Here is a 57277-nt window from a genome sequence, read left to right as displayed (position 1 = left end):
GCAAGGAGCCCCCTCACCCTGTCCTCTCCCCGAGGGGAGAGGGGAACAGTGCCATACGAAAGCGGCTGCCTAGAAGCGCCGACACCGCCCCAAATCCCTTCTCCCCTCGGGGAGAAGGTGGCGGCAGCCGATGAGGGGCCACGACCACAAACGAGCAATCCATGACCGCATCACCCTTCGACCACCCCTTCCTCTCCGGCCTGCTCGGCGACGATGAAATCGCGCCCTATTTCTCCGCCGAGGCCGATATCCGCGCCATGCTCTCCTTTGAGGCGGCTTTGGCGAGGGCCGAAGCCGCGCATGGCTTGATCCCCACCGAAGCCGCAAGACGGATCGCCGAAATCTGCGCCGGCTTTTCCCCCGATCTGCCCAGTCTGCGAGCAGCAACGGCAAGGGACGGTGTCGTCGTTCCAGAACTCATCAAGCAGCTGCGCACCGAAGTGGGCGAGGAAGCGGCCAAAAGCCTGCATCTCGGCGCCACCAGCCAGGATGTGATCGACACCAGCCTGATGATCCGCCTGAAGGCGGTGGTCTTCCTGTTTGCCGGCCGGCTTTCCGCGATCGTCACCGGGCTCGATGGGCTCGATCGCCAGTTCGGCCGCAACAGGCTGATGGGTCATACCCGCATGCAGGCAGCCATCCCGATTTCCGTCAGCGACCGCCTCACTGCGTGGCGTGCGCCGTTGGAGATCTATCGCGACCGTCTGACCGAGCAGAGCTTCCCCGTCCAGTTCGGCGGCGCCGCCGGCACCCTCGACAAACTTGGGCCGCAAGGTCCGGCCGTCCGCGCCTCGCTCGCCCAGGAACTCGGCCTCACCGACACCAGGCAATGGCAGACCGGACGTCTGCCGATCGCCGATATCGCCGGCCTGTTTGCGTCGATCTCGGGCAGCCTCGGCAAGATCGGCCAGGATATCGCCCTGCTTGCCCAGGCAGGCCAAGAGATCGAAATCGCAGGCGGCGGCACCTCCTCGGCAATGGTGCATAAACAGAACCCCGTCGCCGCCGAAACCCTGGTCGCGCTCGCCCGCTTCAACGCCACGGCGCTGTCTGGCATTCACCAATCCCTCGTCCATGAACAGGAACGCTCGGGTGCCGCCTGGACGCTCGAGTGGCTGCTGCTGCCGCAAATGACGATGGCAACCGCCGCGAGCCTGCGGCTGGCGAGGGAACTGACGGGGAATATCAGGCGGCTTGGAGCGGCCTAAAGCCACGCGAAACGCGCATCAACCAAGCTTGGCGATTGCCCGCAAATTGTCGGCCGTCGTTGTCGGGAATTCGAAGAATTCGAGATAGGCGGGGATTTGTTCGAACAGCATATCCGTGCCCACCTGAAAGGCGCAGCCGCGCGCCCGGGCCGCCTCGAGGAAAGGGGTGATCTCCTTGCTCAACACCACCTCGCCGACGAAGGTCGATGGGGAGATGCGGTCGACATCGATCGGCAGAGGGTCACCGCGCCGCATCCCAAGCGGTGTCGCGTTGACGACGATGTCGAAGCCTGTCGGGTCGAGAGAGCCGATCGTGACGTGGAGCTGGGGGTAATATGTCTTTAGCCGGTCGAGCAGCGCCGCCGCGGTCGTCTCGTTGGCGTCGGCGATCGCCAGATGGGCGACGTCAGCCTTCGCCAAGGATGCGGCGATCGCCGAGCCGACGCCGCCGGCGCCGACGACCAGCGCTTTTGCGCCCTCGACCTTTTTGCCCTTGCGCAGAACGCCCCGGACGAAGCCCTCGCCATCGAACATGTCGCCGATCAGCCTGCCGTTCGGATCGAGACGCACCGCATTGCACGAGCCCGCGACTTTGGCGTTAGTCGAGGCTTCGTCGAGCAGCGCCATCGTCGCAATCTTGTGCGGCATGGTAATCAGCGCGCCGTGAATATTGGAAAGCCGGAAGACAAGCTTCAGAAACGCCGGATAGTCTTCCGGCCGGCAGCCCATCGGCACGACGACCGCATCGATGCCGTTCTTCTCGAAATAGGGATTGTAGATCAGAGGCGCCTTGAAGGACTCGGTGGGGTAGCCGAGGTGGGCGATGAGTTTGGTCGTGCCGGTGATCATGTGGCTAGACTTTCTGGGGATCGGCGGAGGCGCCGGTGTCGGAGAGGCGGATCATCTGCCCCGAGCGCGCCGATCTCTTGATCGCTTCGACGACCCTGAGGGTGGCGAGGCCCTCCCGCCCGCTGACGAGGGGCGTGGCTTTACCGCGAATGACGTCGCAAAAATGTCGGAGCTGCAGGCAAAGCGGATCGGCGGCTTCAAAGGGCACGCGCTGCTCGGCAAGCGGCTCCAGCCAATTCGGCGCCGACGTCGCGGTCCAAAGCGTCAGATCGGGAATTGCGAGCGAACCCTTGGTGCCGCCGATCTGGTAGCAATGGCTGCTGCTGTAGCGTGGAAATGCCGGGTTCTCGCCGGTGGTCGCCTCCCAACTCCAGGGTGCAGCCACCGCATCGCTGCCGTTAAGCGTGGCGAGAATGCCGTTTGCGAACCGCAATGAGACGACAGCCGTATCCTCGACGGCGTGGTGGCGCACGGCGTGCGATTCCATCGCATGCACGGCCTCGACCTCGCCGAACAGAAATCGGAAAAGGTCGACATCGTGGATCAGGTTGACGAAGATGGGCCCGGCGCCGGCTTCCCGCCGCCAGGGAATGTCGAAATAGTCGTCCGGCTTGGCGACCCAGAAGGTGCCGTGCACCGCAAGGATCCGGCCAAGCCTGCCGCCGTCGACGATCTGTTTGGCCGCCTGGATCATCGGGTTGTGGCGGCGGTGATGGCCGACCAAGATCGGGATCCCCGCCTTCTCGCCGGCGGTCACCAGCGCTGCGGCAGCGTCGACGTCGTCGGCGATCGGTTTCTCGATGAGAACAGGGATGCCGGTGGCGATAACCTCCATTCCGTTTTCGACGTGAAGCTGGTTCGGCGTTGCGACGATGACGCCGTCGGGCCTCTCCTCAGCGCCGATGTCTTGGAACGACGGGTACCATTGGATGCCGGCATTGTCGGCGAAATCGCGACCGACTGGGGACGGATCGATCACGGCGGAGAGAAGCGTTCCGGGCTCGGACATCACGCGCTCGGCATGGCGTCTGCCGATCAGGCCGGCTCCCATGACTGCAATCTTCAATGGCTTCATCATCGGCTCCAGAATTTTAACGGGTATCGGCCTTGAAACCGCTTATTTCCGCAGGATTTCTCCGAGAAACTTTCTGGTTCGCTCGTGCCGTGGGTTGGTGAAGAATTCGGCGGGCGGGGCTTCCTCGACGATCGCGCCGCTGGCCATAAAGATCACCCGATCGGCGACCTGGCGGGCAAAGCCCATCTCGTGGGTGACGCAGATCATCGTCATGCCCTCGTCGGCCAGCGCGATCATCGTATCCAGCACCTCCTTGACCATCTCCGGGTCGAGCGCCGACGTCGGCTCATCGAACAGCATCACTTTCGGCCGCATGCAGAGCGCGCGGGCAATGGCGACGCGCTGCTGCTGGCCGCCGGAAAGCTGGACCGGGTATTTGTCGGCCTGCTCCAGGATCTTGACCCGCTCGAGCAGCCCGCGTGCCCGTTCCTCGGCTTCCGCCCTGCCGACGCCGATCGCCTTCATCGGCGCCAGCATGCAGTTCTGCAGCACAGTCAGATGCGGAAACAGGTTGAACTGCTGGAAGACCATGCCGACCTCACGGCGGATCGCATCGATTGTTTTGGCCTGGTCGCTGAGAACAATGCCGCCGACCCGGATTTCACCCTTCTGGTAGGTCTCGAGATGGTTGATACAGCGGATGAGCGTCGACTTTCCGCTGCCGGAAGGCCCGCACAGGACGATCCTCTCGCCGCTGCGAACCGTCATGTTGATATCGTGAAGGGCTTGAAACGAGCCGTACCACTTTTCCACCTGCGCCATGGAGATCATGGTTTCCGCGGTTTGGGCAGGCATGGGACTGGTCATCGGCAGAACTCCGGGATTGGCGGGCAAGGCCGCATCGAGGAACAAGGGATGCGGATCAGCGCGCGGAAGCGGCAAACTTTCGCTCGAGCCGCGCGCCGAGGATCGTCAGCGGGCAACACATCAGGAAGTACAGGATGCCGACGACACCGAAGACCGTCAGCGGTTGGAAAATCTGGTTGGAGATGATATTGCCGGCCCGCGTCAGCTCGGTGAAGCCGACGATCGAAGCAAGCGAGGTGCCTTTGATCAGTTGCACGAGGAAGCCGATCGTCGCAGGCAGCGAGATGCGCAGCGCCTGCGGCAGGATGACATCCCGCATGCGGGAGACGTATCTGAGGCTGAGCGCCTTTGCCGCTTCCGTCTGGCCGCGCGGAACCGCTTCGATCGATCCGCGCCAGATCTCGCCGAGATAGGCGCTGGCATGCAGCGTCAGCCCGATGGCGACCGCCACCCAGGCATCGAGCATCAGCCCGACCAGGGCCAGGCCGTAATAGACCACGAAAAGCTGCATCAAAAGCGGCGTTCCCTGGAAGACGGCGATGTAGCCGGCGGTCAGGCGCTCCAAGAGCGGGTTGCCGGAGACGCGGGCGAGAGCGACGCCGAGCCCGGCAATGCAGCCGCAGACAAAGCCGACCGCGGACAGGACCACGGTCCATTTCAGGCCGATCAGGAGGAAGACGAACTCGTCGTGACCCATGGAATTCCTCCTACTTGACGGGATATTTGAAGTAGCGGGCCGAAAACGCCGCAAACAAGCGCATCATCAGCCAGGAAATCACGAAATAGAAAAGCGTGACCGTGAAGTAGACCTCGAAGCTCCGGAAGCTCTCCGATTCGATCCGCTGCGAAACGGAGGTCAGCTCATAAGCCGAGATCGCCGAGGCAATACTGGTGGTCAGCGTCAACAGCACGAACTGGCTGGTGAGCGACGGATAGATCGCCCGCAATGCCGGCTTGAGGATGATCAGCCGGAAGACCTGCGCCTTGTGCAGGCCAAGCGCCAGGCCGGCTTCCATCTGCCCCTTCGGGATCGACTGGACGCCGCCGCGAATGATCTCGATTGCGTAAGCGCCGCCGTTGATGCCGAGCGCGATAATCGCCGTCGGCGTCGGATCCAGCCGGATGCCGGTGAGCGGAAGCGCGAAATAGATGAAGAATATCTGCACCAGGAATGGCGTGTTGCGTATCAGTTCGACGAAGGCGATGACCAGCCACCGCACCGGCTTCAAGGGAGAATCGCGCAGGGCAACACCGCCAATTCCGATGACGATCGCCAGCAGCATCCCACAAATAGCCAGCAGGAATGTGCCGAGACAGCCGAGCAGGAGACTTGGCAGCCCATCGATAACCGGGGTGAAATCCAGCTTGTAGTTCATGCTTTCGCTGCTCCCGCCATGTCGGCCATTGCTTCTATGGCGAGCTCATAACCGCGGGCGCCAAAGCCGATCATGATGGCGGTGACAACGCGCGAGATCAGCGAATTGTGGTAGATGCTTTCGCGCGCATGAACATTCGAGATGTGCAGCTCGATCTTCGGCGGGTCGAACATCTTCAACGCATCGAGAAGCGCGATCGATGTGAAAGTATAGCCGGCCGGATTGATGATGATGCCGCAGGCCTCTTTGCGGGCCTGATGCACGCTTTCCACAAGCTCGCCCTCGAAATTGGTCTGGCGGAAGTCGATGCCAAAGCCGAGGCTCTCAGCCTTTGCGAGGCACCTGTCCCTGATATCGGCCAGCGTCGTCGAGCCGTAGATCGCGGGCTCGCGCTCCCCCAGCAGGTTGAGGTTCGGTCCGTTGAGCACAAAAATGGTTCTGGTCATGTCGCGCACCTCAAACGGGCCGGGCCACAAGCATGGCGGTTGCGTTGACGGGCATGGCTGCCCGCCTTGTTTGGTGAGGGGCTTCGTCTCACTAGACGTCATCCTCGGCCTTGTGCCGAGGATCTGCCGCCGCAGATGCCCGGGACAAGCCCGAGCATGACGGAAGAGTGGTTGGCGGGCCTTGTCACCAGCCAGAAAGCCGGGCTACTCCCGCCTTACCGCTCGCTCATTTCGCCGCGAACGGAATGCCTTCCAGCGTTTCCGGGAACTCCGGAACCGGGACCTTCATCCACTTGTCGTAGACGGCCTTGAGATCGCCGTTTGTTTTGATCTTGTCGATGAAGGTGTTGAGCGCCGCATTGATTTCCTTCTCGCCGAGACGCGTGCAGGCGCCGTTATAGAGCTTCTGGAATTCAAGCTTGTTTTCGAATTCGCCCGGACGGGCCTTCTCGACGCGATCCATATAGAAGATGTTGCCGCCCAGCGTATCGACCTGGCCGGACACCAGGGACTGGACGCTCGCAGCGTCTCCGTCATAGCGCCGGATCGTCGTTCCCTCAGGTGCGTTCTTTGTCACCTGCGTGTCCTGCGCTGCACCCTTGGCGACGCCGACGCTGAACTTGGCCATGTCGGCATTCGTCTTGATCTCTGCCGATTTGGGGCCGATCAAAACGATGGCATTGGCCACATAGGGCTTGCTGAACTGCACGGCTTTTGCGCGATCCGGCAGCATTGCCATCGTTGCAAACAGAACGTCGACGCGCCCGGCCGTCAGCGCTGGAATGCGGTTGTTGACTTCGAGCGGCACGAACTCGACGGTAACACCCAGTTCCTTGGCAAACAGCGTTGCGATGTCGGCGTCGAGACCGTCCTGTTTGCCGCCGCTGGTCACAAAACCCCAAGGCGGGTTGTCGCCCTGAATTCCGACGATGATCTTACCGCGAGCCTTGATTTCGTCAGGCGTGATGGCGGCGGCCGGCTGCGCCAGGGTGACGGCAGCCACCAGGGCTGCGGCTCCTAGCATCGCGTTTCGGCGCGTCAGCATAGATTTGAACATTCTGTTTCCTCCTCCTTTGGCGGCCTTGCGACCGGACAGCCACCTCACCTTTTGACTGTGGAGGAATGATTGCCAGAGATGGACACCAAAATCAACAGAGCTTTTCCAAATCATATGAGATTTTATCATGCCTCAAGCTATTTTAATTCTTCACGAGATTTGCAATAATAGGTGAGAGCGAGTTTTCGCCGCTGGCCGTGGGTGCCGAAAGGGTTTTGATATGAAGACCTCGATTGCGACTGTGACGATCAGCGGCGAACTGCCTGAGAAGCTCGAGGCAATTGCCCGAGCCGGCTTCGACGGCGTCGAGATCTTCGAAAACGATTTCCTGGCATTCGACGGAAGCCCGGCCGATGTCGGAAAACTCGTCCGCGACCATGGCCTTGGTATCACGCTGTTTCAGCCGTTTCGGGATTTCGAGGGCATGCCGGAGCCGCTGCGCAGCCGCACCTTCGATCGCGCCGAACGGAAGTTCGACGTGATGCAGCAGCTTGGAACGGATCTGGTGCTGGTCTGCTCGAACGTCTCGCCGGCCGCCATCGGCGGCATCGACCGGGCGGCTGAGGATTTCCGCGAACTTGGCGAGCGTGCCGCCCGGCGCGGGCTGAGGGTGGGCTACGAGGCGCTCGCCTGGGGGCGCCATATCAGTGACCACCGCGACGCCTGGGAAATCGTCCGGCGCGCCGATCATCCGAATGTCGGCCTCATCCTCGACAGTTTCCACACCTTGTCGCGCAAGATCGACATCAATTCCATTCGCTCGATTCCCAAAGAGAAGATCTTCATCGTCCAGCTTGCCGATGCGCCGCTGATCGATATGGATCTGCTCTATTGGAGCCGCCACTTCCGAAATATGCCTGGAGAAGGCGATCTTCCCGTCACGGCGTTCACCGAAGCCGTCGCCGCCACGGGTTATGACGGCTATTTCTCGCTGGAGATTTTCAACGACCAGTTTCGAGGCGGTTTCTCGCGGGCGATTGCTGCCGATGGTCACCGCTCGCTGATCTATCTCGGCGATCAGGTGCGTCGCCATCTCGGCACCGGTAGCATGGCCGGGGCGGCGATGCCGGAACGGGCTGCCGTCAAAGGTGTCGGCTTCATCGAGTTTGCCACGGACGAGGAAGATGAAGTCGAGCTGGTGGCTTTGCTGCGCACCCTCGGCTTCAAACAGACTGCCGTCCACCGCACGAAGAAAGTCTCTCTGTTTGAGCAGGGCGAGATCCGGATCCTCGTCAATGTCGATCAAGCGGGATTTGCCAATGCTGCCTACGCCGTCCATGGCACCTTTGCCTATGCGATTGCCTTGGTCGTCGACGATGCGGCAAAGGCATATGCGCGTGCCCTTGCCCTGGATGCCGAGCCCTTCGCCCAGCCCGTCGCGGCGGGTGAGCTGGAGTTGCCGGCCATTCGGGGCGTCGGCGGCGGCATTGTCTATCTGATCGACGACAAGAGCGCCTTGGGCCGCTTTTCCGAAATCGACTTTCGGCCGGTCACCGACGACACCGACACGGCGTCTGCCGGCCTTCGTCGCGTCGATCACGTTGCCCAGACGGTCGGCTATGATGAAATGCTAACCTGGCTGCTGTTCTACACGTCGATCTTCGAGACCCAGAAGACCCCGATGGTCGACATCATCGATCCAGCCGGGGTGGTGCGCAGCCAAGTCGTCGAGAACCATTCGGGCGCGCTGCGCATCACCATGAACGGAGCCGAAAATCGCCGCACGCTGGCCGGACATTTCATTGCCGAAAAGTTCGGATCCGGTATTCAGCACCTGGCATTTTCAACTGACGACATTTTTGCAACCGCCGAAAAACTTCGCGGCTGCGGCTTCAGGTCCTTGCACATTTCGCCGAATTATTACGACGACGTCGAAGCCCGCTTCGGGCTCGATCCTGTCATGACCGAGCGGCTGAAGGCGGAGAACATCCTCTATGACCGAGACGAGCATGGCGAATATTTCCAGCTCTACAGCGGGACATATGGAGAGGGTTTCTTTTTCGAGATCGTCGAACGCCGCGGCTACCGCGGATATGGCGCCCCGAACGCAATTTTTCGGATCGCCGCGCTGAAAAGACAGATGCGTCCCGAGGGAATCCCGAAAGACGCTTATTAAATTAGAGAATGCGGCCGCTCTTCAGCACATGCTCGACGCCGCTTTGAACGTGCCGTCTGACCACCTCGGTGGCGCCGGCGACGTCACGTTGAATGGACAGTTCGAACAAAAGCCGGTGGTCGTCGACGACAGGCTTTCCGCGAAAGCTTTCGGCCAGCATATGGTAACGAAGGAAGCGGTCGAAGACAGACGACAGTGTCGCCATCAGCGTCGCTGAATTGCAGGCCGAGACGATCGCCTGATGGAACTCCCAATCGTATCGCACCCAGTCGACCGTGCGCGAGACGTCGCCGGCCAAAAGCTTGCGTTCGGCGGCAGCCAGACGGTGATGGGCCGCGACGATGCGCCCTTCCCATTCGAGATTTCCCGCAGCGAATGCAAGGCCAATCGCATGTGTTTCAAGAACGATCCTCAGATCGGCAAGCTCCAGCAGCTCCCGCCGTGAAGCCGGGCTGACTTCAAAACCACGCTGCCCTTCGGCGACGACGAGGTTCTCCGTGGCCAGCCGGCTCAGAATTTCGCGCAGCGACGAAATGCCGATGGAGTAGCGCTCCTTTGCCTGCTCCAGTTTGATCTTCGCCCCCGGCGGCAATATCCCTGATATGATATCCTCGCGGATCTGCCGGAAGACGACATCGCTGACTGTTTCAGCCGGGTCGTGGATTTGTTTGAGCATGGCTTTTCCTGGTTTCGCCGAAATGCAGTCTATGGGGTGGACCTGAAGCGAAGCCATATCGGTATCGCTGCTATTTCAGCGTCCCTTTGGCCAGCGCGTGTTCGACCCCGCCCTGGATATGCAGCACAAGCACCCGCTTGGCCGTCTCCGCATCCCGTCGCAGGGCCGCATCCAGCAGCTGCTGGTGTTCGTTGGCTGCGACATCGCCGCGATAGGACAAGGCGACCATCTGGTAGCGCAGATATCGGTCGAAGATCACCGAATGGGTCTCCATCAGCAGTTTCGATCCGCAGGCAGCTATTAGGGCCTGGTGGAACTCCCAATCGTAGCGCTTCCAGTCCTCGGCCCGGCTGGTGTCGCCGGATGCCATTACCTGTTCCATCCGCGCCAATTTGTAGTGGGCCGACACCAGCGGCGCCTCCCACTCCACGTCGCCATGCATGAACGACTGCTCCAGCGCATGGGTTTCCAAGAGAAGCCTGAGCGCCGCCGTCTCCTTGAGGTCGGAAACCGATACCGGAGAAACCTCGAAACCCTTTTGCCCCTCGGCAACGACAAGCCCCTCGGAGGAGAGCCGGTTCAGCACCTCTCGGAGTGTACTGATGCTGGTCTCGTAGGCCTCCTTCAGGCTTTCCAGCTTCAGTTTTTGTCCGGGCGCCAGCCGCCCGAAAATGATGTCGGCCCGAATGCGCCGGTAACTGCTCTCGGCGATCGTCTCGTTTACAACAGGCTGGAGCATCACGAGTCTCTTATATTTCTTATATCATCGGATATATCGCTTTTCGTCAATGCCAAGCAAGGAAGCATTGGCGGAATACCGAACACAATTTTCTCATATGATGGAGGTTTCCGCGGACACTGAGTATGCGCGGATCCACATACCCCTGAGTTTGCTCAGGCTTGCGCGCGCTATTAGATGCGAGTCACTCCGACCTCGGCGGATGCCTGTCGTGTCCAGCCTCAGGAATGGCGGCGGTAGAAATCAACGCGCTCGATGATCCAACAGCGTCGGCGGTTTATGCACTTTCAGGCAAATGCACACGAAGATAGCTCAGGGGAACAAGCTGGGTATCGAGATCGGGACCTTCCCCCTGGCCTGGGTCATAGAAAATGCCGTTATCAGCGTCATACAGGATAAAGTGGTCTCCTTCGACATGGACGACCGCCACCCCCATGACGTCACCCCAGCTCTCCACCTTGCGTATGTCGCCAATATGCCACCGCAACTCGCTCAGGACGGAGCTTAGTTCTTTCCACGTGGTGTAATGATTGGTCTGTGCTCCCCAATCGATCATGGTAGCAAGCTGGCCGTAGGGTCTGCCGGTGAGCATCTGCAAGACAAAAACGCCGCATCCATCATCCCTCGGGCGTTGCGTTACAAATTGAAAGCGGACCTTAGCGGGGTTGGGTTGCGCCAATGCTCAGTTCTCCAATTCATTCCGTCGTGCCCGCTCAACCGGGCGATGAGCGCGGGGCGACCGGCAAAAACAGCTTCCTGCGCGCGGGGTGCTCGATTTCTCGGGCGTGGAATTCGTGATGCCTGCAGGCTGAATTCTGGCGCGAGGTGACAGCAATTGTTTTTTCAATCGCGCGCAACCATCTAATAGGCATGACTTACGGGAAAATGTCCCCACCCCAGCAGCGCGTTTACCGAAAACCAACCATACTGGCTTGCTTTCCGGGGCGAAAGCCGATTGCTTAGGAAAATCTACTCCTTCTTCCGCTAGCGGTTAGGAGAATGAGAGGGGCACAGGCAAACCCGTGGAATTCTACTGCTTCGCATCCGGATAAACTATGATTACGATGGCGATGCGGGAAGGCCGGTTTGAAGAACGATGACGACAGAACTGTTTCAGGTAAAATTTTGGGGCGTCCGCGGCAGTATTCCGGTATCGGGCCCCGAGTTCGACCGCTACGGCGGTAACACCTCCTGCATCGAAATTCGCTGCGGAAAACATCGGATGATCTTCGACGCCGGCTCCGGCCTGCGCGAGGCGGGCCTGTCCTTGCTCGCCGATGGCGTCAGCGACGTCGACCTGTTTTTCAGCCATTGCCACTACGACCACATCATCGGCCTGCCGTTCTTCAAGGCGATCTATTATCCCTCGATCAACGTCAACATCTGGTCCGGCCATCTCGACGGCAAGATGAGCACGCGTGAGATGGTCGAGCAGTTCATCAGCCCGCCCTGGTTTCCGGTCAAGACCGACATCTGCCAGGCGACGATGAACTTCCGCGATTTCCATCCCGGCCAGGTTCTCGCCCCCCATGAGGGCATCGAGATCAAGACCTTCATGCTCAACCATCCGGGCGGCGCCATCGGCTACCGCATCGAATGGCAGGGCCGTTCGGTCGCACTGATCTACGATATCGAGCATATTCCAGGCGCTTACGACCCGGTCTCGCTGGAGATGATGAAGGGTGCCGATCTCGTCGTCTACGACTGCACCTACAATGAAGACGAGATGCAGCGTTTCAAGGGTTTCGGCCATTCGACCTGGGAGCACGGCACCGAGCTTGCAAAGATAGCCGGCGCCAAACGCTTCGCCCTGTTCCACCACGCCCCCTCCCGCACCGACGAACAGCTGGCACAGATGGAAACGCAGGCGCAGGCCGCCTTCCCCGAATCCTTCGCCGCCCGCGACAATCAGATCGTGGTGATTTAGCCAGCTTCAGACTGCTTTCGCCGTCTGCAGCGCGCTAACGGAACAGATGCTGGGCCGGACCGTTTCCTCGGCGGCGCGAGATCGATGAAGCGGGTATCCCCTATGACCAACCTTTCCCTTTGCGGGCAGGTGCACATCTCTGTTCGCGGCGAACCCATTCGCGTTGGCATCTGTCATTGCATGGACTGCAGAAAGGAGAGCGGTTCAGCCTTCACCTTCTATGGGATCTGGCCCGCCGGCCAGTTTGAGCACTCGGGGGAAGCCGGCGAATTCCAAGGCCGACATTTCTGCACCGGCTGTGGTTCGCGGCTGTTTTCCGTCGATGCGCAAGAGGCGGAAATCAAGCTCGGCATCCTGTCCGAGGCCCCGACGCCGCTGGTGCCGGGCTACGAACTCTGGATCAAGCGCCGGGAACCGTGGCTGCGGCCGGTCGAAGGTGCCGAGCAGTTTGAGGAAGACCGAAGGTGATCGCGGACATCGGAGACCTTCCGATGGCCAGCCTCGTCCGTCGAAAGCGTCGAGACTTTTTGTCGCGAAGCCGGGAGGCACCATGTTTCGGTCTTGCTGCCGCCGCACGGACGCATCTCGACGAGGTCGTCGCGCTGATGCGCGATTTTCCTGGGCGTGTTCATCCCAGCTGATTGGCCACCTGATCGGCAAGTCTCACGGCTTGAGAAGTGCCGGTGCCGCCGAGCAGTGGGCGGCAGGATGCCGGCCTGTCGCTGCAAACAAGGCCGACAGGAAATTCCATGCCGCCGCATCATGCACCAGATGGTGGCTGAGCACGCCGATCGGCTCGTCGCTGCCGGCAAACCGGGCGTCAAGCTCGGCCACCAGCTCGGCCACCAATTCCGCCTCGTTGCGTCCGCCGCGCGTGCCGTGCCAATCGATGATGTCGACATGGGTGTTGAGAAGCGGCACCGGGCCGTCCTGCTTTGCCCGCCCGTAGACCGAAAGGGCTGCAAATCCGAGCCCGGGCAGCGCCGGGATGAGCCCCGCATCGATCCGGTTCCACGGCGGCACTAGCACCGGCAGGAAACGGGTGGGGTAGAGCTGCTGCAGCAACCGCAGCCCTTCGCCCAATTCGCCGAGCATGACCGCTGCCGGCCGATCGCCGCCGAGTTCCTGCTTCTTGCCCTCCGGCCTCGCATGATTTGTATGCGACCAGCCATGCACCGCGACGCTAACGCCTGCTTCCTCGGCCAGCCGCACGGCCAATGCCTCGCCGGTCAGGCCGGGAATGACGGCAAGCGTCAGCGGGATCTTGTTTTCATCGGTCAGCGCCAGCAGCGTCTCCAGCGCCGGCGTCGGCTCGATGGCATCGTCATCCCGCAGCCAGAAGCGGGCCACCCGGCCGGCGGCCTGCCAGCGGTCGAGCTCGCGGCGCAGCGGCTCCCAGATCGTCTTGTCGGTCATCGCCTTACTCCTGCTGCAGCATTGTCCTGCAAAATTTCGTCCAATATCTCCGCCGCCGTCGCCAGCGAGCGTTGCCCGAGCACGAAGCGCCGCGCCGCCTTCGCCATGGCCTCGCGCCTCTCCCCGTCGTCAAGCAGCGCAGCCACGGCCGCGGCATAGGCGGCGAGGTCGCCATCCCTCCCGAACAGGCCGGTCACGCCGGCCTCGACCACCGCGGGCACCCCCGCCGTTTCCTGCGCCACGACCGGCAGGCCGGCGGCCTGGGCTTCCAGATAGGCAAGGCCATAGGCCTCGCCGCAACCGGGCCAGACATAGATGCCGCCGCGTCCAAGCAATTCGGCGATATCGGCGGCGTCCCGCTCGCCCAGCCATTCGATGCGGCCGGTGGGAAAACCGGCAAACAGCGCCTGCACCGCGTGGCGCGTCGGCCCATCGCCGATGACGGCAAGCGTCCACGGCCGGTCTTCGATCAGCTGCAACGCTTTTGCAAGCATCGCATAACTCTCCATCTTGTCGCCGGCCCGCATCATCGCCACCGTCATCAGCCGCAGCGGATCGGGCGCCGGTGAGACCTTTTCGAACAGCGCCGTGTCGATGAAGGGTTTGAGACCGGCAAGCCGTGCCTGCGGAAAGGCGGCCGAAAGCCCGGCCCGGTCACGCGCGGTGAAGCTGATATTCACCGCCGCCTGCAGGATCGCCTCGCCGACTGACTTTTGCACGCCTGCCCAGCCGGTGCTGTCGCGTTTGGCCGCATAGGAGGCTTCGGCGGTGACGTAGGGGATGGTGAATTCGGCAGAGATCACCGGCCCGAACGGGTCGGGCGATTTGTAATAGGGATGGTAGCAGAACCAGAGATCAGGTCGCGGCACTGATGCCCATTTTTCCCGCAGCCGCTGCAGTTCGGCACCGATCGCCGGTTCGAGCGCCGCTGCCGCTTCCGGTGTCGCGGCATAGGTGCGAAATTCCGAAATGATCTCGACCTGATGCCCGGCAAGCTCCAGCGCCCGGATCAGCAGCCGCGCCATCAGCCGGTCGCCTGACGGCACCGGATGGTTCGGCGATTTCATCGGCGCGTAAAAAGCCACCCGCATGCACAACCCTCACGTAAAGACACAGTGTTTCCAACCGGCATGGCCGCGGGCGAAACTCGGCTATTGTCCATTTCTCTAAAACTTGCGCATAAGCATATGGAATGTGATGGCGATGGAAGCAATTCCGCCTCTTTCTCAATTTCTATGGGCCTGCGGTTGCATCGACAAGAACGGGAATGAATGACGACGGTCTCGGCCACAGGGATTTTTTCGGAGCGTACGATCAGAAGGGCGAGGCTCGGTTCCGGCCTCGTCATTTTCATCTTCGTCCTGATGCATTTGTCGAACCATGCAATCGGCCTGATTTCAGTCTCCGCCGCCGATAAAGCCGCCCGCCTGTTCATGGCGATCTGGCGAAATCCTCTCGGTACCGCCATCTTCTATTCGTCGGTTCTGATCCATATCGCGCTGGTGCTGCGTGCCATCTATATGCGCCGCAGCCTGGTGATGCCCAAGGGCGAAATGGCGCAGATCGTACTCGGCCTGCTGATCCCGCTGCTTCTCATCGATCACGTCATCGGCACGCGCATCGCCCACGAACTCTATGGCTATATCGATGACTATGAGACGGTCGTCGGTTCGCTGTGGATCAGGGCTCCGGGGAATGGTCTGCGCCAGGCGTTCGGTCTCGTCGCCGTCTGGATCCATGGCTGTATCGGCCTGCATTTCTGGCTGCGCTACCGCCCCTGGTACCCGAGTTTCGCGCCGCTGCTGCTGGCGCTGGCGATCCTGGTGCCGGTACTCTCGCTGCTCGGCTTCGTCGAAATGGGCCGCACCCTGGCCGACCCTTCCTACCAGCAGGCGGTCGCCAACAGCCCCTATAAGGCGACGGTCAACACCCGTTACGCCTCGAACCCGGAGGTTATCCGTCAGGTCTCGACGATCCGCGCCGGGCTCTACGGCGCTTTCTCGGCCTCGCTGCTGATCGTCGTCGTCGCTCGCGCCCGGCGCAAGCTGAAGGAACGCCTCGACCAGGTGGCCGTGCATTATCCGGGCGGCGAGGTGATCCGTGTGCCGCGCGGCTTTTCGGTGCTGGAAGCAAGCCGGCTCGGCGGCCTGCCACATTATTCCGTCTGCGGCGGCAAGGGCCAGTGCTCCACCTGCCGCGTGCAGATCCTCGGCGATTACGAGAACCTGCCCGTCCCCGACAAGATGGAGCAAACGACGTTGAGGCGGATCAATGCCGGCCCGGATGTGCGGCTTGCCTGCCAGCTTCGCCCGAACCGCGATGTCGCCGTGGCGCCGCTGCTTGTGCCGGCGCTCGAAGCGGCCCTTCCCGCCAACAGCCAGGAGACCAGCCCCGGCCGCGAGCGCGAAATCGCCGTGCTCTTCGTCGATATCCGCCATTTCACCACGCTGACGGAAACGCGCCTGCCCTTCGACGTCGTCTTCCTGCTGAACCGCTATTTCGCCATCATCGGCAAGGCGGTGGAGCAGGCGGGCGGGCGGCTCGACAAATTCATCGGCGATGGCGCCATGGCGCTGTTCGGCCTCAACACCGCGCCGGAGCAAGCCTGTCGCCAGGCGCTCAGCGCCGCCGCGGCGATCGTCGCCGAAATCGACAAACTCGCCGCCGAACTGGCCGACGAGCTGCCGCTGCCGCTGCGCATCGCGATCGGCATCCACACCGGTCCGGCCGTCGTCGGCACGATGGGCTACGGCCGGGTGCGCAGCATGACGGCGATCGGCGATACCGTCAACGTCGCGAGCCGGCTGGAGAGTGCCGCCAAGGAGTTCGAAGCAGCGATCGTCATCTCCGAGCCGGTGGCGAAACTCTCCGGCGCCGATCTTTCCGGCATCGAAAGCCGTGACATCAGCATACGCGGCCGCGCCTTGCCCTTGAAAGTCTATGTCATTCCGCGAGAGAGAGCGGCAAAACCGCTCGAAGGAAAAGACTGATGCCCGGCAAACCGTGGCTGACCGCCAAATATTGGAGCCGCCGGCTGCGCAAGGCGCGCAATGCCGCGGCCTCGCGCCTCTTCGACACCCGCTTCGGCCGCCGCCTGCTGATTGAGACTATCGGCCCGCGCGTCGTCTCGATGACGGTCGATGCCGGCGATCATCTGATGACCTTCTCGCCGTCGGACTATATCGGCCGCAAGGTTTTCCGGAAGGGCCATTTTGAGCGCGACGCCGTCGACCGGCTGATCGTCATTCTGCGCGAGCGCGGCCTCTTGCGGAAGGATGCAACGCTGCTCGAGATCGGCGGCAATATCGGTACGCAGACCGTCTATTTCGCCTTGAGCGGCACCTACGTCCATATCGTCAGCATCGAGCCCGACCCGCGCAATTTTCCGCTGCTTGCCCTCAACATCCGCCAGAACGGGTTGGAAGAGAAGGTCCGCCTCGTCAATTGCGCTGCCGGCGAGAGCGAAGGCGAGATCGACTTTTTCCTCAACCGCAACAATCACGGCAAGAGCAGCGCCATTCGCCAAAGCCCGACCGACAGGAAGATCAGCGTGCCGGTTAAACCGGTTCCCGAGATCCTGGCCGGCCTGTCGATCGACCCAGCCGAAATCGGCCTCGTCTGGATGGATATCGAAGGTTACGAGCCGGTCGCCTGCCGGTCGATGCAGTCCCTGCTTACCCGCCGCGTGCCGCTTTATATGGAATTCACGCCGCTGTTCTATGGACCTGAGGAAACGAAAGCCTTCATCTCGATGCTCGCCGGCTACTACGAGGACTGCCTCGTCCTCTTCGAGGACCGCGAAGAGGAGATGAAGGTGCGGGATCTGCCGGGCGAATTCGATCAGTATAACGTGCTGTTTCTGCCGACTAGATAACTTCTGACGTAGAGGCCGGCGCTTATCCATGTCCTCGCCCGGCTGACGAGAATGCTAAGCGGCAAAACCTCAAGTGTGAGGAGTAGGGCGCTCAGTACCCGGTCATTTCGAGATATCCGACACCTGACGTAGTGCCCTCGATGTGTATCGGCCCCTCCCAATATGGCGTTGAAGTCGCCATCCAGGACTGGTCGTTCAATGGCTTGGTTTTGATATCGAGCGACTTAGCCGGCACGCGTATACGCCACTCTACCGGCATCTGGTGCCCATTGACCATTGCCTCTCGTATTGGCTCCAATTGGACCTCGCCTTTCGACAGAGGTGTCGTTTGCCCATTCGCGGATATCCAGTTCGCGGAGATGAACCCATCCTTGCTATCACGCAGGCGAAAGGCCATCAGCTTATCGCCGGAATCCATATGCGGTGAGAACCACTCCCAGCCTGTCTGATTGGATGCAAGCGGCTGCGACGACCACTCTCGATCCAGCCAAGCCTTACCGGTGACGTCAACCGGCGCCCCGGAGATCGTGATAACGCCTGAGACCTCATAGAAAGGCTGCGAGTAGTAGTAGCTCGCCTGCCCGGCAGCCGACTTTACGGAAAAGCCTTTGTCGCCCTGCAGCACCAGCGGACCGTCGGCCTTGAGGTGCAAGTCGTAGCTGAAATCCGGCCCGTCCGCCGATAGCGAAAGTTTGCCAATAGCATTCGAGCCGATTCCGTCAGCGGCAATCGCCTGCCAGTCGTCTATCCACGCCCGAAAAGGCGTCGTCTCAACGTCCGCTTGTCCGACGCCTCCCCGGTCCAAGCGCTCTGCGACATATTGGTGGGTCTGAGTTCAAACCACCTGCGTTGCGTTTGTCGATCGGGAAGAGGGCCGTCTGCCGCGAAATCCACAACTTACGAACTCCTTGAGCGGGCCTCAAGCACGGCCAGCGCGCGAGACTGCGGAGCTAGTGACAGAGCAACCTCTCAAGTGTCATGGTGGTTTGATTGACGGGCCGCACTCCCTCGGCTTGTCGGCAAGTGCTGAGCTTGCGCGCTACCGGTGCTCGCTGTGATGTCGATTTTCAGCAGCGGCGCTGTACATGTTCTCGTCGCCTTTATGGTCATGGGTTCCTCGGCGGTTTTCGCCAATCGCGCGTATGCCAGCCATCGCCGCTCTATGCCGGCTTGGTGCAGGATATGATATCTTCCTGCCTGACGCTTTTTCTGAAAACCGTGATCGACTGGCTTTCCACGCGCTTTGGCGGCGGATCTGTACGATTTTGGGCGCCGCCGCCGTTCACTGCTTGTCTCGGCTCAGCCAGCATTCTCGCGGCGATCCATGCGGCGACCGGCACACCGGAAATTCTAAAGACCATCGCGTTTCCGCTGCTCGTATCGACGAGCTACGCCGCAATTTGCAATTATTCGATCCTGGCTACACGAGTTTCGACACCACGAGGGAAATGACGACGGAAGCCCCGCGCGAAGCGCAAGGTGGTAACCATCCCGCTGCATTGTGCGATGCTGCGGTCGCCTCCATGCAAGCCGCTCCGACCGGAACGAGGCAAAGCCCGCGGAGGCTCTCGACCGCGCCGCCGAGGCGGAAGAGTGGCCTTGTTCGCTTCGCGGCATCTGGCACCGCAGAGACGCCGCCGCATGCTTGCGGATCGTGGGCTTGTGCATCAGGGCAGAGGCACCGGCGTGTCGGCGAGGGTTCTGAGATAGGCGATCACATCAAGCCGATCAGCTTCATCTGGCGCGCCGCGAACGTCCATATTGACGCCTGGCGTTGTGAGAGTAGGGCCAGCGAGAAAAATGTTGAGGTCTTCGTAGGTCCAGGACCCCTCCCAGGCCGACAGGGTCTGGGAGTAGCCGCCAAACTTCGTCGAGGCTTTGTCGCGTCCGACGACATTCCACAAGTTCGGCGCCCTGGTGGGGATATCCTGCGCCCGGGTGACGTGACAGGAGGAGCAGTTGGGGGCAAAGAACGCCTTGCCCTTTGCCGGATCACCCGTGGCCAGTTTCGCGGAAATCGGCTCGGGTTTTGAAATGATGACGCCATGCGCCAGCAGGTACGCGGCGATGTCGGCATGATTGTCATGCTTTGCAAGGTGATAGGGGGTGATAATGCCCGGAAGACGGGCGGGGTCACCCCGGGTCCAGACGGCGTTAACGTCTGCGCCGGCTTCCACGAGCACCTTGACACAATCGAGACAGCCGTTCGCGACCGCGAAGTGCAGCATGCGCTCGCCCCTGGCTGCGGCATTCGGATCAGCACCATGCGCCAATAATAGGCGGATAAGGTCGACGGAGTTAGTCAGAACAGCGCCGGTAAGCGGCAGACCCATCGCCGACTGGTTGTTCACACCGGCCCCGCGCTCAATCAGCAATTCGACTGCTTCAGAATGGCCGCTACGAATTGCCAGGAAGAGAGGCGTGGCTCCCTTGTCCTGCTCCTCAATGTCGGCGCCTGCATCAAGGGCTGCCGCGATGGCAGTCAGGTCGCCGCTTTTGACCGCCTCGTGAAGCGGTCCACCTTCAGCGGCTGTAAGAGCACCCAAATAGAGGAGCACGCTTCCGATCAGCTCACGCATCCGGCTCTCCCTCCGCCAATACGGTGACCGGGAATTATATACCCGATCAACCCCACCGGCTAGCTTGGCGCGCGCCTACCGCACGAATGGCATTGCTGACGGCGGTCAATCTGAAAAACTGGCGGCGGTGAAGTCCCGCATCTCCTCGGCGATCCAGTTCCTCTCTATCATTGCGAACCACCGCTCCCAGGTCGTCGTATTCCGATCTCGTGGATGAGTTGGCAGGTGGCGAGACCCCGCGAAGCTGGAAGAGTGTCAGCGAAATTCGCATCAAACAATGCTTCCTTGCCTCTGTCCGCGAATGCTCACGATATTTTCGCAGAGCTTCCCACGCGGAAGAACTGCTGACGGTGACATCATTCCTGCCACCACTTGGCTCTTTCAAGGATGACTTTCCGCATCACTTTCCGGTTGTCGGGAACCCGGATCTCAATGGTTTTGCCTTTGTTTCCCTTTTTTACCTCTTCACAAACGGCAGAAACCGCCAAAAGCCCTGGATCGCTAATAAGATCCGACATTCCAAGAGCGGTTGCAGCTTTGATTGCCGATTCTGGCGTCATCTTGAAGCCGCATGTCGATTTCGTCACATCACGAAAGAACATGGCCGCGGCTGTGCGATCGTCGGCTTGAACATGAGCTGCAGCAGAAAGAATAAGCGCCATTGCGCCTAAAATGCGTAGTTTCATTGCAATATCCCTAAGTTATACTCTGCGGCGCAGCACAAACCTGCGAATTCCCAAAGTCAATTGGCTGCAGCTCGAAACCACAATTCTTTCAGTGTTCGATCGACAGAAGGCCGTGACAGCCGCGGAATACTGGCATTCAATCGGGCGCGGCATGCGCCCTGCCGGTTACGAGATGACGACGCTCAATATTCCGGCCTGCCTGCGCATTCACCCCTTAAACAAGTTTCTTCGCCTCTGTCCGCGTATGCTCGTGATACTTATTCTCCCGCAGCGTTCCGAATAGCTTCAAGCTCTCCAGATGCTCGCGCTGGGCGCGGTAGAATTCGTTGAGGAAGAGCAGTTCCTGGCCGGGCTTGACGGTATCGGGATAGCGGATCCTTCGGGCAATGGTGCGCACGATCTGGACGATCTCTTGGCTCTGGGCATTATTTGTCGTGTCACGAAGCACGTCTTCCAGCGTCTGCAGCTCATATTTTCCGTAGACATCGAGGTGCTCGGGCAGGAATTCGAAGGCCGGCTGCGTTGCGGCGGCAGGCGCAGACAAAGCCAGGTCGGAGAGCAGCACCGAGCGCGGATTGTCGACCACCAGCGTGCCGGCGATGATGTCGCCGAGCCGTTGCCGGCGCCGGTTGGCGAGCGGAACGATCACCACCACCAGAAGCCAGGCGCACGTCAAAGCGTTTTCCAATCCCGACTGCGTGACAACCGATGCTAAAAGAGTCATGGGAGCGAAGATCTCCACCTCTTTCATCAGGTTGCGCGCGGTCACCTGATGGGGCGTTAGCCGCCGTCCGTTGGCGTTGATGACGCGGATGCCGGTTATCTTTTTCCCGAGTGTGCGTCCGTTCCAGATCAGCTCCGATAAAATGTAATAGGGGGTCCGCACCAAAAAACCCAGCAAGATGATCAGCATCATCTCGACGTTCGAAGGCAGGATTCCTGTGAAGGCGATAACGAAGGCGCAGATGAAAATAAGGATACCGGTGAAGATGATGTCGAGGATTTGCGCGCCGAGGCGGCTGCCGATGGAGCCGATCGCGAAAGTGATCGGAACACCCTCGGGCGGGATGAACTGTTCGACGCGTTTGCCGTCCTGAACTGACTGGTTCATCGCACAGGCTCACGCGAAACTTTGCTGTCGCGGCCGCTAAACAGCAGCCAGCCCACCCAGAAGAGGCCCATCCCCCAGCCGATGATGAGGCGCCAGATCGTATCCTGTATCAGCTGGCGAAGGAAACCTTCGATGAAGGCTGCGACGATCAGCATCAGCGCTGCCAGGATCGCGAGCTTGACGGCGTCACGTCCCTGGTGGCGCAACGCCTCCCGGCGGGTTCGTGCCCCCGGCAGAAGAACGGCAAGTCCGAGCCTTGCTCCCCCCGCGCAAGCAATGGCGATTGCCGCAAGCTCGGTCACGCCGTGGATCGAGAGCCAGCCGAAAACGTCGTAACCCAAGCCCTTGCGAGCAAACATCGCGAAGAACGCGCCCAGGATCAGGCCATTGTAAAAGGTCAGGATGAAGCTCGGCACCGACACGAAAATGCCGAGCGTGAAAATCAGCACGACGATAGTGGTGTTGTGGGAAAAGAGAAATGCGGAAAAGGTGGAGAGCCTGTCGCTGTCATGCCCTTCACCGCCATAGATCGTCGAGCGGAGATAATCTGCCGATGCATCCGGGGTGCGCTGGTCGGCCAGCCCCGGCGGCACCAAAGTATAGAACCAGCTCGGGTCGCTGGTGCAGAGCTTGTAACCCGCAAGCGCCCCCAGAACGAGCGCCAGGAACCCGATGAACAAGGGCAAAGCCGATCGGCGCACCGCCTGCGGAATGCCCTGCACCAGCGGGCGGGTGAACAGGCCGCCGAGGCTTTCCTGCGGCGCATAGACCACCAGATAGGCCCGGGCGCAGAGGCTCTCCAGATAGGCGATCAGCGCACGATCGAGGGAAATATCGCGGGCCACGCTCAGCGAGTTCATCGCCTGCCTGTAGCCGGCGGTGAGATTGCGGACCTCATCATAGCCGAGGGCGGCTGCGCCACCTTTCTCGGCCCGCGTCACGAGGTCATCCAGCTGACGCCAGTGCGTTTCGCGCTCCACCCGGAAGCGTGCCGAGCGAAGCATATCGGTCTGGATGGCGCCGACGTTCACCGTCGCGCCCATGTCTCTCCTGTCGCCGATACCAATATCCATCATATCATCTCACGGGATTTTATTTCGATGTAACGCGCAATGAGATCCGAGGTCAGTGCCTCCGGTGTGCTGTCGAGGCAGAGTACGCCGAGACGCGCCAGCTTTTCCATCACCGTACGCCTCTCCTGAAGGATCTGTCGCGCTGCGACGGAGCGGGCGATAGCGTCCAACGTCATCTCCTCGGGTTCCACCAGCTTTGCCAGCATCGGATCACGCAATGCGACGTAGACAATGAAATGATGCCGGGCGAGCACGTGAATGTTCTCGATCATCAGCTCCGCCGTGATGCTGTCGACGAAATCGGAGAATATCACGATCAGCGAACGTCGTTTCAGGCGCCCCGACAGATGCGTCAGTCCCAGCGTATGGTTGCTCTCCTGGGTTTCATAACGCAGCTCCGCGCACATCGTCTGCAGCCGCGGAAAGGCTGCTCTTCCAGGCAAAGCCGGCACGAACAGGCGCGGGCGGCTGTCGAAACTGTAGAAACCGACGAGATCGCCGGCAAGGCCACCGGCCCAGCACATTGCCAATGCCGCGTTGATGGCCCGATCGAGCTTGGTGAAGCCGCCGAGCTGTTCGGCCATGAGCCGTCCCGAATCGATGCACAAGATGATCTGGTGGTTTCGTTCGGCCCGCATCTCGCGCACCACGAGATTGCGCATCCGGGCGGACCGCTTCCAATCGATGCTGCGCGGATCCATGCCGCTTACAAATTCACGCAGCTGATGGAACTCCGATCCTTCGCCACGCAGCCGCAGATCTTTCTGACCGGCTTCCAGCGGCAGGATCTGCGTCCTTATCGCCCCTGACAGCACCGGCGATATGTCGGGCAGGACGGCGATCTCTTTTCCCACCGGCATGCGCGCGATCATCTCGAGCAGCTTCAGCCGCGACGGCCACTTCAGCCACAGGTCATGGACGGCGTATCGTCCCCGTCGTGTCAGGTGAAGATCCAAAGAGGCCCCGGCAGATTTCTCTCCAGAGACTGACATGGCACTCACCAATCTGCTTTCGCCGACGACAAGCTCGGGAGCGCGATCGAGCCGGATCTCGATGTTGCCAGGCACTGCGCTCTTCCGCGGCCGGATGGTGGCTGTGAACGCGGCGGTGTGGCCGACAAAACCTTGCGGCGGCAGATCGAATTCCACCGTCATCCGGCCCGACAAGGCCGACATGACCAGATCGCCTGCCGTCAACGCCGCAAGCGCGACCCACAGGCCGAGCAACAGGTAGCCCGTATCGTGCCACCACACGCTGACGAAAACCGTCACCGCCGCCAAAATCAGAACAAGTGCGATCAGATACCGGGATGGCCGCATTTAACGGGGCGCATCCACGCGGTTCATGATGTTGCGGAGCACCTCGTCCGGCGTGCGGCCGTCGATTTCCGCCGAAGGCGAAAGAATGATGCGGTGGCGAAGCGCCGGCACCAGCAATGCCTGAACATCATCCGGCAAACCGTAGTCCCGGCCCTCGAATGCCGCACGCACGCGCACGGCCGAGGCCAGAGCGTCGGCGGCGCGCGTCGATGCGCCGTAGAGAATATCGGCATCGGAGCGGGTGGCGCGCACCAGGTCGACGACATAGGTCAGGATCGTGCTGTCCAGATGGATCGCATCGATCAGCGCGCGCCCCTCGGCGAGCATTGCACTGGTCACGAGCGGGCGGATGCCGGCATTGCGCATATCCGATTGCAGTGCCTGCTTGGCGTGTTTGGAGAGGATGGCAATTTCGGTATCACGGTCGGGAAAATCGACGACGAGCTTGAACAGGAAGCGGTCGAGCTGGGCTTCGGGCAGCGGATAGGTGCCCTGCTGCTCGATCGGGTTCTGGGTGGCAAGCACGAAGAAATCCGGTCCCAGGGAATAATCGGTTCCGTCGAGCGTGACCATCCGCTCGTTCATCGCCTGGAGGAGCGCGGATTGCGTCTTCGGCGGAGCGCGATTGATCTCGTCGGCGAGAAGGATATCGGTAAAGACCGGACCCTTGGTCAGGTGGAACTGATTGGTCTGGAAGTTGAAGAGATTAACACCCAGGACATCACCGGGCATCAGGTCGGGCGTGAACTGGATGCGACGATAGACTAGTGCCATAGCGGCAGAAACCGAGCGGGCAAGCAGGGTTTTGGCCGTACCGGGCGGGCCTTCGACGAGGCAGTGTCCCCCGGCAAAGATCGAGATCAGGACGAGATCGATGATCGCATCCTGCCCCTGCACCACTTTGCCGATTTCGCCGCGAACCGTGGCGATAAGATTGCGAAATTCACCTAGATCCAAGCTCAATGCTCCCTAGCAATTTTCTGAATATCTCGAGATGGCGGTGCAGGTCCGCCCGCGTCATCACATGTCCGCGTTCGATCAGGGCCTCGGCTGCGGCATGCAAGGCCTGCGCCCCTGCTTTGTCGCGACGCGCCAGGCGTTGAAACAGCCGCGCTATACCTGCCTGATTGCCGGCTCCGGAACCGAAGAGCAGCTGCGCCTTGTCGGCAAGCAGATGCAGCACAAACTGGCCGGCCATCCGGCCGTCATTGCCGGACAGGCGCAAAAGCCGCGCCGTGGCCTCGATCGCGGCGGTCTTCGACAGCTCGATGTTTGCGGATGCCTCACGCAAAGGCGGCCCGAAGCGACAGGCGCCCCGCCAGAAGCAGATCGCTGCGACGACGAGCAGCATCCCCCAGATGATGGAGAGCGGATAGGCAAAAAACCGCTGGAGATCGGAGCCCGAGCGCTCATAGGACTTGCCCTCATCCACCGGTTTTTCGCTATCCAGAGGCTGGCCGGCCGTATCCAGATAGACCGGCCGCGTCTCGCCGGCGCCGCGCAGATGCTGAATCAGCGACACGGCAAAGGCGGCGTTATCGGCCAGGGCCAGTCCATGGTTGTTCAGCAAATCGGGGTCCGACAATAGATAGACGAAAGGGTTGTCCTCGCACTGGACGATCAGCGCACCCGACGGCATGCCCGCGAGCTCGTGGCAGCGGCGCGGCAGGCTCTCCCGGTCGAAGGTCTGTGCCTCATACAAGGCGATCTTGACCGGCTGACCCGGCTCCAGGCTTGGTTGCGCCTGTTCAAAATCCGGCCCATATCGATCGAGCCGAAAGTCCAAAGGATCGATCTTGTCGAGTTCTTCGTGGATGTCGGCGAGAGCAACCAGATCCGATTGCCTCGCAACACCATCCTTCAACACGCTGCCGCGCCATTTCGGCATTGTTATCAGCGTCGGCAGCTCATGGTTGATTGCCTCATAGGACCAGCTTTCCAGACCCGCTTCGCCCGTTTGCTCGTCTGCCCCAGGGGCGGCGGCCTTATCCCTGGGCGCGCCGGCCTCATCCTTCGAGAGCGGCAGGGAAAGAATGCGCAATGAGATTTGCGAGCGTGCTTTGGTGACATGCGCATTGGAGCGGACAATAGCGATACCCTTCGCTTCCAGCCACACCTGCAAGCCTTTGCTACCGAGAGGCGAATAGTCGTAATCGTCGTCCCGCGGCAGCCAGAAGAGTGCCAGCGCCGCGAGGCCTAGCACCAGAACCAGAATTAAAACGGGCGCCGACTTACGCATGGGTCAATCTGCCGATCGACAACAGGTCGCGCGCCGTCGCGAGAAGGGTGCCGAAATGGTTTTCCGCAACGTTACGGCCGCCGTAATGCACGAGTTCCACCGCAGTCAGGAAATTTGCAAGCCTCTCGCGGTCGGGCATAGTTTTCGGCAGGCGCGCGAAAACAGCGCGTTCCGTATCGGCGCGGAAAAGCCGTGTTCCGGTAATATCGGCCGCGTGCAGCAGACAATGCCTGAGCAGCAGGACTAGCGCCTGCCGCCGATCCGCCATAGCCGCAATGCGCTGCAGGAAATCGCTCGCCTTTTCCTCAGCCTCCGCGGCTGATGTGCGCCAGCTTTCCGGCGCCTCTCCCTGCCGCTTCATGTCGCGAGGAGCAGAGGAGAGCAAGACACCGCCATTTCCGAATCGAATCCACAAGCCGATGACCACGATGAGACCAACAAGCACGACGATAACCGCCAGAGGCCCGCTGAGCACCGGCTCCCGCGGGACAAACAACGGCTTGCGTTGCGGTGACGATGTTGTCGTGTTCGATGCCGGTGCAGGTTTTGCGGAGGCGTCGCCGTAGACAAGCGTACAGCGCAAGCCGTTCTGCTGGCACTGCGAGGCATATTCGGCCCCGGCGGCGCTCCTTTGAAGATCACCGTCCTCGACCTGCTGACTGCTGTCCTGCGCTTGCGCAGGCGGAAAGGGAGCTGAGGTGACCAGGAACAAAGCCACCAGCAGGCCGGCGTGGCGGATGGTCATGCTCTAGGCAAAGACCTCTGCGCGCGCTTCGGGACGCAGCGGATCCGGACCGAACTTGTTCGGACCTTCGGTGCCCGGAAGCACGGAAATGACAAGGATCGCAAGGCCCACCACGATACCGACATAAGGAACAAAACCTAGGACAAACAGCGCAAGGTACCACCAACCGGAAATATTGCGGTCATGGAAGCGGCGAACGGTCAGAGATATCAGCGGCAAAAAAACTGCGAGGATGGCCAATCCGCAGATGACCACAGCGTAGCTAACCGGTGACGCAGCTCCGCCCCCACTGGTAGCGAAGGCGAGCACACCGGCCAGAAACCCTAGTGCGACCAGCGCCAGAAAATAAAACAACATGAACCACCAATATTCCGACCGGGAGGCCCTGCCCGAAAAGGTTGCGTATTTCTGCTTCAGAACAGTCCGAACAGCTTCAGTAAACCCCATTTGAAACGCTCTCATTTGTGCTTGCTGCAAGCGAGGCGCCCACAGTCTTATCAACGTCCTGCTTAATAGTGGTTTTTCGGATAAAACAGCTACAATTCAAACGCAGAAATTGCAATGAGTCGGTTGCTTAAAACAGACGCTGGCTCATATGGAAACTAACCGTAGGAACGGAGCCACCAACAGGCCTAAGTTGCCGATGCCATGCTTTTAGGCAAAGACCTCCGCGCGCGCTTGAGGACGCAGTGGATCGGGCCCGAATTTGTTCGGACCTTCGGTGCCCGGAAGCACGCTGATCACCAGGATCGCAATAACTGCAATGAGACCGATGTAGGGAACGAAATTGGCAATGCACAGCGCGAGATACCACCAACCGGAAATGTTGCGATCATGGAAGCGGCGAACTTGAACTGCTATCGCTGGCAAAAACATTGCGAGCCAAATCAATCCGCAGAGGAAGAAGAGGAGGGCGAGTGGTGGGGGAACTCCGTCCCGGAAGTCGGAAAAGCCGGCGACCACATTGCACAAGACGCCCATCGCAATCAGCACTAAAATATAGAATAAAACATACCACCAATATTCCGAGCGGGAGGCCCTGCCGGAGAAAGTTGCATATTTCTGCACCAGAACCGTGCCGGCAGCTTCAGTAAACCCCACTTTAAATGCTCCATCTCTGCCAGCTACGACCTTGGTGATCCTCACCTATCGGCTCGGACCCGTAGCCGACCAAAAAACAGCTACAATTCAAACGCATAAATTGCAATGAGGCAGTTCCACCGCGTCGGGCGTTCAAAAGCGACGCTTGGGCGGGGAGGCTTTTAACTTCGATGGCCACGAGATGGGCTTGGTTCGCGACGTGCCGGGGGATTCGCTCATACAATGTGGTGCTTCGCACGCCTCCCCGTGCCGCGTAGTCGGCTCATCCGCCTGCTCATGTCCTCCGATACAGAAAATACCGCCCGTCCTTGATCCCCTCCGGCAGCGGCAGGGCCACCAGTTCGGCATGCTCCAGCGGCAGGCCGCTGACGGCGATGCCGTTTGGGGCGAGCACGCCGGCCATCAGTTGCGGCAGCCAGGTCAGCGTTACCGCGTCGATCTCGTCATGGCCGGTGCCGATATCGGCATGGGCAAGGGCCGCACCAATGCCGAGGAAGGCCTGGCCGGAGTCACGGATATTGCCGGTCACCATGTCTTGTGCCTCTGGCGTCGAAGCCGAATAGGAGCGGACCTCCCAGTCGAAGGCGACGATGCGGCGGCCGGGGAAGTTTTCGCGCAGGTGATCGTAGGTGCGGCCGTTGCCGAGGCCGAATTCCAGCACCGGGCCTTCGATTTCGCCGACCAGATCGATGATCGCGTTCAGAATGTCGCGTTGCGCCGTCAACCGGCGAATGAAGCTGTCGAGGCGGCTCATCTGATCCGTATCCGTGATGAAAAATCGTCCGCGGGTGCTAACACATGAAACCTTGCCAAGTCGATTGCCGTAAATGGGAAATGGCGTTGCAGTGGCAACATGGGTCTGTGCTAAGCTGGATGACATGAAAACCGTGACCGACGAAGATTTCTTTGCCGCCGTACCGCTGTTCAGCGCCTTCGAGGGCGTGACCGATGCCGCCAACTATCGGCCGCTGCCTGATGGATGGGTGCTGGCGCTGGCCGATATCGTCGGATCGACGCAGGCAATCGCCGGTGGCCGCTACAAGGACGTCAACATGGCGGGCGCCAGCGTCATTTCGGCTGTGTTGAATGCCGTCGGCAAGGGCGACTATCCCTTCGTCTTCGGCGGCGACGGCGCGCTGATCGCCCTTCCGGGCTCGCTGGAGCAGGCGGCGCGCGATGCCCTTTCCGCCGTGCAGGTCTGGGTCGAGGAGGATCTCGGCCTGATGCTGCGCGTCGCCATCGTTCCGGTCGCCGACACCCGCGCCGAGGGCTTGGACGTGCGCGTTGCGCGTTATTCGGCAAGCCCCCACGTCACCTATGCGATGTTCTGGGGCGGCGGCACCAGCTGGGCGGAACGACAGATGAAGCTCGGCCATTACGCCGTCGGGCGCGCGGCGGCCGGAACACGCCCGGATCTGACCGGCCTTTCCTGCCGCTGGAGCCCGATCGACGCGCAGAACGGCGAGATCGTCTCGATCATCGCGGTTCCCGGCGAAGGCCGGCCAGGCGAAGATTTCCGCAACCTCGTCAACGGCATCGTCGCCATCACCAGCGAGCAGAACCGCGGCAGCCATCCGGTGCCGGCCGATGGCCCGGAGCTTGCCTTCTCGCTGCACGGCATCAATCGAGAGGCCAAGGCCACAGCCCCGGCCGGCCGGCGCTTGCGCCAGAAGCTCATCATCTTCCTGCAGCTCGCCATTACGGTGGTCTGCTATCGGCTCGGCATCCCGCTCGGCCGCTTCGACGCGCGCCGCTACAAGCGCGACGTCGCCGGCAATTCCGATTTCCGCAAATTCGACGACGGGCTGAAGATGACGGTCGACGTCGACGCCGAACATCTGAAACGGATCGAGACGCTGCTGGAGGCGGCGCGCGCCAAGGGCATTGCCCGCTACGGCCTGCATCGGCAGGCCTCGGCGCTGATGACCTGCTTCGTGCCGACGCCGATTTCGCGCGACCATATGCATTTCATCGACGGCGCGTCGGGCGGTTATGCGGTGGCCGCCAGCCGGATGACCGGCAAATCGTTTTCCGCAGCGCCGAGCGTCATTTGAGACGCCCACCGAAGAAAGGCAAACCCGCCGCCCTGACGGCGACGGGCTGATCTTATCCCGGTTCAGGGAAGGACTTATTTGGAACGGCAACGACCGGTGCGGGTGGTTTCCTTGTCGCCGTCATCATAGGCAATGCCGATCTTCTCGCCGCCAAGCGAAGTGATCTTGCCTGCATACCAATCGCCGGCGCCCTTATAGTTGCACTCCACCTTCTTGCCGATGACCCAGTCGTAAGGACGCACGTCGCTCACTGGAACGGTCTCCTTATCGCCGTCATCATAGCGGATGGTGACCTTCCCGCCCGCGGTACTGTCGATAACGCCCGGGAACCAATAACCGGCGCCCTTGTAGTTTCCGAGAACCCAGTCGCCTTTCGTCTGCGCAGAGGCGACGGAAGCGCAGGAGCAGACAACACCGATTGCGATCGCCGCAGCAACAAAACTCTTCAAAATATTCCTCCCTCGGAACTAATCCAACCCGCCCCCGAAATGGTTGTGGCGCACTCAGCATGCTTAAACTGCAGGGATGAAATCCGCCTTAACAAAAGAAACCGGCGCGGATGAATATAAGACATGCAAGGACGCTGCAGCACTTTGAACTGCTGCATGATCTATCCTTTGATCGACTCCACTTGTGCAGTGGAGTTGCTTTTACGCCTTGATGACGTGGTCGGCCGAAAGCCCAAGCCGGCCGAAGACATTGCGCGTGTCGATGATCAACGCAGCACTTTTTACCAGCGCCGCATAATCCACGCTGTCATGGTCGGTGGCGACCAGCACCGCATCGTAGCCGCTTACGACTTCCGGGGTCAGCGCCACCGATCGGCGGCCCTTCAGCGCTTGATATTCACGTGTCGGCGGGATCTCGGCGACGAAGGGATCGTGATAATCCGCCCGTCCGCCGCGCTCCTCGATGATCTCGATCAGCCGCAGCGACGGGCTCTCTCTTATATCGGCGACATTCTTCTTGTAGGCGAGCCCGATCACCAGCACCCGGCTCCGGCTCAGCGCCTTGCCGGCGCGGATGTCGAGCGCTTCGGCAAGCTTGCCGACGACATAACGCGGCATCGCCGAATTGATCTCGCCGGCCAGCTCGATGAAGCGGGTCGGAAGCTCGTATTCACGCGATTTCCAGGTGAGGTAGAAGGGGTCGATCGGGATGCAGTGGCCGCCGAGGCCGGGGCCGGGATAGAAGGGCATGTAGCCGAAAGGCTTGGTCTTGGCCGCATCGATCACTTCCCAGACGTCGATGCCCATCGCCGCATAGACGGTCTTCAGCTCGTTGACGAGGGCGATGTTGACCGAGCGGAAGATGTTTTCGGTAAGCTTCACCGCCTCGGCCGTCGCGTTCGAGGAGACCGGAACGACGGTCGAGACCGCCGCGCCGTAAAAGGCCTTCATCAGCGCCAGCGCTTCAGTGCCGTCGCCGGCGACGACCTTCGGGATGGTGGCGGTATGATAGTTCTGGTTGCCGGGATCCTCGCGCTCCGGCGAGAAGCCGACGAAGAAATCCGAACCGGATTTCAGCCCCGTGCCTTCGAGAATGACCTTGACGATATCATCGGTCGTGCCGGGATAGGTGGTCGATTCCAGCACGACGAGCTGGCCGGGGCGCAAATGCGCGGCGATCGAGCGCGACGTCGTCTCGACGAAGGAAAGGTCGGGATCGCGGTGTTTGGTCAGCGGCGTCGGCACGCAGATGATGATGACGTCGCAGGCGGCAAGGCCGGCGAAATCGGTCGTCGCCTCGAAGCGCCCGGCCTCGATCTCGGCAGCAAGCGCCGCGTCGCTGACGGCGTCGATATAGGAGCGGCGAGCGCCAAGCGCCACCATCTTTCCGGGATCGATGTCGAAACCGGTGACCGCAAAGCCGCTACGCGCCACCGCCATCGCCAGCGGCAGGCCGACATAGCCGAGCCCGATGACGCCGGCACGGGCGTTGCGGGTGTCGATCTTCTGCAAAAGCGTATCGAAGGTGGAGGGGGCCAAGGCGGGATCTTTCAAACGGGGAAGAGGAAGCTGATCTAATGCATGATTGCGGTGAATTAAACCCGGGGTCCTTTTCTCCCCGAGTGGCAAATAGCATTCGGTTGGCGACGAAGACCCCGCCCCAACCCCTCCTCACAAGGGGGCGGGGCTAACCCGCGGCGCCGGCGCGCCCTCTTTCGACATCAGTGTTTCGGCGATGATTTTTGAGTGAGACGATGCGGCAGGTTAAGTCCCTCCCCCTTGTGGGGAGGGGTTGGGGAGGGGTTTTGGTGTCGTCAATCGACCGCAATGATGCTCAAAGACCCTTACCCGGGTGTGGCCAAAATGCCCCGCCGCCATCCTTTGCTGCAACTTCAGGGCACAAAAAATCCCGATCCCATTGTTTCGCATTTGCAGCATCCCTATTTTGACTTTTGATAGTGAACCGCCGTGAAAGGATTGCCCATCCGGTCCCCCGATATGGGGAGCAGAGGGGTGCCGCTGCCGGGCTCTCGGCAGATCGTTGACAAATAATACCGCTCGTACATCCTGATTTCCTTGTGACCTGCGCATGAAAATGTGCCGGCCGGGGGATTTTTGGCTCTTGGGGATGGCGTGGCTGATGAGGATCATACCGAGAATGAGCACGATCGAATCCAGCGTCTCCTCCATCCTGTTGGACCGGGTCGCTGAATGGCTGACGAACTCTTCGCTGGCCGGGGACGAGCTGGAAAATATCGTGCGCGGTTTCTGCGAACGGCTCGCCTCCGCCGGCCTGCCGATCGCCCGCGTGCATCTGACCTTTTCGATGCTGCATCCGCTCTACGATGCGCTGAGCTTCACCTGGCGGCGCGCCAGCGGCGTCACCATCGAGGGCTTCCGCATGCCGGCCGGGCAAAAGCCGGACCGCTTCCTGCAGAGCCCTTATTATTACCTGCTCGACAACAATTTGCAGCACATCCGCCGCCGGCTGATGCAGGAAGGGCCGGCCGAATTTCCAATCTTCGAGGATCTGCGCAAGGACAAGATCACCGATTACCTGGCCTTCGTGCAGCCCTTCAGCGACGGCTCGGTGCAGGGCATGATGGGCTCCTGGTCCACCGACAACCATAACGGCTTTTCCGACGATATGATCGATGCGCTTCTCCGGATGCAAAACCATCTGGCGGTCGCCGCCAAGATGGCGGTGCTCGGCAAGCTCGCCAACAACATGCTGACCACCTATCTCGGCGGCGACGCCGGCAAGCGTGTGCTGAACGGCCAGATCCGCCGCGGCGACGGCGAGACGATCCGCGCCGCCCTTGTCATGGGCGACATGCGCGAATCCACCGTCTATGCCGAAAAGGAAGGCCGCCAGGCCTATATCGACACGCTGAACCAGTTCTTCGACGCGATAGCCGCCCCGTTCAACCGCAATGGCGGCGAGATCCTGAGTTTTCTCGGCGACGGCTTCCTCGCCGTCTACCCCTGCGGGCGCCACAAGGACCCGTCGAAAATCGCCTGCGAGGCAGCACTTTCGGCCGTCCATCAGGCGCAGGCGCGGGTCGCCGAACTCAACAGGGACCGCGAGCAGAAAGGCCTCACCAAGATCGGCTACGGCATCGGCCTACATGTCGGCAACGTCATGTTCGGCAATGTCGGCCTCAAGGACCGGCTGACCTTCTCCGCCTTCGGCTCGGCGGTCAACGAGGTGCAGCGCCTGCAGATCCTGACCAAGAAATACGGTCGCGAGGTCGTCGCCAGCCAGGCCTTCGCCGGTTATTGCGGCGGCGAATGGACGACGCTCGGCGAAGAGAAGCTGCGCGGCATTCGCCAGAAGGTGACGGTGCTGCAGCCGCGTGCGCCGGCCCCCGAGATCAACGTCGACGAGAGCTTCCGCGAGGCGGTGCAGAACGGACTTTCCGAAGCCGAACAGGTCATTCTCCTGCACCGTGACGCGAAAAAACAAGTCGAGCGCACGACCATGGAGAAGTTCATCCAGTAAATCCACGAAACTCCTGCCATAAATCCGCGCATCTCGCCTGGGGAACTTCGGCTAGATGTGGCAGTTTTCCCTTGATTGTCATCTGCTAGACACCCTGTTTGCGGTACGATAGTGTGCCTTAACGGGAACATAGAAGACTGGGGAATTTCATTGGTATGGCGTCTGCGGCCGATTTGTTGCGTATTGAAAATCTCGACGTCTCCTTCTCGGTTTTCGGCGACCGGTTGCGCGTCGTAAAGGAGGCCAATCTTCGCATTCTTCCGGGCAAGGTCACCGCACTCGTCGGTGAATCCGGCTCCGGCAAATCGGTGATCAGCCAGTCGATCATGGGCATTCTGCCCAACCCGGCCAGCGCCTCCGGCCGCATCCTCTTCACCGATCCGCTCGACGGCACCGCGACCGATATTCTGTCGCTTTCGCGCGACAGCGAGGAAATGCGCGACCTGCGCGGCCGGCGCATGGCGACGATTTTCCAGGAGCCGATGACCTCGCTCTCGCCGCTGCACACCGTCGGCAACCAGATCAGCGAAGCGCTGCTGATCCATACCGAAGCCGACAAGCAGGAAGCACGTGAGAAGACCGAGGAAATGCTCGGCCTCGTCGGCTTTTCCAATCCACACCGCACCTACGACATGTATCCGTTCGAACTGTCCGGCGGCATGCGCCAGCGCGCGATGATCGCCATGGCGCTGATCTGCAAGCCCGCGCTGTTGATCGCCGACGAGCCGACGACGGCGCTCGACGTGACGATCCAGGCGCAGATCCTCGAGCTGCTGCGCGATCTTCAGGCCAAGCTCGGCATGGCGATGCTGCTCATCACCCACGATCTCGGCATCGTCGCCAATATGGCCGACGAGGTGGTCGTCATCTATCACGGCGAGATCATGGAAGCCGGGCCGGTCGAGGCGATCTTCCGCAATCCGCAGCATCCCTATCTCAAGGCGCTGATGGCCGCAGTTCCGCATTTCGACATGAAACCCGGCGAGCGGCTGAAGGCGTTGCGCGACGTGCCGGTCAATCTCGAGACCCTCGTCGGCAAGAAGAAGCCGTTGCAGGCGGAGGCGCCGGGCACACTGCTTTCAGTCGCCAACCTCTCGAAGACCTACAAGACGCGCAAGCGCAGTTTCCTCGGCAAGCACGAAGCCGCCGTCGTGCACGCCGTCGACGACGTCAGCTTCGATATCCGCCGCGGCGAATGCCTCGGCCTGGTCGGCGAATCCGGCTGCGGCAAGACGACGCTCAGCAAGATCCTGATGCGGGCCATTACACCCGACAGCGGCGCGGTGGTGTTCAACGACGGCAAGGACGTGATCGACGTGCTTTCGGTGCGCGGCGAAGCGCTGCAGGATATGCGCACCAAGATCCAGATGGTGTTCCAGGATCCGGTCTCCTCGCTCTCCCCGCGCATGACGGTGCGCAACATCCTGAGCGAACCTCTGGAGATTCACGATCGCGGCGATAGTGACGAGCGCAAGCGCAAGGTCGAAGGTCTGATGGCGGCGATCGGCCTCGACAAGCGTTATCTCAGCCGTTACCCGCATAGTTTTTCCGGCGGCCAGCGCCAGCGCATCGGCATCGCCCGCGCCCTGGCGCTCGGCCCGAAGCTCATCATCCTCGACGAGCCGGTCTCGGCGCTTGACGTCTCCGTCCAGGCGCAGATCCTCAATCTGTTGAAGGATCTGCAAAAAGAGCTGGGACTGACCTATCTGTTCATTTCGCACAATCTCGCCGTCGTCGATTACATGGCCGACCGGATCGCGGTGATGTGCAAGGGCCGCATCGTCGAGATCGCGCCGCGCGAGATCATCCTGCGCGATCCGGTGCACCCCTATACGAAATCGCTGCTCGCCGCCGTCCCCTTCCCCGATCTCGACCGGCCACTGGATTTCAAGGCGCTCCGGGAAAACGGCGCCGCCGACAAGCAGAACTGGGGCACGACCTTCACCGCCGCGCATGACGACGCCTCCGAGCTTGCCTATGCCGATCTCGGCGACGGCCATCTGGTGCGCGCCCGCAAAGGCGCCGATGCCAAGGAGTTGCGCGGATGGTAACGCGTCGCATTTTTCTGGGCGGCCTTGTCGGCGCGGCGATCGCGCCGGCGGTGCTTCGGGCGCAACAGGCCGGCGAGCCGGAATTCCTCAAGGACCAGCTCACATCCGGCAGCCTGCCTGGTATGGCCGAGCGCATTCCCGTTCGCCCGCGCATCGTCAACCTGAAGGAAATGGGGCTTGCACCCGGCAGCTACGGCGGCACGGTGCGCACCATTATCGGCAGCCAGCGCGACATCCGCTTCATGACGATCTACGGCTATGCCCGCATGGTCGGCTACAACAAGCACCTGCAGTTCCAGCCGGATATCCTCGCCGATTTCCGCTCGGAGGACGACACCGTTTTCACCTTCACGCTGCGCGAGGGCCATAAATGGTCCGACGGCCAGCCGTTCACGGCCGACGATTTCCGCTACTGGTGGGAAGATGTCATCCTGAACGACAAGCTGACGCCCGGCGGCGGCGCGCTCGAGCTTCGCCCGCATGGCAGCCTGCCGCGCTTCGAGGTGCTCGATCCGCTGACGGTGCGCTACACCTGGGATAAACCCAACCCGATGTTCCTGCCGACGCTGGCCGGTCCCATCCCGCTGGTCATCGTCGGGCCGGCGCATTATCTCAAGCAGTTCCATAAGAAGTTCCAGCCTGACCAGGCGAAGATGGACCAGATGATGCAGGCCAACCGCGTCAAGAAGTGGCAGGACCTGCACATCAAAATGGCCCGCTCCTACCGGCCGGAGAATCCGAACCTGCCGACGCTCGATCCCTGGCGCAACACGACGCCGCTGCCGGCCGAACAATTCGTCTTCGATCGCAATCCGTTCTTCCACCGCGTCGACGAGACCGGCAGGCAGCTTCCCTATCTCGACCGGTTCATTCTCAACGTCTCCTCCTCGTCGATCATCGCCGCCAAGGCGGGCGCCGGCGAGGCCGACCTGCAGGCGACCGGCATCGATTTCAACGACTACACCTTTCTGAAGGAGGCCGAGAAACGCTTCCCGGTAAAGGTCAATCTCTGGAAGGTGGCGCGCGGCTCGCGCATCACGCTGTTGCCGAACCTCAACTGCGCCGACGAGGTGTGGCGCGGCCTTTTTCGCGACGTGCGCCTGCGCCGCGCCTTGTCGCTGGCGATCGACCGGCACGAGATCAACATGGTCGCCTTCTACGGCTTGGGCACGCCGAGCGCCGATACCGTCCTGCCCGACAGCCCGCTGTTCAAACAGGAATATGCCGATGCCTACGTGAAGTTCGATGCCGACGAGGCCAATCGTCTGCTCGACGAACTCGGCCTGACCCAGCGCGGCGATGACGGCATAAGGCTGCTGCCGGACGGGCGGCGCGCCGAGATCACCGTCGAGACCGCCGGCGAGAGCAACCTCGATACCGACGTACTGGAGCTCGTCCACGATCACTGGGCCAATATCGGCCTTGCGCTCTATACCCGCACCTCGCAGCGCGACGTCTTCCGCAACCGCGCCATGAGCGGTTCGATCATGATGTCGATCTGGTATGGGCTCGACAATGGCGTGCCGACGGCCGACATGTCACCCTCAGGGCTGGCGCCGACGCTCGACGATCAGCTGCAATGGCCGCTCTGGGGCATGCATTACCTCTCCGCCGGCCAGGAGGGCGCCGCACCGGACTTGCCTGAGGCGGCCGAACTGGTCGACCTGCTCGACCAATGGGGCTCGACGGCGAAATTCGAGGAGCGCCAGGTGATCTGGCACAAGATGCTGTCGCTCTATACGCAGCAGGTGTTCTCGATCGGGCTGATCAACAGCACGCTGCAGCCGGTCCTTTGCGCCGCCAAGCTGCAGAACCTGCCGGAGAAAGCCCTCTACGGCTTCGATCCCACCTCCTATCTCGGCATCTACATGCCGGATACATTCTGGTACAAGGAGGCCTGAGGCGTGCTCAGATACATTCTCTGGCGCATCGCCGCCATGGTGCCGACGCTCTTCGTCATTTCGGCGTTGGTTTTCACCATCATCGAGCTGCCGCCGGGCGACTTCTTCGAGAGCCAGATCGCTGAGCTGCGCGCCTCCGGCGAGACCGCCAACCTCCAGGAAATCGAGGAGATGCGCCAGCAATACGGCTTCGACAAGCCGGAGATCGTGCGCTATTTCTACTGGGTCGGCGGCATGCTGCACGGCGATTTCGGCTATTCCTTCGAATACCAGCTGCCGGTCTCCGACGTCGTCGGCGAGCGCCTGTGGCTGACGATCCTCGTCTCCTTCACCACCATCCTGCTTACCTGGCTGATCGCCTTTCCGATCGGCATCTATTCGGCCACCCACCAGTATAGCTGGAGCGATTACGGGCTGACCTTCTTCGGCCTGCTCGGCATCGCCATTCCGAACTTCATGCTGGCGCTGATCCTGATGTATTTCGCCAATATCTGGTTCGGCATCTCGATCGGCCATCTGATGGACCAGCAATATATTTCGGCGCCGATGAGCTGGGAGAAGGCGCGGTCGATCCTCTCCCATCTCTGGATCCCCGTCATCATCGTCGGCACGGCCGGCACCGCCGGCATGATCCGCCGCTTGCGCGCCAACCTGCTCGACGAGATGCAGAAGCAATATGTGACGACAGCCCGCGCCAAAGGTCTGCATCCGATGCGGGCGCTGCTTAAATATCCGCTGCGCATGGCGCTCAACTTCTTCGTCGCCGATATCGGCTCGATCCTGCCGTCGATCATCTCGGGCGCCGAGATCGTCGCGATCGTGTTGTCGCTGGAGACGACGGGACCGATGCTCATCAAGGCGCTGCAGAGTCAGGACATGTATCTCGCCGGCTCCTTCCTGATGTTTCTGGCCTTTCTCAATGTCATCGGCGTTTTGATCTCCGATATCGCGCTCGGCTTTCTCGATCCCCGCATCCGTCTGCAAGGCAGGAGCACCAAATAATGTCGCCCCTTCCCGCACCCGGCGCGCCGCTTCCGCATTACGTTTCGACCGCGCCTTTCGACCCCTTGGCGACCGAGACCATGACGGCGGCGCAATCGCGCATCCATCTCGCCTCGCAGAAGCAGCTGATGTGGTGGAAGTTCAAGCAGCATAAGCTCGCCTTGATCTCCGGCATCTTTCTCGCCGCCGTCTACCTGATGATCCTGATCGTCGAATTCCTGGCGCCCTACGGCCTGCACACGCGCAACGTCGATTTCATCCATGCGCCGCCGCAAAGTGTTCATTTCTTCGACAAGGGCAGTTTCGTCGGTCCCTTCGTCTACGGCCGCAGCATGACGCTCGATCTCGACACGCTGCACCGCGTCTATGCCGACAAGACGAACGACGTGCAGCCGATCCGCTTCTTCTGCCGCGGCGATGCCTATAAATTCTGGGGAATTGCCGCCTCGAACTATCATCTGGTCTGCCCGGCAATCGGCGGGCAGATGTTCCTGCTCGGCACCGATCGTCTTGGCCGTGACGTGCTGTCGCGCATTCTCTATGGCGCACGGATATCGCTGACCATCGGTCTGATCGGCATTTCGATCAGCTTCGTGCTCGGCATCGTCATCGGCGGCCTTGCCGGCTATCGCGGCGGCATTTTCGATCTCATCGTCCAGCGCCTGATCGAAGTGCTGCAATCGCTGCCGAGCCTGCCGCTGTGGATGGCGCTGGCGGCGATCATGCCGGTGACCTGGAGCCCCATCGTCATCTATTTCGGCATCACCGTCATCCTCGGCATCATCGACTGGACGGGGCTTGCCCGCGCCGTGCGCTCCAAGCTGCTGGCGCTGCGCGAGGAAGATTACGTTCAGGCGGCACAGCTGATGGGCGCCAGCACGCCGCGCATTATCGGCAGGCATCTAGTGCCAGGCTTCATGTCGCACCTCATTGCCTCGGCGACGATTTCAATCCCCGGCATGATCCTCGGCGAAACCGCGCTCTCCTTCCTCGGCCTCGGCCTTCGCCCGCCGATCACCAGCTGGGGTATTCTGCTGACCGAGGCAAAAAGCGTAAGCGTCATCGCCTTTTATCCTTGGCTGCTCTATCCGATCATTCCTGTTGTTCTTGTCATTTTGGCGTTCAACTTTCTGGGAGACGGCTTGCGTGATGCGGCAGATCCCTACAAATAGCAGGAAACCCGGCGGCGCCTCACGGCACCGCCCCCACCTCTTGGCCTCCGGACGGTGGGGGTACTAACGATGTTGTTCACCCCAGAAGGAATGCCCATGTCCAGACGTCTCGAAGATGCACGCATCCTCATGTACAGTCACGACACCTTCGGTCTCGGCCATCTCAGGCGCTGTCGCGCCATCGCCCATGCGTTGGTCGAGGATTATCGCGGCCTCAACATCCTGATCATTTCGGGGGCCACGATCGCCGGCGCCTTCGACTACCGCGCCCGCGTCGACTTCGTGAAGATTCCGAGCGTCATCAAGCTGCGCAACGGCGAATATACCTCGCTCGCCAGCCATATCGATCTGCACGAGACGCTGAAGATGCGCGAATCGAGCATCCGCCATACCGCCGAGACCTTCCAGCCCGATATTTTCATCGTCGACAAGGAGCCGATGGGATTGAAAGGCGAGGTCGAGGATACGCTGGCCTATCTCAAGGCGCGCGGCACCGTGCTGGTGCTCGGCCTGCGCGAAGTCATGGACGCACCGCATCTGCTCGACGCCGAGTGGAAGAGGAACGGCATCATGCAGAAGATCGACCAATATTACGACAGCGTCTGGGTCTATGGCCCGCCTGATTTCTACGATCCGCTTGTTGGTCTCGACGTGCCGGCCAGCCTGCGCCGGAAGATGGATTTCGTCGGTTTCCTGCAGCGCAGCGTCTCCAAGGGCAAGACCTCGGTCAACGCCCGCAAGGATAATTACCTCCTGGTGACGACAGGCGGCGGCGGCGACGGCTCCGATCTCGTCCACGACGTGATGAATGCCTATGAGGCCGATCCGACGCTGACGCAGAAGGCGCTCGTCGTGCTCGGACCCTATATGCCGGCCGCCGAGCGCGCCAAGCTGGTGCAGAAGGGCGAAGCCATCCCGTATATCGAGGTGATCGAGTTCGACAACCACATGGAAGAGCTGATCGACGGCGCCACCGGCGTCGTCGCCATGGGCGGCTATAACACCTATTGCGAGATCCTTTCCTTCGACAAGCCGGCCCTCATCGTGCCGCGCGTCAAGCCGCGCGAGGAACAGTTGCTGCGCGCGAAGCGCGCAAGCTCACTCGGCCTCGTCGACATGCTGCTGCCGGAACAGTCCGTCGACCCGACCATCATGGCCGAGGCTCTGAAGCGCCTGCCCTCGCGGCTGCCGCCGTCAAAGAGCGGCAGCAATATGCATCTCGAGGGGCTCGACCACATCTCGCAGACCGTTGGCCGATGGATCGACGGCCGCGGCAGCCACCTTTCCCTCGTCGGCGCGGAATAGGCCAAACCTTGCCGTCACGCCGCAAAATCCTCGTCGTGCTGAAAGGCTATCCCCGCCTTTCGGAAACCTTCATCGCCCAGGAGCTGCTCGGCCTGGAAAAGGCCGGCTTCGACCTGACGCTGATTTCGATGCGCCGGCCGACCGACAAGAAGCGCCATCCCGTCCATGACGAGATCAAGGCGCGGGTCGTCTACCTGCCGGAATATCTGCATGAGGAGCCGATCCGCGTGCTGAAAGGCCTGGTCGCCGGTTTTTCCAAACCCGGCTTCAAAGCGCTGATCAAACGCTTCCTCGCCGACCTCAAGCGCGACCTCTCCCGCAACCGCTTCCGCCGTCTTGGCCAGGCACTGGTGCTGGGACGCGAATGGCCGGATGGAGGCGAATGGCTGCATGCCCATTTCATCCATACGCCGGCTTCGGTGACGGAATATGCCAGCATCCTCACCGGCACGCCGTGGACCTGTTCAGCGCATGCCAAGGACATATGGACATCGCCCGACTGGGAGCTGCACGAGAAGCTCGGCAGCGCCCGCTGGGCCGTCACCTGCACCAGGACGGGCTATGAGCACATGCGCGCGCTTACATCCCGCAAGGATGCGGTGCACTTGAGCTACCACGGGCTCGATCTTGCCCGATTCGGCCATTTTGCCGGCGAGCGTTCGGACAGGACCGGCAGCGACCCCGCCGATCCCGCCTTCATCGTCAGCGTCGGCCGTGCCGTCGAAAAGAAGGGCTACGACGTGCTGCTGCGCGCGCTGGCCCTTCTGCCCGCCGACCTCCACTGGCGCATGGAGCATATCGGCGGCGGCGAGGAGCTTGCGAGGCTTAAGGCGCTGGCGGCCGAACTCGGCCTCTCCCACCGCATCGTCTGGAAGGGCGCCATGGCGCAGGAAGACGTGCTCGATCATTACCGCCGGGCCGACCTCTTCGCGCTTGCCTGCCGGATCGCCGCCAACGGCGACCGCGACGGCCTGCCGAACGTGCTTGTGGAGGCTTCGAGCCAGCGGCTCGTCTGCCTCTCGACGGCGGTGTCCGGCGTGCCGGAGCTGCTGGCCGACGGTGAAAACGGCCTGGTCGTGCCACCGGAGAATCCGGCGCTGCTTGCCAAAGCGCTGGAGGCGGCGATCCGCGACCCGGCCCTGCGCAAGCGCCTCGGCGACGCCGCCGAAAAGCGGGTGCGCGAAGATTTCGACTATCACTCCAGCATCAGACAGCTCACCGGCCTGTTCGAGGCCGAATGGCAGAAGGCGTCATGACGGCACCGCGTATCTTCTTCTACGTCCAGCATCTGCTCGGCATCGGCCATATCGCCCGGGCCAGCCGCATCGCCAGTGCGCTCGCCAAGGACGGTTTTGACGTCACCGTCGTCACCGGCGGCCTGCCGGTTCCGGGTTTTCCGGGCGAGGGTGTGAAGACCGTGGCCTTGCCGGCAGTCGTTGCCAGCAATGCCGGTTTCTCCGGCCTCGCCGACGCCGATGGCCGGCCAGTAGGCGAGGATTTCCTCAACGCCCGCCGCGATCTGCTGCTTGACGCCTTCCATGCCGCCAAGCCCGATGTCGTCATCATCGAAGCCTTCCCCTTCGGCCGGCGGCAGATGCGCTTCGAACTGCTGCCATTGCTTGCCGCAATCGACACGGCCGAGCCTCGGCCAAAACTCCTGAGTTCGGTGCGCGACATCCTGCAGGAAAACCGCAAGGCCGGCCGCGACGCGGAGACCGCCGCCCTGGTCAAGGCGCATTTCGATGCCGTGCTCGTCCACGGCGATCCGAGCTTCGTCAGGCTTGAGGACACCTTCCCGCGGACAGCGGAGATCGCCGACAGGCTGCGTTATACCGGCCTCGTCGCAGCGCCGCCGGCACCTGAACCGGCCGAGACATTCGATATCATCGCATCGGCGGGCGGCGGCGCGGTCGGCGCCGCGCTGATCGGCGCGGCGAAAGAGGCGGCGACGTTGTTGCCCGCCAATCTTCGCTGGCTGCTGATATCGGGTCCCAACCTGCCCGAAGCCGATTTCGCCGCGTTGGCAGAGAATGCGCCTGCGAATGTGACGCTGGTGCGCTTCCGCAAGGATTTTCCCTCGCTGCTGCGCGGCGCCAAGGTGTCAATCTCGCAGGCAGGTTATAACACGGTCGGCGATCTGCTGCGCACCGATTGCCGGGCGATCCTCATCCCCTTCGTTGTCGGCGGCGAGACCGAGCAGACGGTCCGCGCCGAACGGCTGCAGGCGCTTGATCTGGCCGATATCCTGCCGGAAACCGGACTGACCCCGGGCCACGTAAAAGAGGCCGTCGAAAAGGCGCTCGCCACGGCGCGCCGCGAGCCGGTATTGCTCGATCTCGACGGCGCCGAGAAAACCGCCGGCATCATTCGCTCCATGCTTTCCGAATCGCTCGCCTAATCCAAAATTCCTGTGATATAAGCAATGTTCCGGCGAGAATCGGCGTTTCTGCAGCCGGTCGCTTCGCCTTGTTTTCATTGCGATATCGGCGGTCCGGCTGCATGGTCCTGTTCTCAACATTCCTCCCCATCCCGGCCCCCGGAATTTCCCAGCAAGCTGACGGTTAGCCATGGAAAAAAGCCTCGCCCGCTACATCTGGAAGAACACGCGGCTGCAGCAGCTGTGGATTCTGGCTGTCGTCGCCGCCTCGATGGTGCCCTACTTCCTGTCCTTCGACCTGCCGAAGCAGATCGTCAACGGACCGATCCAGGGTGACGGTTTCGAAGGTCCAGGCGCACGGCAGACCTTCATGCACATTGCCTACGACATCCCGCTGATCGGCCATGTCGAGTTCTTTCAAGGCCTGCAGCTCAACCGTTTCCAGATGCTGATGGCCCTCAGCTTGGTGTTCCTGACGCTGGTGGTGCTGAACGGCCTCTTCAAGTTCTACATCAACACCTATAAGGGCCGGCTCGGCGAGCGCATGCTGCGCCGTATCCGCTTCGAGCTGGTCGACCGGGTGCTGCGTTTTCCGCCTATCCATTTCAAGCGGGTAAAATCGGCCGAGATCGCCACGATGATCAAGGACGAGGTGGAGCCGATGGGCGGTTTCACCGGCGATGCCTTCGTCTCGCCCGCCCTTCTCGGCGGCCAGGCGATCACCGCACTCGCCTTCATCATCGTCCAGAATTTCTGGCTCGGCATGATCGCCGCCGGCATCGTCGGCGTCCAGGCCATCGTCATTCCCCGGATGCGCAAGCGGCTGCTGGACCTCGGCCGCCAGCGGCAGCTGACGGCACGCGAGCTTTCCGGCCGGGTCGGCGAAATCGTCGACGGCATCGGCACGATCCACGGCAACGACACGTCTAACCTCGAGCGCGCCGACATCGCTTCGCGGCTCGGCCGGATCTTTTCGATCCGCTACGACCTTTACCAGTGGAAGTTCCTGGTGAAGTTCATCAACAACTTCCTCGCCCAGGTCACGCCTTTCCTGTTCTACGCGATCGGCGGTTACCTGGCGCTGCAGGGCCGGCTCGACATTGGCCAGCTCGTCGCCGTCATATCAGCCTATAAGGACCTGCCCGGCCCGCTGAAGGAACTGATCGACTGGGACCAGATGCGCCAGGACGTGCAGGTGAAGTACCAGCAGGTCTATGAGCAGTTCAATGTCGAACCGCTGATCGACAGCCGCATCCAGGAGCTCGCCACGGCCCCGGTGGGCCCGCTGACGCATGCGTTCGTCGTCACCAACCTCTCACTCTCCGACGACAGCGGCGCCCGTCTGGTCGACCACGTCTCCGTCGAGATCAAGCCGAACGAGACGGTTGCGATCGTCGGCCCGAACGGCAGTGGCGCGGAAGCCTTCGCCGAAGCGCTCGGACGCATGGTCTGGCCGGATTCCGGCCGCATCACCATCGACGGGCAGGACCTGCTCGATATGCCGGAATCGATCACCGGCCGGCGCATCTCCTATGCCTCGGCCGACACCTTTTTCTTCCATGGCACGCTCGCCAGCAATCTGCTCTACGGCCTCAAGCACGCGCCGATGACCGATCCGGTCTACGACGAGCAGGAAGCACTCGAATATAAATGGCATTCCATCGAGGCGGTGAAGGCCGGCAATCCGACGCTCGATCTCAACAGCGACTGGGTGGACTATAAGGCAGCCGGCGCCAACGGGCCGGAAGACCTTTTGAAAGCGATCCGCCCGGTGCTCGACGCCGTGTTGATCTCGCAGGACATTCTCGATCTGGCGCTGCGCTCGACCGTCAACACCGACGTGCATGTGGCCGTCAGCGACCACGTCGTCGCGCTGCGTGCCTCACTCCGGGACCGGCTGCGCGACGAAGGGCTCGACACGATCGTCGTGCCTTTCGATTTCGACGCCTATAACGGCCAGGCCACGGTTGGCGAGAACCTGCTCTTCGGCACGATGAAGCGGCCGCTGATGACCAATCGCCGGCTGGCCGCGCATCCCTATTTCCAGCAGTTGTTTCGCGAAACCGGCCTCAGCACCGATCTCTATGCCATGGGCCTGGAGATCGCCGAGAATGCGGTGGAACTCTTCCACGATCTGCCGCCGGACCATCCGTTCTTCCAGCAGCTGACCTTCATGACGGCGGATGACATTCCGACCTATCAGGCGCTGCTGCAGAAACTGCAAAGCCGCCGCTTCGAAGACGCGACGCCCGAGGAACGGTCGGCGATCATCCGGCTGAGTTTTGCCTATATCGAGCCGCGCCACCGCTTCGGCTTGCTGACGGACGAGCTGATGGGCAAGATCGTCAGCGCCCGCAAGCAGTTCCACGAACATATCCCGGCCGATCTCGCCGAGCTGATCGAACGCTACGACGCCGAGCGTTTCACCCCGTCGGCAAGCCTGATGGACAATGTGCTCTTCGGCCGCATCGCCTATCAGCAGGCCGACGCCTCCGATCGCATCCGCGGCATCATGGGCGAACTCTTCGACGCGCTCGATCTTTATGACGATGTCCTGTCGATCGGCCTCGAATTCGACGTCGGCTCCGGCGGCAAGCGGCTGACCATGGTGCAGCGCCAGAAACTGAACCTTGCCCGCGCGCTGTTGAAACGCTCGGACTATTTCATCTTCAATCGGCCGCTATCGGCGCTCGACCAACGCGTCCAGGATCAGATCACCCGCAACATCGTCGAGGATCTGCACGAGGAGGGCCATCGTCCGGCAATCATCTGGGTGCTTTCCAATGCCCGGATGGCGGAGGTGTTCGACCGGATCCTGCTCTTCGACCGCGGCGGGCTGGCGGAAGCCGGAAACTATCCGGAACTTTCCGAGAAAAACGGGATGTTCAAGGAACTGTTATCGTAATATTCTATTGGGGCGGCGATGGTAGGTGTTCCCGGCGGGACGCCCGGAATTGAAGACGGCTGGTTCCACGAACCAGGCGTCAGAGGATTGAAACGCTCATGCTGTTGAGAGACGAAGTCGAAATGCTGCGACGGGTGCCGATCTTTTCGAGGATTGCGCCAGCCAAGCTCAAGCTTTTGGCCTTCACCTCCGACCGCATGACCTACAAGGCCGGTCAGAACCTCTTCCATCAAGGCGATGTCGGCGACGCCGCCTATGTCATTCTTTCCGGCACCGCCGACATCATCGTCTCCTCGCCGGCCGGCGAGATCAAGGTCGCCGATGTCGAGCTCAATTCCATCGTCGGCGAAATCGCCATCCTCTGCGATGTCTCGCGCACGGCAACGGTACGCGCCACCTCGGCGCTCGAAGTGCTGCGCATCAGCAAGGAGCATTTTCTGAAGCTGCTCAGCGACTTCCCCGAAATGGCGGTCGAAATCATGCGCGTTCTCGCCGACCGCCTCAACCACACGACGGCAGAACTGACCGCGGCCCGGGCGGCAAAGCAGCCGCAGATGGCACAGTAAAACGCATTCAGCGTTGCGGCGGCCATTGCTGGGCGCCATGAAGAAGGCGCAGTATTTCCACCCTCTGGGCTTCTCTGTCGATGCGATAGATCAGCAGAAATGCTGTGCGCGGGATGACCAATTCCCGCGTTCCACTGAGACGGCCGCCGCGTCCTGCCTCGGGGTGATCGGCGAGCATTTTGGCCTGATGTCGGATAACATCATCCAACGCGATTGCAGCTTTTGGATTTTGGGCGAAGATCTGCCGAACCTGACTTTCCCGATCCAGAAGAGCATGGTGCAGCCACTTGACGATCAAGCCTTATCTCCAGATTCCAACTGCGCCAGCAGTTCGGCCCGAAGCTTGTCCATTCGCCCTTCGGCGTCCTGCGCACTAATCCAGATAGCGTTCGGATCATCGGCTTCGCGGATTGCTTCCTCAACCTGTTCGCGGAACCATTTGTCGTATTCCGCCGCCTCATGGGTCCGACGCAGAGCCGCGGCCCGATCCGGCCGCAACGCCGTCTGAGGGGCGTAACCGGCCGCATCGACATCGAACTGCGAGATGCCGACATCCTTGAGATAAGAAACCAGGGTATCCATGCGCTTGAATACACGCACCTGCCGGCTGCGTTGGGCGGCGAGCGGACGCTCTGATTTGCCGTAACGAATGACGACCGACCAGCCGCCGGTTTTGCCGACGACATGCGCGGCCTCGACCGCTCCTGCATCGACAAGACGGGCAAGGGTCGAATGATCGATGGTTTCCGCGGTCATGGCATATCCTCGTTCAAGCCAAGGATATGCATTTAATTATAGATTGCAATGCATTCAATAATTGAATTGCGCAATTCGAAAGGTTTCCTGCAGAGGCTCAGACGACTGACAAAGCCGGTCAATCCCTCTTCCGCCATGCTCGGGCTTGTCCCGAGCATCTACAACCGGCTCAGCAGATCCTCGGCACAAGGCCGAGGATGACGCGGAGTAAAGAGCGAAGTTTTAAAGTTGATCAGCAACCTGAGCCTGCACGGTTTCCCATGCAGGCTGTGTCAATTCGCTATTCGCGCTGTTCCAGCGCTCTGCTGAAGGCGAGTGCGGCGAGTGTGCAGATGGCCCCGGACAGCAGATAGTAGCCGACGAAGGTCAGGCCGAAGCGGCTGGAGAGGCTGAGCGCCACCAACGGCGCGAAACCGGCGCCGATCAGCCAGGCAAGGTCCGAGGTGAAGGCGGCACCGGTATAGCGATAACCGCGGCCGAAGCGCGACGAAATCGAGCCGGTCGCCTGGCCGAAGGACAGGCCGAGCACGCCGAAACCGATGATGACGAAGGCATCGTGGCCGCTGTTGCCGGAGGCAATCAGGATCGGCCCGACGAAGCTGAAGACGGCGATCAGGACGGCGCAGATGGCAAGCTGGGCGCGCCGGCCGATGCGATCGGCGATCAGGCCAGAGGCGATGATCGTGACGATGCCGACCATGGCGCCGACCACCTGTACCACCATGAAGGCGCCGATCGGCTGGTTACCGTAAAGGCTCATCCAGCCAAGCGGGAAGATGGTGACGAGGTGAAACATGGCGAAGCTGGCGAGCGGCACGAAGGCGCCGATCAGGATATCGCGGCCGTGAACGCGCAGCACGTCGAGGATCGGTGCCGCCTCCAGCTCGTGCTGCTCCAGCAGCGTGCCGAATTCCTTGGTCATCACCAGCCGCAGACGCGCAAACAGCGCCACGACATTGATCGCGAAAGCGACAAAGAACGGATAACGCCAGCCCCAGGAGAGAAAATCCTCACTGGAAAGATTGGCGACGAAATAACCGAACAGCGTGCTTGCCAGCGCAAAGCCGATCGGCGCGCCGAGCTGCGGGATCATCGCATACCAGCCGCGGTGGTTGGCCGGCGCATTGAGCGCGAGCAGCGAGGCAAGACCATCCCAGGCGCCGCCGAGCGCAAAACCCTGGCCGAGACGGAAGAGCGCCAGCAGCGCGATCGACCAGACGCCGATCTCGTCGTAACCCGGCAGGAAGGCGATCGAGGCCGTGGAGCCGCCGAGCAGGAAGAGCGCGATCGTCAGCTTGGTGCCGCGCCCATACATCCGGTCGATCGCCATGAAGACGACGGAGCCGACAGGGCGGGCGAGGAAGGCGAGCGAAAAGATCGCGAAGGAATAGAGCGTGCCTGTCAGCCTGTCCGGCGCGAAGGGGAAGACGAGCTGTGGAAAGACCAGCACGGAGGCGAGGCCGTAGACGAAGAAATCGAAGAATTCCGACATGCGGCCAATGACCACGCCGACGGCGATGCTGCCTGGCGAAACCGGTTTGTCGTCGTGAATGCGCCGCGCGTCGCGTTCCAGCGACGACGATGACGGTCCGTAATGCGATGTTGTTGCCATAAACGCCTCCTCGTTAAGGCGCTTCCGGCAAGGCGCCCCACGCGTGATCTTGATCAAACCCGCAGGCTTATCAAGTCCGTAAGACTGAAATAGTGCATCATCACGGCTCAAATGAAGCCTGGATGAAAAAAACTGCGTGATCCGGACGGTGATTTCTCCTGCAAACGCTGGCCCGGCCGGTTCTTGCGGATATATTGGAGCGTGAAACATGCGCGGGCGAAAAAATCCTTCTGGATATCATCAGGATTTCGAAGCTATAGAGCATCATGATTTACGCCGCAGTGCGGCATGCTTGCTGCACTGCGACCAAACACCTCATGTCGCGATCCGGTTCAGTGCTTTAGTCGCGGAACAAACGAAACAACAAGAGCTTAGAGACGTGCAAAAACTCATGAAGTTTTCCCGCCTTCTATCCGTCTTGCCGCTGTTTTTTCTGGCAGGATGCAACATGGTGGTCATGGCGCCCTCCGGCGACATCGCCATGCAACAGCGCGATCTCATTATCATCTCGACGGTGCTGATGCTTTTGATCATCGTACCGGTGATCTTCCTGACGCTGCTCTTTGCCTGGCGCTACCGCCACTCCAATATGGCCGCGACTTATGCGCCGGAATGGCACCACTCGACCCGCCTCGAAATCATCATCTGGGCTGCACCCCTGGCGATCATCATTGCGCTCGGCGCCGTCACCTGGATTTCCACCCATAAGCTCGATCCCTACCGCCCGCTCGACCGCCTCGATGCGGAACGCGCCATTCCGGCCGATACCAAGCCGCTGACCGTCGAGGTCGTGGCGCTCGACTGGAAATGGCTGTTCTTCTATCCCGAACTCGGCATTGCCACGGTCAACGAGCTCGCTGCTCCGGTGGACATGCCGATCAGTTTCAAAATCACTGCCTCCTCGGTGATGAACTCCTTCTACATTCCCGCCCTTGCCGGCCAGATCTACGCCATGCCAGGCATGGAGACCAAGCTGCACGCCGTCATCAATCGGGAAGGCGAGTATGAGGGCTTCTCGGCCAATTACAGCGGCTCGGGCTTCTCGCATATGCGCTTCAAGTTCCACGGTCTCAACCGCGAAGGCTTCGATGCCTGGGTGGCTAACGTCAAGCAGCAGGGCACGATGCTCAACCGCGACGCCTATCTGAAGCTCGAGAAGCCGAGCGAGAAGGAACCGGTGCGTTATTATGCCGGCGCCGATGCCGATCTCTACAACGCCATCCTCAACATGTGCGCCAAGCCGGGCAAGATGTGCATGAACGAGATGATGCACATCGACATGAAGGGCGGCGGCGGCAAGGAAAGCGCCGAGAATCGCGACAGGCTGCAATATGACAATCGCCATGCCGACGAAGGCATCGTCGCGCCTGCGGCCACCGTGCCGGCAACCGGCGCTCCGGCCCGCAGCGAACCGGCCAACACTACGGACGGCAACAGCATGCAGCACGACATGCCCGGCATGCAGGGCATGGACATGCAGCATGACGGCCATTCCATGCCCGGCATGAGCAATGGCACCGATCCTGCGCCGGCGCAGCTCAACAACAACAATTAACCTGGCGCTTTGCGTCGCAAGACATAATGAACGGGTTGTTCCATGTTTTCCAATCCTGACCTCCTGAAGTTCGTCTTCGGCCGGTTGACCCTCGATGCCATCCCCTATCACGAGCCGATCCTCGTCGTGACCTTCATCGGCGTCGTCATCGGCGCCATCGCGGTGCTCGGCCTCATCACCTATTTCAAGTTCTGGGGTCCGCTCTGGAACGACTGGATCTGCAGCGTCGATCACAAGAAGATCGGCATCATGTATGTGATCCTGGCGGTTATCATGCTGCTGCGCGGTTTTTCCGACGCAATCCTGATGCGCGTGCAGCAGGCGATCGCCTTCAATGGTTCGGAGGGTTACCTGCCACCGCACCATTACGACCAGGTGTTCACCGCCCACGGCGTCATCATGATCTTCTTCGTGGCGATGCCCTTCGTCACCGGCCTGATGAACTTCGTGGTGCCGCTGCAGATCGGCGCGCGCGACGTCTCCTTCCCTTTCTTGAACAATTTCTCCTTCTGGATGACCACCGCCGGCGCGATCATCATCATGCTGTCGCTGTTCATCGGCGAATTCGCCCAGACCGGCTGGCTCGCCTACCCGCCGCTGTCGGGGGCCGCCTACAGTCCGGGCGTCGGCGTCGACTATTATATCTGGGGCCTGCAGGTGGCCGGTGTGGGGACGACGCTGTCGGGCATCAACCTGATCGCCACCATCGTCAAGATGCGCGCGCCGGGCATGACCTTCATGAAGATGCCGGTCTTCACCTGGACGGCGCTCTGCACCAACGTGCTGATCGTCGCCTCCTTCCCGATCCTGACGGCAACGCTCGCTTTGCTGTCGCTCGACCGCTATGCCGGGACGAACTTCTTCACCAACGACCTCGGCGGCAACCCGATGATGTATATCAACCTCATCTGGATCTGGGGTCATCCGGAGGTCTACATTCTGGTGCTGCCGGCCTTCGGCATCTTCTCGGAAGTCGTCGCCACCTTCTCCGGTAAACGTCTCTTCGGTTACGCCTCGATGGTCTACGCCACCTGCGTGATCATGATCCTGTCCTATATCGTCTGGCTGCACCACTTCTTCACCATGGGCTCGGGCGCCAGCGTCAATTCCTTCTTCGGCATCACCACGATGATCATCTCGATCCCCACCGGAGCGAAGATCTTCAACTGGCTGTTCACCATGTATCGCGGCCGAATCCGCTTTGAGGTGCCGATGCTGTGGACGGTCGGCTTCATGGTGACCTTCGTCATCGGCGGCATGACCGGCGTCATGCTTGCCGTGCCGCCGGCCGACTTCGTGCTGCACAATTCGCTGTTCCTCATCGCCCACTTCCACAACGTCATCATCGGCGGGGTTCTCTTCGGCATGTTTGCCGGCGTGAACTACTGGTTCCCGAAGGCCTTCGGCTTCAAGCTCGATCCTTTCTGGGGCAAGATGAGCTTCTGGTTCTGGCAGATCGGCTTCTGGTTCGCCTTCATGCCGCTCTACGTGCTCGGCCTGATGGGCGTTACCCGCCGCATGAACCAGTTCGACGACCCGTCGCTGCAGATCTGGTTCATCATCGCTGCCTTCGGCGTCGGCCTGATCGCGCTTGGCATTGCCGCCTTCCTGATCCAGATCGTCGTCAGCTTCATGAAACGCGAGGAACTGCGCGACGACAGCGGCGATCCGTGGGATGGCCGTACATTGGAATGGTCGACCTCTTCGCCGCCACCGGATTACAACTTCGCCCTCACGCCCGTCGTCCACGACCATGACAGCTGGTACGACATGAAGAACCGTGGTTATGCGCGTCCGCTGGAAGGCTTCCGGCCGATCCATATGCCGAAGAACACCGGCACCGGCGCCATCCTCTCAGGCATCAGCGTCGCGCTGGCCTTCGGCCTGATCTGGTACATGTGGTGGCTGGTCGTCGTCTCCTTCGTCGGTCTGCTGGTCGTGGCAATCGGCCATACATTCAACTACCGGCGCGACTTCTATATTCCCACCGAAGAGGTGACCGAAACGGAAGGCAAGCGCACCGCGCTGCTTGCCGAGCAGGTGTAATGACCATGAGCGATCAGACCATCGACACGGCCGAAAAGCCTGAATTCTACCTGACGGAGGACCATCATCCGGAGAACAGCACCAATCTCGGCTTCTGGCTCTACCTGATGAGCGACTGCCTGATCTTTGCGGTGCTGTTTGCCACCCACGGCGTGCTCGGCCGCAACTATGCCGCCGGCCCGTCGCCGGCCGATCTCTTCGATCTGCCGATCGTTGCCCTCAACACCTCGATGCTGCTGCTCTCGTCGATCACCTACGGCTTCGCCATGCTGCAGATGGAGCGCAACGCCAAGGCGGAAACGCTGTTCTGGCTCGCCGTCACCGGCCTGTTCGGCGCCGCCTTCATCGGGCTCGAGCTCTATGAGTTCATCCACCTGATCCACGAAGGCGCCGGGCCGACGCGTAGCGCCTTCCTCTCCTCCTTCTTCACCCTGGTCGGCACGCACGGCCTGCACGTCACCTTCGGCATCATCTGGCTGATCACGCTGATGGTTCAGGTGTCGATGCACGGGCTGATCGAGGCCAACCGCCGCCGCCTGATGTGCCTTTCGATGTTCTGGCACTTCCTCGACGTCGTCTGGATCGGCGTCTTTTCCTTCGTCTATCTGCTGGGAGTTCTCGGATGAGTTCGCAAGTACCCGCACACGAGGACGCGCACGAGGCGCATCACGGCCACAGCCACGGCCATCAGGCCGGCCACGGCACCTTCCGCAGCTATATGACGGGCTTCGTGCTCTCCGTCATCCTGACCGCCATTCCCTTCTGGCTGGTCATGTCAGGCGTGTTCGACAGCCCGGCGGTGACGGCGGTGCTGGTGATGGGCCTCGCCGCCATCCAGATCGTCATCCATATGGTCTTCTTCCTGCACATGAACCCTCGTAGCGAGGGCGGCTGGACGATGATGGCGCTGATCTTCACCATCATCATCGTCGCCATCGCGCTCTCCGGTTCGCTCTGGGTCATGCATCATCTCAATGCCAACATGATGCCGATGAGCCCCGAGATGATGAAGAACATGCCGTGATCGGCAGGAAAGGCCGGCGGCAGCGCCGTCGGCATCGACCCGGCCGATGAACAAGGCTCCCTCGGACAAATCGGAACGACCGCCTTCGCCGGCAAAACGCGCGATCTTCGCCGTCTGCCTGGTGCTGCTTGCCGCAGGTCTCGCAGCGCTCGGCACCTGGCAGGTGCAGCGGCTTGCCTGGAAGCGTGATCTCATCGCCCGCGTCGACCAGCGTGTGCATGCTGCCCCCCTGCCCGCCCCGGCGCGGGCCGACTGGGCCAAGGTCAATGCCGCCGATGACGAATATCGCCGGGTAACCGCAGCCGGGACGCTGGCGAACGACAAGGAGACGCTGGTCTATGCCTCGACGGCGCTCGGCCCGGGCTATTGGGTGATGACGCCGCTGACGCTTGCCGACGGCACGATCATTCTCGTCAATCGCGGCTTCGTGCCGACAGACCGGCGCGATCCGATCACGCGGCGCGACGGCGAATTGTCAGGCATCGTCGAGATCACCGGCCTGATGCGGATGAGCGAGCCGAAGGGATCGCTGCTGCAATCCAACGACGTCACCGCCGACCGATGGTATTCGCGCGATGTCGCAGCGATCGCTGAAAAGCGCGGTCTCAGTGCGGTCGCGCCCTATTTCATCGATGCGGATGCGACCGCCAATCCGGGCGGCCTGCCTGTCGGCGGCCTAACGATCATCCATTTCCCCAACAACCATCTCGTCTATGCGGTCACCTGGTATGGGCTGGCGGCGATGGTGCTGGCCTTGCTGGTGTTCATTCTTCGCGGCGAGACCGGCAGAGGCCGCCGGGAGTAGTCCGGGCTCACTCTCGCTTGCAGTACGAGTGCTCCGGCCAACGGTTGCGCCGGGTGGCCTGAGCGCAACCGGATTAACACCGTGTAAAGTCATGTCCGATAGTTCTTACGTGAACAGAAGATATCAAAGCTGCACATGAACCGGCCGGATTACATTCCCAGTCTCGATGGCCTGCGCGGTATCGCCGCGCTGCTGGTCGTTCAAGCGCATGTCGGGCTTATCTTTCCAAGTGCATCCCTGTATTCAATGACCATGGGCAGCGAAGCCGTCGGCTTGTTCTTTGCCCTCAGCGGCTTTCTGATGGCCCATCTCTACGGTTCCCGGCCGGTGACCAAAGAAAACGTCCTGGATTTTCTGGTGAGCCGCTTTGCCCGCATCTATCCGGTCTATCTGGCTGCGGTTCTGCTCGTGGCGATGCTGTCCGGCATACAGGATCTAAACTTCGTTCAGCCGATCGTCGGCGGCACGGACTTTGTGCGCCATATCCTTCTTCTGGGCTCGACTGGCGTTTTCTGGTCGATTCCACCCGAAATTCAATTCTATCTGCTCTTCCCGATCCTATGGCTTTGCCTGGCCCGCCCGCAGCGCTACAGCGGAGTGATCGTCGGCTTCACGGTGGTCGTCCTCGTCGACGGTCTGCTTGAATTGCCGGGGCCTGGAATCTTGCTGCTGTCCAAGCTCCCCTATTTTCTCTTCGGCGCACTTGCCGGGAAGATGCATTCCGACGGGGATAGATGGACGCCATCTCCCCTCACCGGAATTTTCACGCTCTTTCTTCTGGCGGCATTTTTCACGTACCGGCATCTCGCGCCTGGTTTTTCCCCTGAATTCTGGAGCCTGCAAAGCGCGGCCGCCGCAGCCGTCATCGTGGCGCTCGTCGCTCGACAACCTCCCATCGCTGCCCATGTCCTGGCAGCTGCGCCTATGCGGTTTTTAGGGGCGATCAGCTTCTCGCTCTATCTTTTCCACGTGCCGATAATGTTTCTGGTGCATCGGAGTTTTGAATCTCTGATGCCGGAACCGGCGTCAATCGCGGTCGCGCTTGTCGTTGCAGTTGGGGGCGCATGGTTCCTGCATGAGACGATAGAGGTCCCGAGCCGACGCCTGCTCGTCGGGTTGTGGCAGCAACATCGGTGGCGTGTCACTGCGCGCGAAATTCCGGCTGAGCGGATCGAACAGGCGATCCTTGACCTGCAAGAGACCGAGAAGCGCCTCCTGAGCGGCGCGCCGTCAGTTACCCCGGTCGAACGGCAAGTTCTGACGCCGCCCGAACTCCGGGAGGGAATCGACCGCGACGGGGATAGTGGGGACGAGAAGCGTCGCGCATAGCGCCGCCGGTCACGCTTTTGTTTTTGCGCATTCCGGCCGGAAACCCGCTTCACACTTTTTCCTGCAATTGCTTCTTAAGAAGCGACCCGGCTGATCGCGTCGGCGAGCTGCGCCTGCGAGAAGGGTTTGCCGAGCCGGGGCAGGTTGCCGATGCCCGTCCCTTCGGGGAGTTCGGCGTAGCCGGTGGCGAGAATGATCGGCATTTCGGGCCATTCCTCGCGGATCGCCTCGGCGAGTTCGGCACCGGTCATGCGCGGCATGGCATGGTCGCAAATCACCAGATCGACCGGCTGCCTGCGCATGATCTCAAGCGCCTCGGGGCCGGCCATCGCCTCGAACACGGTGTGACCCAGATCCTCGAGCATCAGCGTCGTATTCATCAGGACTAGACCATCATCATCGACGGCGACGATGCGCAGTTGGCGCGACGCACTTTCAGCGCGTTGC

Annotated in this window: 52 protein-coding genes and 2 pseudogenes (1 of these 54 running past the window's edge); 24 read left to right on the top strand and 30 right to left on the bottom strand. The window is 61.3% G+C overall.

Annotated features, from left to right (window positions below; translation table 11 throughout):
- Positions 1 to 161: 161 nt before the first annotated feature.
- A complete protein-coding gene (locus GR197_RS19920; protein WP_164012604.1) occupies positions 162 to 1208 on the top strand; it encodes a 3-carboxy-cis,cis-muconate cycloisomerase in 1047 nt (348 codons plus the stop codon).
- An 18-nt stretch (positions 1209 to 1226) separates the two neighbouring features.
- On the opposite strand, the gene GR197_RS19915 is transcribed toward GR197_RS19920, so the two are convergent.
- The 7 genes from GR197_RS19915 to GR197_RS19885 form a co-directional block, all read right to left on the bottom strand.
- Complete coding sequence (locus GR197_RS19915; protein WP_164012602.1) at positions 1227 to 2057, bottom strand: shikimate dehydrogenase family protein; 831 nt, start codon at positions 2055 to 2057, stop codon at positions 1227 to 1229.
- Between the two features lie 4 nt (positions 2058 to 2061).
- Positions 2062 to 3132, bottom strand: a complete 1071-nt coding sequence (locus tag GR197_RS19910; protein ID WP_164012600.1) for a Gfo/Idh/MocA family protein — start codon at positions 3130 to 3132, stop codon at positions 2062 to 2064.
- Positions 3133 to 3174: 42 nt separating this feature from the next.
- The gene (locus GR197_RS19905; RefSeq protein WP_164012598.1) at positions 3175 to 3939 is read right to left on the bottom strand and encodes an amino acid ABC transporter ATP-binding protein; all 765 of its coding nucleotides are present in this window, start codon (positions 3937 to 3939) and stop codon (positions 3175 to 3177) included.
- A gap of 55 nt (positions 3940 to 3994) precedes the next feature.
- Positions 3995 to 4636, bottom strand: a complete 642-nt coding sequence (locus GR197_RS19900) for an amino acid ABC transporter permease (protein WP_164012596.1) — start codon at positions 4634 to 4636, stop codon at positions 3995 to 3997.
- 10 nt (positions 4637 to 4646) lie between these two features.
- Positions 4647 to 5315, bottom strand: a complete 669-nt coding sequence (locus GR197_RS19895) for an amino acid ABC transporter permease (protein WP_164012593.1) — start codon at positions 5313 to 5315, stop codon at positions 4647 to 4649.
- Positions 5312 to 5761, bottom strand: a complete 450-nt coding sequence (locus GR197_RS19890; protein ID WP_164012591.1) for a type II 3-dehydroquinate dehydratase — start codon at positions 5759 to 5761, stop codon at positions 5312 to 5314. Before GR197_RS19890 ends, GR197_RS19895 begins: the two co-directional genes overlap by 4 nt.
- Before the next feature lie 226 nt (positions 5762 to 5987).
- A complete protein-coding gene (locus GR197_RS19885; protein WP_164012589.1) occupies positions 5988 to 6818 on the bottom strand; it encodes a transporter substrate-binding domain-containing protein in 831 nt (276 codons plus the stop codon).
- A gap of 220 nt (positions 6819 to 7038) precedes the next feature.
- On the opposite strand from GR197_RS19885, the gene GR197_RS19880 reads away from it, so the two are divergent.
- On the top strand, positions 7039 to 8934 hold the full coding sequence (locus GR197_RS19880) for a bifunctional sugar phosphate isomerase/epimerase/4-hydroxyphenylpyruvate dioxygenase family protein (RefSeq protein WP_164012587.1): 1896 nt from the start codon (positions 7039 to 7041) through the stop codon (positions 8932 to 8934).
- A gap of 1 nt (position 8935) precedes the next feature.
- Here the strand turns inward: GR197_RS19880 and GR197_RS19875 are convergent, their stop codons facing one another.
- The 3 genes from GR197_RS19875 to GR197_RS19865 form a co-directional block, all read right to left on the bottom strand.
- Positions 8936 to 9610 carry a GntR family transcriptional regulator gene (locus tag GR197_RS19875; RefSeq protein WP_164012585.1) on the bottom strand — a complete coding sequence of 225 codons (675 nt, stop codon included), beginning with the start codon at positions 9608 to 9610 and terminating at the stop codon, positions 8936 to 8938.
- A 70-nt stretch (positions 9611 to 9680) separates the two neighbouring features.
- Positions 9681 to 10349, bottom strand: a complete 669-nt coding sequence (locus GR197_RS19870; protein WP_164012583.1) for a GntR family transcriptional regulator — start codon at positions 10347 to 10349, stop codon at positions 9681 to 9683.
- A 277-nt stretch (positions 10350 to 10626) separates the two neighbouring features.
- The gene (locus GR197_RS19865; RefSeq protein WP_246724633.1) at positions 10627 to 11028 is read right to left on the bottom strand and encodes a hypothetical protein; all 402 of its coding nucleotides are present in this window, start codon (positions 11026 to 11028) and stop codon (positions 10627 to 10629) included.
- A gap of 417 nt (positions 11029 to 11445) precedes the next feature.
- On the opposite strand from GR197_RS19865, the gene GR197_RS19860 reads away from it, so the two are divergent.
- Together GR197_RS19860 and GR197_RS19855 are read left to right on the top strand one after the other, a co-directional pair.
- Positions 11446 to 12276: an MBL fold metallo-hydrolase gene (locus tag GR197_RS19860; protein WP_164012581.1), complete on the top strand. Its 831-nt coding sequence runs from the start codon at positions 11446 to 11448 to the stop codon at positions 12274 to 12276.
- Positions 12277 to 12378: 102 nt separating this feature from the next.
- Positions 12379 to 12744 carry a GFA family protein gene (locus GR197_RS19855; RefSeq protein WP_164012579.1) on the top strand — a complete coding sequence of 122 codons (366 nt, stop codon included), beginning with the start codon at positions 12379 to 12381 and terminating at the stop codon, positions 12742 to 12744.
- A 195-nt stretch (positions 12745 to 12939) separates the two neighbouring features.
- Here GR197_RS19855 and GR197_RS19850 read toward each other — a convergent pair whose 3' ends face one another.
- Positions 12940 to 13692 carry a polysaccharide deacetylase family protein gene (locus tag GR197_RS19850; protein WP_164012577.1) on the bottom strand — a complete coding sequence of 251 codons (753 nt, stop codon included), beginning with the start codon at positions 13690 to 13692 and terminating at the stop codon, positions 12940 to 12942.
- Positions 13689 to 14783 (bottom strand): glycosyltransferase family 4 protein, encoded by a 1095-nt coding sequence (locus GR197_RS19845; RefSeq protein WP_164012574.1) that lies wholly within the window; start codon positions 14781 to 14783, stop codon positions 13689 to 13691. The genes GR197_RS19850 and GR197_RS19845 overlap by 4 nt, the downstream gene beginning before the upstream one ends.
- A gap of 180 nt (positions 14784 to 14963) precedes the next feature.
- Here GR197_RS19845 and GR197_RS19840 point away from each other — a divergent pair, with 180 nt between their 5' ends.
- Entirely contained in the window at positions 14964 to 16682 is a 1719-nt protein-coding gene (locus GR197_RS19840) for an adenylate/guanylate cyclase domain-containing protein (RefSeq protein WP_164012572.1), read from the top strand.
- Positions 16682 to 17566, top strand: coding sequence for an FkbM family methyltransferase (locus tag GR197_RS19835; RefSeq protein ID WP_164012570.1), 885 nt, complete (start codon positions 16682 to 16684; stop codon positions 17564 to 17566). The genes GR197_RS19840 and GR197_RS19835 overlap by 1 nt, the downstream gene beginning before the upstream one ends.
- A gap of 91 nt (positions 17567 to 17657) precedes the next feature.
- Here GR197_RS19835 and GR197_RS19830 read toward each other — a convergent pair.
- Positions 17658 to 18401, bottom strand: a pseudogene (locus GR197_RS19830) (lipocalin family protein); the annotation flags it as partial.
- Between the two features lie 222 nt (positions 18402 to 18623).
- Here GR197_RS19830 and GR197_RS19825 point away from each other — a divergent pair.
- Positions 18624 to 19018, top strand: a pseudogene (locus tag GR197_RS19825) (hypothetical protein).
- A gap of 215 nt (positions 19019 to 19233) precedes the next feature.
- Here the strand turns inward: GR197_RS19825 and GR197_RS19820 are convergent.
- From GR197_RS19820 to GR197_RS19770, 11 genes are all read right to left on the bottom strand, one after another.
- The gene (locus tag GR197_RS19820; RefSeq protein WP_164012568.1) at positions 19234 to 20145 is read right to left on the bottom strand and encodes an ankyrin repeat domain-containing protein; all 912 of its coding nucleotides are present in this window, start codon (positions 20143 to 20145) and stop codon (positions 19234 to 19236) included.
- Positions 20146 to 20501: 356 nt separating this feature from the next.
- Positions 20502 to 20831, bottom strand: coding sequence for a hypothetical protein (locus tag GR197_RS19815; RefSeq protein WP_164012566.1), 330 nt, complete (start codon positions 20829 to 20831; stop codon positions 20502 to 20504).
- A 214-nt stretch (positions 20832 to 21045) separates the two neighbouring features.
- Positions 21046 to 21942 carry an RDD family protein gene (locus GR197_RS19810; protein ID WP_164012564.1) on the bottom strand — a complete coding sequence of 299 codons (897 nt, stop codon included), beginning with the start codon at positions 21940 to 21942 and terminating at the stop codon, positions 21046 to 21048.
- On the bottom strand, positions 21939 to 23015 hold the full coding sequence (locus tag GR197_RS19805; protein WP_164012726.1) for a stage II sporulation protein M: 1077 nt from the start codon (positions 23013 to 23015) through the stop codon (positions 21939 to 21941). The genes GR197_RS19810 and GR197_RS19805 overlap by 4 nt, the downstream gene beginning before the upstream one ends.
- Positions 23015 to 24334: a DUF58 domain-containing protein gene (locus GR197_RS19800; RefSeq protein ID WP_164012563.1), complete on the bottom strand. Its 1320-nt coding sequence runs from the start codon at positions 24332 to 24334 to the stop codon at positions 23015 to 23017. The genes GR197_RS19805 and GR197_RS19800 overlap by 1 nt, the downstream gene beginning before the upstream one ends.
- Positions 24335 to 25291 (bottom strand): AAA family ATPase, encoded by a 957-nt coding sequence (locus GR197_RS19795; protein ID WP_164012560.1) that lies wholly within the window; start codon positions 25289 to 25291, stop codon positions 24335 to 24337.
- Positions 25278 to 26573, bottom strand: a complete 1296-nt coding sequence (locus GR197_RS19790) for a hypothetical protein (RefSeq protein WP_164012558.1) — start codon at positions 26571 to 26573, stop codon at positions 25278 to 25280. Before GR197_RS19790 ends, GR197_RS19795 begins: the two co-directional genes overlap by 14 nt.
- The gene (locus tag GR197_RS19785) at positions 26566 to 27318 is read right to left on the bottom strand and encodes a hypothetical protein (RefSeq protein ID WP_164012556.1); all 753 of its coding nucleotides are present in this window, start codon (positions 27316 to 27318) and stop codon (positions 26566 to 26568) included. Before GR197_RS19785 ends, GR197_RS19790 begins: the two co-directional genes overlap by 8 nt.
- Positions 27319 to 27321: 3 nt before the next feature.
- On the bottom strand, positions 27322 to 27765 hold the full coding sequence (locus GR197_RS19780) for a DUF805 domain-containing protein (RefSeq protein WP_164012724.1): 444 nt from the start codon (positions 27763 to 27765) through the stop codon (positions 27322 to 27324).
- 207 nt (positions 27766 to 27972) lie between these two features.
- A complete protein-coding gene (locus tag GR197_RS19775) occupies positions 27973 to 28419 on the bottom strand; it encodes a DUF805 domain-containing protein (protein ID WP_164012722.1) in 447 nt (148 codons plus the stop codon).
- 274 nt (positions 28420 to 28693) lie between these two features.
- Complete coding sequence (locus GR197_RS19770) at positions 28694 to 29173, bottom strand: class I SAM-dependent methyltransferase (RefSeq protein ID WP_164012555.1); 480 nt, start codon at positions 29171 to 29173, stop codon at positions 28694 to 28696.
- 124 nt (positions 29174 to 29297) lie between these two features.
- Between GR197_RS19770 and GR197_RS19765 the strand changes: the two genes are divergently transcribed.
- A complete protein-coding gene (locus tag GR197_RS19765) occupies positions 29298 to 30473 on the top strand; it encodes a DUF3095 domain-containing protein (protein WP_164012553.1) in 1176 nt (391 codons plus the stop codon).
- 74 nt (positions 30474 to 30547) lie between these two features.
- On the opposite strand, the gene GR197_RS19760 is transcribed toward GR197_RS19765, so the two are convergent.
- Both GR197_RS19760 and GR197_RS19755 read right to left on the bottom strand, forming a co-directional pair.
- A complete protein-coding gene (locus GR197_RS19760) occupies positions 30548 to 30922 on the bottom strand; it encodes a tudor domain-containing protein (RefSeq protein WP_164012550.1) in 375 nt (124 codons plus the stop codon).
- 201 nt (positions 30923 to 31123) lie between these two features.
- Positions 31124 to 32461, bottom strand: coding sequence for a nucleotide sugar dehydrogenase (locus tag GR197_RS19755; RefSeq protein WP_164012549.1), 1338 nt, complete (start codon positions 32459 to 32461; stop codon positions 31124 to 31126).
- 619 nt (positions 32462 to 33080) lie between these two features.
- Here GR197_RS19755 and GR197_RS19750 point away from each other — a divergent pair.
- The 10 genes from GR197_RS19750 (at position 33081) to GR197_RS19705 (ending at position 47703) form a co-directional block, all read left to right on the top strand.
- The gene (locus GR197_RS19750) at positions 33081 to 34424 is read left to right on the top strand and encodes an adenylate/guanylate cyclase domain-containing protein (RefSeq protein ID WP_164012547.1); all 1344 of its coding nucleotides are present in this window, start codon (positions 33081 to 33083) and stop codon (positions 34422 to 34424) included.
- 155 nt (positions 34425 to 34579) lie between these two features.
- Complete coding sequence (locus GR197_RS19745) at positions 34580 to 36475, top strand: ABC transporter ATP-binding protein (RefSeq protein WP_164012545.1); 1896 nt, start codon at positions 34580 to 34582, stop codon at positions 36473 to 36475.
- A complete protein-coding gene (locus GR197_RS19740; RefSeq protein ID WP_164012543.1) occupies positions 36469 to 38376 on the top strand; it encodes an ABC transporter substrate-binding protein in 1908 nt (635 codons plus the stop codon). The genes GR197_RS19745 and GR197_RS19740 overlap by 7 nt, the downstream gene beginning before the upstream one ends.
- 3 nt (positions 38377 to 38379) lie before the next feature.
- Complete coding sequence (locus GR197_RS19735) at positions 38380 to 39378, top strand: ABC transporter permease (protein ID WP_007628233.1); 999 nt, start codon at positions 38380 to 38382, stop codon at positions 39376 to 39378.
- Entirely contained in the window at positions 39378 to 40550 is a 1173-nt protein-coding gene (locus tag GR197_RS19730) for an ABC transporter permease (protein WP_164012541.1), read from the top strand. Before GR197_RS19735 ends, GR197_RS19730 begins: the two co-directional genes overlap by 1 nt.
- Positions 40551 to 40646: 96 nt before the next feature.
- Positions 40647 to 41855 (top strand): glycosyltransferase family protein, encoded by a 1209-nt coding sequence (locus GR197_RS19725; protein ID WP_164012540.1) that lies wholly within the window; start codon positions 40647 to 40649, stop codon positions 41853 to 41855.
- A gap of 8 nt (positions 41856 to 41863) precedes the next feature.
- Positions 41864 to 43111 (top strand): glycosyltransferase, encoded by a 1248-nt coding sequence (locus GR197_RS19720; protein ID WP_164012538.1) that lies wholly within the window; start codon positions 41864 to 41866, stop codon positions 43109 to 43111.
- Positions 43108 to 44253 carry a glycosyltransferase family protein gene (locus tag GR197_RS19715; protein ID WP_164012536.1) on the top strand — a complete coding sequence of 382 codons (1146 nt, stop codon included), beginning with the start codon at positions 43108 to 43110 and terminating at the stop codon, positions 44251 to 44253. The genes GR197_RS19720 and GR197_RS19715 overlap by 4 nt, the downstream gene beginning before the upstream one ends.
- Positions 44254 to 44422: 169 nt before the next feature.
- The gene (locus GR197_RS19710; RefSeq protein WP_164012534.1) at positions 44423 to 47137 is read left to right on the top strand and encodes an ABC transporter ATP-binding protein; all 2715 of its coding nucleotides are present in this window, start codon (positions 44423 to 44425) and stop codon (positions 47135 to 47137) included.
- A 98-nt stretch (positions 47138 to 47235) separates the two neighbouring features.
- The gene (locus tag GR197_RS19705) at positions 47236 to 47703 is read left to right on the top strand and encodes a cyclic nucleotide-binding domain-containing protein (RefSeq protein WP_164012532.1); all 468 of its coding nucleotides are present in this window, start codon (positions 47236 to 47238) and stop codon (positions 47701 to 47703) included.
- Between the two features lie 7 nt (positions 47704 to 47710).
- Here the strand turns inward: GR197_RS19705 and GR197_RS19700 are convergent, their stop codons facing one another.
- From GR197_RS19700 to GR197_RS19690, 3 genes are all read right to left on the bottom strand, one after another.
- Positions 47711 to 48001 carry a type II toxin-antitoxin system RelE/ParE family toxin gene (locus tag GR197_RS19700; RefSeq protein ID WP_164012530.1) on the bottom strand — a complete coding sequence of 97 codons (291 nt, stop codon included), beginning with the start codon at positions 47999 to 48001 and terminating at the stop codon, positions 47711 to 47713.
- A complete protein-coding gene (locus GR197_RS19695) occupies positions 47998 to 48459 on the bottom strand; it encodes a hypothetical protein (protein WP_164012528.1) in 462 nt (153 codons plus the stop codon). Before GR197_RS19695 ends, GR197_RS19700 begins: the two co-directional genes overlap by 4 nt.
- Before the next feature lie 280 nt (positions 48460 to 48739).
- Entirely contained in the window at positions 48740 to 50071 is a 1332-nt protein-coding gene (locus tag GR197_RS19690) for an MFS transporter (RefSeq protein ID WP_164012526.1), read from the bottom strand.
- Positions 50072 to 50450: 379 nt separating this feature from the next.
- Here GR197_RS19690 and cyoA point away from each other — a divergent pair, with 379 nt between their 5' ends.
- From cyoA to GR197_RS19660, 6 genes are all read left to right on the top strand, one after another.
- The gene (cyoA, locus tag GR197_RS19685) at positions 50451 to 51626 is read left to right on the top strand and encodes a ubiquinol oxidase subunit II (RefSeq protein ID WP_164012524.1); all 1176 of its coding nucleotides are present in this window, start codon (positions 50451 to 50453) and stop codon (positions 51624 to 51626) included.
- Between the two features lie 42 nt (positions 51627 to 51668).
- A complete protein-coding gene (gene cyoB, locus GR197_RS19680) occupies positions 51669 to 53672 on the top strand; it encodes a cytochrome o ubiquinol oxidase subunit I (RefSeq protein ID WP_164012522.1) in 2004 nt (667 codons plus the stop codon).
- Positions 53673 to 53677: 5 nt separating this feature from the next.
- On the top strand, positions 53678 to 54298 hold the full coding sequence (gene cyoC / locus GR197_RS19675; RefSeq protein WP_028732706.1) for a cytochrome o ubiquinol oxidase subunit III: 621 nt from the start codon (positions 53678 to 53680) through the stop codon (positions 54296 to 54298).
- On the top strand, positions 54295 to 54696 hold the full coding sequence (cyoD, locus tag GR197_RS19670) for a cytochrome o ubiquinol oxidase subunit IV (protein ID WP_164012520.1): 402 nt from the start codon (positions 54295 to 54297) through the stop codon (positions 54694 to 54696). The genes cyoC and cyoD overlap by 4 nt, the downstream gene beginning before the upstream one ends.
- Positions 54697 to 54742: 46 nt before the next feature.
- Positions 54743 to 55501: an SURF1 family protein gene (locus GR197_RS19665; protein ID WP_164012518.1), complete on the top strand. Its 759-nt coding sequence runs from the start codon at positions 54743 to 54745 to the stop codon at positions 55499 to 55501.
- 135 nt (positions 55502 to 55636) lie between these two features.
- Positions 55637 to 56830 (top strand): acyltransferase family protein, encoded by a 1194-nt coding sequence (locus GR197_RS19660; protein WP_164012516.1) that lies wholly within the window; start codon positions 55637 to 55639, stop codon positions 56828 to 56830.
- A gap of 74 nt (positions 56831 to 56904) precedes the next feature.
- Here the strand turns inward: GR197_RS19660 and GR197_RS19655 are convergent, their stop codons facing one another.
- A protein-coding gene (locus tag GR197_RS19655; protein ID WP_164012514.1) for a hybrid sensor histidine kinase/response regulator crosses the window boundary here: on the bottom strand, positions 56905 to 57277 show its 3' portion. 1556 nt of this gene lie beyond the right edge of the window; only the last 373 of its 1929 coding nucleotides appear in the window; its start codon lies beyond the right edge, outside the window; the stop codon is at positions 56905 to 56907.

This window comes from Rhizobium phaseoli, from assembly GCF_010668805.1.
Classification (GTDB): domain Bacteria; phylum Pseudomonadota; class Alphaproteobacteria; order Rhizobiales; family Rhizobiaceae; genus Rhizobium; species Rhizobium phaseoli_A.
Note: the sequence above shows the minus strand (reverse complement) of the source record. Positions and strands in the feature narration are given on the sequence as shown.

Coding starts and splice junctions, on each gene's coding strand:
- GR197_RS19875 (WP_164012585.1), bottom strand. CDS start 9,610: ATGCTCAAACAAATCCACGACCCGGCTGAAACAGTCAGCGATGTCGTC.
- GR197_RS19695 (WP_164012528.1), bottom strand. CDS start 48,459: ATGACCGCGGAAACCATCGATCATTCGACCCTTGCCCGTCTTGTCGAT.
- GR197_RS19740 (WP_164012543.1), top strand. CDS start 36,469: ATGGTAACGCGTCGCATTTTTCTGGGCGGCCTTGTCGGCGCGGCGATC.
- GR197_RS19910 (WP_164012600.1), bottom strand. CDS start 3,132: ATGAAGCCATTGAAGATTGCAGTCATGGGAGCCGGCCTGATCGGCAGA.
- cyoC (WP_028732706.1), top strand. CDS start 53,678: ATGAGCGATCAGACCATCGACACGGCCGAAAAGCCTGAATTCTACCTG.
- GR197_RS19765 (WP_164012553.1), top strand. CDS start 29,298: ATGAAAACCGTGACCGACGAAGATTTCTTTGCCGCCGTACCGCTGTTC.
- GR197_RS19870 (WP_164012583.1), bottom strand. CDS start 10,349: ATGCTCCAGCCTGTTGTAAACGAGACGATCGCCGAGAGCAGTTACCGG.
- GR197_RS19835 (WP_164012570.1), top strand. CDS start 16,682: ATGCCCGGCAAACCGTGGCTGACCGCCAAATATTGGAGCCGCCGGCTG.
- GR197_RS19895 (WP_164012593.1), bottom strand. CDS start 5,315: ATGAACTACAAGCTGGATTTCACCCCGGTTATCGATGGGCTGCCAAGT.
- GR197_RS19660 (WP_164012516.1), top strand. CDS start 55,637: ATGAACCGGCCGGATTACATTCCCAGTCTCGATGGCCTGCGCGGTATC.
- cyoB (WP_164012522.1), top strand. CDS start 51,669: ATGTTTTCCAATCCTGACCTCCTGAAGTTCGTCTTCGGCCGGTTGACC.
- GR197_RS19855 (WP_164012579.1), top strand. CDS start 12,379: ATGACCAACCTTTCCCTTTGCGGGCAGGTGCACATCTCTGTTCGCGGC.
- cyoD (WP_164012520.1), top strand. CDS start 54,295: ATGAGTTCGCAAGTACCCGCACACGAGGACGCGCACGAGGCGCATCAC.
- GR197_RS19840 (WP_164012572.1), top strand. CDS start 14,964: ATGACGACGGTCTCGGCCACAGGGATTTTTTCGGAGCGTACGATCAGA.
- GR197_RS19905 (WP_164012598.1), bottom strand. CDS start 3,939: ATGACCAGTCCCATGCCTGCCCAAACCGCGGAAACCATGATCTCCATG.
- GR197_RS19715 (WP_164012536.1), top strand. CDS start 43,108: ATGACGGCACCGCGTATCTTCTTCTACGTCCAGCATCTGCTCGGCATC.
- GR197_RS19900 (WP_164012596.1), bottom strand. CDS start 4,636: ATGGGTCACGACGAGTTCGTCTTCCTCCTGATCGGCCTGAAATGGACC.
- GR197_RS19730 (WP_164012541.1), top strand. CDS start 39,378: ATGTCGCCCCTTCCCGCACCCGGCGCGCCGCTTCCGCATTACGTTTCG.
- GR197_RS19750 (WP_164012547.1), top strand. CDS start 33,081: ATGAGCACGATCGAATCCAGCGTCTCCTCCATCCTGTTGGACCGGGTC.
- GR197_RS19745 (WP_164012545.1), top strand. CDS start 34,580: ATGGCGTCTGCGGCCGATTTGTTGCGTATTGAAAATCTCGACGTCTCC.
- GR197_RS19690 (WP_164012526.1), bottom strand. CDS start 50,071: ATGGCAACAACATCGCATTACGGACCGTCATCGTCGTCGCTGGAACGC.
- GR197_RS19725 (WP_164012540.1), top strand. CDS start 40,647: ATGTCCAGACGTCTCGAAGATGCACGCATCCTCATGTACAGTCACGAC.
- GR197_RS19800 (WP_164012563.1), bottom strand. CDS start 24,334: ATGCGGCCATCCCGGTATCTGATCGCACTTGTTCTGATTTTGGCGGCG.
- GR197_RS19805 (WP_164012726.1), bottom strand. CDS start 23,015: ATGGATATTGGTATCGGCGACAGGAGAGACATGGGCGCGACGGTGAAC.
- GR197_RS19890 (WP_164012591.1), bottom strand. CDS start 5,761: ATGACCAGAACCATTTTTGTGCTCAACGGACCGAACCTCAACCTGCTG.
- GR197_RS19820 (WP_164012568.1), bottom strand. CDS start 20,145: ATGCGTGAGCTGATCGGAAGCGTGCTCCTCTATTTGGGTGCTCTTACA.
- GR197_RS19665 (WP_164012518.1), top strand. CDS start 54,743: ATGAACAAGGCTCCCTCGGACAAATCGGAACGACCGCCTTCGCCGGCA.
- GR197_RS19705 (WP_164012532.1), top strand. CDS start 47,236: ATGCTGTTGAGAGACGAAGTCGAAATGCTGCGACGGGTGCCGATCTTT.
- GR197_RS19785 (WP_164012556.1), bottom strand. CDS start 27,318: ATGACCATCCGCCACGCCGGCCTGCTGGTGGCTTTGTTCCTGGTCACC.
- GR197_RS19915 (WP_164012602.1), bottom strand. CDS start 2,057: ATGATCACCGGCACGACCAAACTCATCGCCCACCTCGGCTACCCCACC.
- GR197_RS19860 (WP_164012581.1), top strand. CDS start 11,446: ATGACGACAGAACTGTTTCAGGTAAAATTTTGGGGCGTCCGCGGCAGT.
- GR197_RS19850 (WP_164012577.1), bottom strand. CDS start 13,692: ATGACCGACAAGACGATCTGGGAGCCGCTGCGCCGCGAGCTCGACCGC.
- GR197_RS19885 (WP_164012589.1), bottom strand. CDS start 6,818: ATGTTCAAATCTATGCTGACGCGCCGAAACGCGATGCTAGGAGCCGCA.
- GR197_RS19815 (WP_164012566.1), bottom strand. CDS start 20,831: ATGAAACTACGCATTTTAGGCGCAATGGCGCTTATTCTTTCTGCTGCA.
- GR197_RS19770 (WP_164012555.1), bottom strand. CDS start 29,173: ATGAGCCGCCTCGACAGCTTCATTCGCCGGTTGACGGCGCAACGCGAC.
- GR197_RS19790 (WP_164012558.1), bottom strand. CDS start 26,573: ATGCGTAAGTCGGCGCCCGTTTTAATTCTGGTTCTGGTGCTAGGCCTC.
- GR197_RS19880 (WP_164012587.1), top strand. CDS start 7,039: ATGAAGACCTCGATTGCGACTGTGACGATCAGCGGCGAACTGCCTGAG.
- GR197_RS19780 (WP_164012724.1), bottom strand. CDS start 27,765: ATGGGGTTTACTGAAGCTGTTCGGACTGTTCTGAAGCAGAAATACGCA.
- GR197_RS19710 (WP_164012534.1), top strand. CDS start 44,423: ATGGAAAAAAGCCTCGCCCGCTACATCTGGAAGAACACGCGGCTGCAG.
- GR197_RS19845 (WP_164012574.1), bottom strand. CDS start 14,783: ATGCGGGTGGCTTTTTACGCGCCGATGAAATCGCCGAACCATCCGGTG.
- GR197_RS19920 (WP_164012604.1), top strand. CDS start 162: ATGACCGCATCACCCTTCGACCACCCCTTCCTCTCCGGCCTGCTCGGC.
- GR197_RS19810 (WP_164012564.1), bottom strand. CDS start 21,942: ATGAACCAGTCAGTTCAGGACGGCAAACGCGTCGAACAGTTCATCCCG.